Origin of the sequence: Pedobacter cryoconitis, from assembly GCF_014207135.1 — a bacterium.
Classification (GTDB): domain Bacteria; phylum Bacteroidota; class Bacteroidia; order Sphingobacteriales; family Sphingobacteriaceae; genus Pedobacter; species Pedobacter cryoconitis_D.
On the sequence record NZ_JACHCC010000002.1, the window covers coordinates 461,371 to 519,041 of the forward strand.

Here is a 57,671-nt window from a genome sequence, read left to right on the forward strand (position 1 = left end):
AGCAGTATTACGGGATGGGATCCTGTTCAGATCAGTATGCTGATTAACTTGTTCTGGCCTCAGGACATCCATCCTGATCAGAACTACAATACCGTTTCCGGGCTGTTAAGATTACAACAAAGTTTTAACTCGGCTCAAAAACTGGGAACAGATGTTTCCATCATGATGAGTTTTTCGGCACTGGGCCGTCTTGACCTTGATCCGAACGGAGTATTTAATGATCCGAACTGGAGTATTTTTGAAAACCTCTCGAATCAAACAGTCAGCCTTACAGGAAGCCGGTTCGGTGAAAACGAATTTGCAGAAATCAACAGTGAAGCAACGGGCAGACTGCTGACGCAGACGCGTAATGCTCTGTTGCCCTTTGCGCTATGGTTGATCAGTTCGAAGAACCCGGCCATCAGCAAAACTTCGGATCTATATAGCTATCTGCTCATCGATGTCGAGATGAGTAGCTGTGCCCAGACTTCAAAAATTGCCCAGGGTATTGCTTCTGTTCAGCTCTATATGCAAAGGAGCAGGATGATGCTCGAACCAGGGGTTAATATTATTGACATTCCGGTCATATGGTGGGACTGGATGTCCAGCTACAGAATATGGGAAGTGAACCGTAAAATATTTCTTTATCCCGAAAGCTATATAGAGCCGGCATTGAGAAAAAAAGTGACGCCCACCTTTGACCAGTTTGAAGATGATCTATTGCAAAATGATATCAACAAGCATACAGTAAAAGAACCCTATCAGAAGTATTTACAGGAAGTCGACCTTTTGGGCAATCTTGTTTATATCTCCAGTTATAATACCGACCGCCGTGATGCAGAGACCGGAGAAGAAAAGGAAACCCTTTTCCTTTTTGGACGAACCAATACCCAGCCTTACGGATATTATATGCGAAAGCTGGATGACCTGGTAGACTGGGGCCCATGGCTGAACATTGACATTACCATCAATGCATCCAGTATCACCCCTGTATATGCATTCGACCGGATATTTATTTTCTGGAGTGAAAAGAGCATTACACAAAGCAGTACAGTTAAGGGGCAGGATTCCAGTACGCAGACCGTAGAGATTGTAGATATGAAATTCTCCTTTTATGATGGTGACAAATGGGTTCATCCCCAGGTGTTATTCAGCAAGGTGCCAATCAATACTTTCCCTTCTAATTACCAGTCTATTCAGAATCCACAGATTGAATCTCTGTTGAATGATCAGAATTCCTACTGGAATGCCCCATATGTCCTATCCAGCGGAAGAGGAAATATCGGGTCAGGGAGAGTAAACCTCTCTTCCGGTCTGAATCTGGTAGAAGGTACTCATACTCAGTTTTTACGGGAAACAAAAGTTGGGGATGTAATATGGTGTATGGGAGAGAAACGTATTGTCGGAGGTGTTTCCAGCAATGTACTCCTGGTGGTAACTGTTCCATGGTCAAAAACGTCCGGTAGCTGTGAATACAAAATTGTTCCCCGCAACAGTAAAGTAACCATATCACCCTTTATCGGTACGGGAAAAGTAACGGTGACTAAAGACCTGCAAAATGTGACTGGTGTTGGCAGTCTTTTCAAAGACGAATTCACCTATGGTGACAACATCGTAATTGGTAATGAGACCAGGATGGTGATCCTCATCAGCAGCAACACCGAGATGCTGGTCGATGCCCCATGGACTGTCAGCGCGGCAAACTCCAGCTATACGGTCTCCCCAAAAAGGGACAAAGAAGAACAACTGATCGTTATGTTTGGTGCAGATCTTCCAACCGCTTACAAAGGTACAGTGACCAAACCAGACATAGAAGCAAACTCGACTAAAAACCTATTTATAAGTGAAAGGAACGAATTAAATCTCTCTCTTTATAATTCCATGCGGCTGGCACAGCTCATGGAAAGCCTGCCCATTAAAGGTGATGTAACTATGGGGCCGGTGCAGATTGTAGATTCCTATCTTTTGAAAACCGGGACCAATCTGGTACTTGCGGACTATAAATATGCTGCTGCGAGCAATCCACAACCTTACAAAGCAGTACTGGACAGACAGCAGGCAAACCTGATGGTAGTTCCTGATGACAATCCCTTGCAAAATAATTACTGGGGCAATAATGTTGCCGGTACAACCAACAATCCCGGACTGACAGATTCCAGTAATGCAATGCGCCTGCTCTACTATACGGATGAAGAAAAATCCTCGCTTTATAATGTTTGTAATCAACCAGGCTGGTTCCTTTTCGACAATTCTGATGAAGCCTTTCTGATTAAGGTACAGCAGGACAATCTCAATAAATTAACGGATATGGCACTCATACGGCCTTACCCGATCCTTCCTGATATGCTCAACAACAAAGTGATCAGCACACAGGCCTTCACCGTTAACCCTGTTCCTTTTAATCAACTCAAATTCAAATTTACCCGGTTAACCACCACAGTGACCTCCCAGCTTATGCAGAAACTTTTTGCCGGAGGAATCGACAATCTGCTGACCCTGCGGTCTCAGGAGATTCCGGAATTGCCTTTCAGCAGATTTTATCCTGCTCCAGGTAATACAGCTCCGGATTGCGTCATTCCTCCGGAATCTATGGTAATGGATTTTGATGGTGCTTATGGCCCCTATTTCTGGGAAATATTTTTTCATGGTCCTTTTCTGATTGCAGACAGTCTGTGCAGCAATCAGCGCTTTTCGGATGCTAAACAATGGCTGGAGTACATCTTCGACCCTACTGTAAACGAAGATGACAGTGCAGCCCCCGATCCGGAAAAACGCTACTGGCGGTTCCGCCCATTCCGCACTATGGCAAGGGAAAGTCTGCAAAGTATCCTCACCAATCCTTCGCAGATCCGGAAATATAATTATGATCCATTTGACCCGGATGCCATTGCCAAATATCGTCATGTGGCCTATGCCAAGGCTATAGTCATGAAATACATAGACAACATTTTAGAGTGGGGGGATTTTCTGTTCACCCAGGATACTTCAGAAGCGATCGGTCAGGCAACGAACCTTTATACCCTGGCCAGCGACCTGCTTGGAAAACGTCCCGAATCTCTGGGAAAACTTCCTGCACCCGCATCAAAAACATTTAATGATATCAGAAAAACCTATCCTGATGATATTCCTCAGTTCCTGATAGAATTGGAGAATACGCCGGAAGTATATGCCAGTGAATCTAACGCTGTCAGTCTGGCTGGTGTTCCATTCAACAAGATCAACAGCTATTTTTGTGTTCCTGAGAATGCCGATTTTGTAAAGTACTGGGACAAAGTAGAGGACCGGTTATTTAAGATCAGACATTGCCAGAATATCAACGGGGTATACCGCCAGCTTCCTTTATTTGCAGCCCCTATTGATCCGCGCGCATTTATCCGCGCTTACAGTGCAGGATCAGGTGGCTTTAGCCTGGGTTATCCTTTCAGCGCACCAATTCCCTATTTTAAATTTAGCACGCTGATAGAAAAGGCCCGTAACCTGACAGCTCAGGTCGGTAGTCTTGGAAGTGCTTTATTAACTGCACTGGAGAAAAAAGACACTGAAGCGCTCAGCCTGATCAGTCTGCAGCAAGAGAAAACTGTACTACAGCTGACCACAGCGATGAAAGAATTACAGATTAAAGTAGTGGAACAGCAAAATGCAGCACAGCAGCAGAGCTTAAATAATGCATCTTACAGGTATACGCATTACGAAAATCTAATCAAAGAGGGTATTTCAGAACGCGAGCAGGTTAGTATGGACGCTGCGTTGGCAGCGATGCTTCTAAACTCCATTGGCAGCATTACTAAAACTGCTGCTGCTATTGGTTATGCTGTTCCACAGGTAGGCTCTCCTTTTGCCATGACTTATGGAGGTCAGCAAATTGGTAATGCACTCAATGCAGCATCCGGAGCATTCGAAATCGGAGCCATTATCTCCAGTTATGTTTCCCAGCAAGCACTCACTATGGCTGGTTATGATCGCAGGACATCAGAATGGACATTACAAAGGGATACAGCAGGTTATGACAAGGCGCAAATTGAAGCACAGCTGAAAGAAAATGATCTTCAGGAACAAATTGCCCGTCAAGACCTCAAAGTACACCAGCAAAACATCAAAAACAATGAGCAGACAGAACTCTACTACACTCAGAAATTCACCAACAAAGAGCTCTATCAATGGATGGCAACCCGCATCTCCACTGTTTATTTTCAAGCCTACAACCTCGCATACAACATGGCAAAAGCTGCCGAAAGAGCCTACCAGTTTGAAAATGGAACTGACCGCAACTTTATCAACTATGGCTATTGGGACGACCGATACAAGGGACTGGGAGCCGCAGACGGACTTATGCTGGCCATTGACCAAATGGACAGCAGCAGTATCCTGGAACAAGGTTACCGGACTCTTGAAATAGAGAAGACCATTTCTTTACTACAGCTCAACCCTAAATCACTTATTGATCTCAAAACGAAAGGGGTCTGTATTTTCGAGTTCAATGAGAAACTATTTGATTATGATTTTCCAGGTCAGTATACCCGTAAAATCAAAACGATTTCAATCTCTATTCCTGCGGTAGTCGGCCCTTATCAAAACATCCATGCCAGCCTGACTCAGCTGAGTAATCAGCTCATCTTAACTGCTGACAGCAAAGGGCTTGACGCTGTTAACTACCTGTTAGGAGGTGATGTCAATAAAATTCCGGACAGTAGTGTGCTCCGTTCCAACTGGTGGGCAAATCAACAAATCGCGCTTTCCAAAGGGCTGAATGACTCAGGACTTTTCGAGCTTAGCTTCGGAGACCCGCGTTTCCTTCCTTTCGAAGGTACAGGAGCAGTATCAACCTGGAGGTTATCAATGCCATTTGCCAATAACAGAATCAATTTTGAGGCGATTTCAGACGTCGTCATCCAGCTCAGCTATACAGCTATGGACGGCGGAGATAAGTTCAGGGAAGATGTAAAGAAAATGAAAGCATTGAAACCTTATTCTGGTGTCGGGTATTTTAATCTTCATCAGCTATACGCTTCATCCTGGTATCTCTTTATGAACGACCATACTGTTGCCAATCAGCAAAGGATGACTTTCGAGCTATTGAACTTTATTCCGCCAAACGTGCTGAAAGCAAAACTCATTGGTTTTTACTTCAGACTTGATGCAGCACTTCCAGCTGCGGGATCTTATATCTCTTTCAAATTATCTGATACCCTGACCATTCCACTTGTATTAGGTCCCAACAATGACATCAGCTATTATTTAAAGCCAAACGGAAAACAGGAACCTGATATAAGTAAAATTCTGGGGAACAGATCTATCGATTTTAACCTCACCGCTGCTCCTGGGGTACTGAAGGGAAAAGACGGTTTTCTTGATCCTGAAGTGCTTACAAATATAGAAATCATCTTTTACTATGACGCAGAAACCGGAGCCTCCTAAAGCAAATGGAAGAACTGATTACTGTAATCAACAAAAGACAATCAACCTAAATATTAACCTTAAACAAAACAATCATGCCATCACAACAATGTTTAAACAACATCAAGGCAGAACAGCCTCCATTTAACAAGGCCTGTACCGATGCATTATGTCAAAAAATGAACGCCAGCCTGACCGCACATTGTCAAACTGCAGGATTACCCCTGGACACCCCTATCATGAGCTTTGACCCGGCTCTGAACAGCCCATGTTACTGTTGTTGTTCCTGTTATACATTGAATACTCCGATAGAAGCCACCAAGGGTGAATTTATCCTGATTCAGAACATTAATGCAGGTGACAGTATTCTCACTGCGGGAGTTGACCTTAAGTGGACACCTGGCATTGTGAAAGCGAGGTCAGGAGACATTCATAAGTCGATGATCCCCGGACTTTACCTGGTTCGTTATCAAATGACCGGAGAGTCGGAATTAAGAGATTTACTGGTGACAGCAGATCACCTTTTTCTCATGCACAGTACCAGGCAGCTAAAAAAAGTGCAGCACCTGATCCCGGGTAATAAACTCACCGCTGCTGACGGTTCTTATGCCGAAGTTCAATTCGTTGCACATGGAGAATATGATACCGCTATACAGAGTATTAATATGAAAGGTGACTTCAATGGAAAAGACCTCACTGGTCACCTGATTAATGCCAATGGTATTGTTTCTACTGACTATGCTGTACAGGCCTATTATGAGACTCATAACCTGACCGATAGTATCAGATTCAATTTTAGCAATGAAGCCAAAGTATTCGATGTTGGCAGTCCGGAATATTCAGAACAATTTCCCAGTAAGTTGCGGGATGAATTCCTGAGTGACCCTACCCTATGGCCTAAAGGCTTCAGTCCTAAACGTGAGCCATTAATCAATATCCCGGCCAACGCCAAAGGTTTTGTAAATGCAGATCAGGCATTGGACATTTACAACAATGCCACATTTAATGCCTATAGCAACGGGGTTCCAAGAGAATCTATCAACAGACTATTTAAAATGTTTAGTGGATATGACAATAACATCACCTATCTGCTGGACTGGAACAATGAAGAGGTGAATGCGTTTACCTGGACTATGGGCAATCAGAAATATCTGTTACTAACCGGCGGGCTGGCCCGCATACAGGAACTATATGTAAGCGGCTGGGCCTTGATTATTGCTGATATGGTAATGCATTTACAGGTCAACAAATGCGTTGCTGAGGTAGACTACGCCTCTCTGGATGTATTGAGGGCCATTTTACCAAATTCCATGTACGGGGAAACAGCTCCTTCCGGAATCACTCAGATCAAAGACATCCTGTTCAGCAAAATCAGCAAGAAAAATGCAGGTGGAAATCCAGGAGACATATGCGATGATCCGTCTATTGAATGTCGTATTCAATCCTTCTGGAATGGACTGAGTTTCTTCCCGGCGCCAACTTGTGGAACGCCGCCTGATCAGTATTTCTATCTTGTTAAAGGCTATTCCAGCATTGACCTGAAAACCGTGAATGTAGTATTTGATAAGCCAGTAGATCCAGCTTCAGCAACATCATTGGTCAATTACAACATTGAACCGGGAGTAGTGATTAGTGCTGCAGTAGTGAGCGTTAGTGAGCCAGGAACAGTCATACTGACTGTATCAGGTATTGCAGCAGCAAGCAAGTACATTTTATCTGTGACCAATGTAACTTCTGCCGATGGACAGTCTCTTGGTGAGGGGGCCTACGTGATCATTGCCACGCCTTAAATCTAAGGATATGATAAATTATTCTATTGTTTCATTTTAAAAAAACACCATGATAGACATCATCAAGAATCTTGAAAAAGTAGGCCCATGGAACGATATGCGTATTGAACTCGGAACTATGCTTGGTCTTGAAGGCCCGGTAAGTTCGGCCGTACTTGCAAGGGCAAGAGTAGAAGATCGCTTTGCAAGTCACCTCTTCATGAGCAGTTTCGACCATGATCTGCTCCGGCTTTTCCTTAATGACGAAAAGAACAATGCCTATGAACTGTATGAAATACCTGAGAAATTCAGCAACGTCCAGTTAGCTACCAAAGCTAGCAAAGCACTATTAGACTGGGGAAAATCAGGATTTGAGAAAGTAACTAAAGAGAAATATGAGACACGGTTCAGTGCCTGTGAAAAATGCGAATTTTTAAAAGATGCTCCATCCCAATTCGCTTACAAAGTAAAGCTGAAGCGGGAAAGTGACCAAAGGGTATGTGGCGCCTGTGGTTGCGGGGTATCCAGAAAAGCATGGCTCGTTACCGAAACCTGTCCTGTTTCAGATCCCTCTAATCCAGGTTTTAACCTTTGGAACGAACCGTCGAAACAACAGTTATCTACGGCTGGATAATCACATCATGAACATATACCGGGAACACTGATCAGGTTCCCGGTATTGTTTCTTATCAGTTCCACATCTTTATGATAAACAGCTGTTAATATTCAACATACAAGTTTCATCTATAAAACTGGTTCATATTCATCCACATCTTCGGAAATATCAATTTTCGCCTTCTTTATACGCTCCTGAACCAGTGCGTCATATTTCACTCTGATCTCATCTGGCGTACTACCTGGCGTGCTTATTTTATCTCTGATCGCATTCTCTAACGTAGATAAATAGTAGCTTGAATACATTTCCAATGGATAAGTTACCGGTCCATAAATCACCTTTCCATTTTTTACGGCTTCAGTCCTTGCTTTGTTTACACTATCCAGTCCCTTTAGAAAATCATCATATCCGATTTTTTCAATTAACCCCATTTCCCGGGCCATCATTTTTTTGATAGTACGCGCTACAATTGCATCTTTTGCACGCTTCTTTAGAGTATTGACAGGAAGTTCTCCATCATAATCCGTAGTCCAGAACCCGGGACCAAACGTAGCCTTATGTTTAACCTGAAAATCACTGATTACCTTCAGTTTTTCTTTATCCAATTGCTGTTGATATTCAGCAAGGCCAATCGGCTCACCATTGACCTTAAACACTATACCTTTTGATGCCGGCGAACAGGAACCACAAAGGATAGTAAATAAAATAAGGAGGGCATACAACGACTCCCTCCTGCCTTTACAAACCCGTACCATTGTATGCGCCACGGTTAGGGAAAGTTGTAGAAGAAACCTGATTTCCATAATAATCTTTACCCCCATTATCCGGGATTATAGCCCCCGAGTTGAGCGCTGGTGAACCAATGGATAAACGATATCCATTAACGGTATTAATGCCATTCAGACCACTCCCCTGACTCACCAATAAAGGGTCAGTAGTTAACTTATTTGAATCAGCAGGTTCTCCCGAAGGATGATTACCATAAAAGATATTATAATCAAATACCCCAAAAATTCCGGGAATGATATAGTTTCCACTTCCCTGGTTGTAAATGATGTTATTTTTGAAGTAATAAGCCTGGTTTAAATCACCTTTACCTCCTCCGTCATCCCATGAATGATCAATAATATTTGTATTCAGGCCTGATTTAATGTAAACTGTATTGTTATAGATACTGGTTCCGGGAGTGATACCACCTGCAAAAGTGAAAATAGTACGATGATCATTCTGACTGATATTATATCTGATAATGCTGTTTATTGAATTGGAAGCATCCAGAATGAGCATAAAACCTCCGGCATTGTCATGACTGTAATTATACTGCATCACAAAATTATATGAATCAATATCCAGATCAAAGCCCTGTCCATCGCCATTACCATCTAAAGCCTGTGTATTAAAGGCCTCATTAAATTGGGTAATACAATTACGGCCTCGTGTAGGCCAGATAGCAGCTGCTCCGTTAAACTGCCCGTCTTCACGGTAGCGGCCACAGTTATTGGCCACATTATGATCAATCAGTGCACCTTCACATCCAAACACCAGAATACCGTCACTGTCAATATCCTTAACTGAATTATTCAGTATCTGTACATTTGTAGAAGCATTGCCACTGGCCTCCCATACGTTGTCCCATACGACAATTCCCGTACGGCCAGCATCCTCTACAATATTGCCCTCAATTGTGATTTTGTCAAAACGATCTGTTCCTACGGTTCCTGTTGTCACCACAGCAATGCCGCCAAAGGCATGAGGATCAAAACCTGCATATCTGAAACTCCCCGAAACGGCATGAACGTAATTGTTACGGATAGTGATGTTACTTGTAACCCCACCACCTGTATTCTGAATAAAAATGCCCTGGCGGAATACAGTGCCACGAGTTACACTGTAATTTGAAACCTCGAGGTTTTCGATGATCCAGTTCGATTGATTGAACAGATATACCGGAGCGCCTATAGTTCCACTCAGGAAAATCATAGGTTTTGCCCCCGTGCCGTAAGAGCTAATCCTTATCGGGCTTGTGGCACTCCCCGATCCTTTAGGATATAACTGATCATTCCATATACAGCCAGTTTTCAATAAGATACTATTCCCCGGTTTAAAGGTTGTAGCATTTACTTTGGCGACTGTTTTCCATGCCGAAGTTGCTGAAGTACCAGCATTAGTGTCATTGCCGTTATCTGCGTCGACATAATAGGTAGCAGTACTTTCGGCTGCCGGCTTCGTTGTACCTCCTCCTTCCAGCTGTTCAAGCTTACTACAAGAGAAAAATACAAAGACAACAAGGCAATAAAATTTGATGTTCTTTTTCATGAAGACAACATTTAATCGAAGCTAATTTTGTGATAAGCAGTCTCTGTACTAATTGTATCGTTAGACGCCTAAACCAAATTAGCTTTAATTACCTTTATTCTTTCGTTCATCTTGTTCAAGATATCCCGTTAAAACTTATACGTCTTTGATGGACAATGAGCTTCTCAGCAATTAACATTTGAGCTTTACAGAAAATAATAGTCTATCTTGTTTTCAGATATTTGTATTACAAATTCTTTACAGATGGATATTTTAAAACTAAGTACCGACTGGGCAAAAGCCGAGTTATTTTCTGCAAAAATGGTTTGGTTATTCAGCCTTATTGTGCTGCTTTGTGCATTGGGATTTGCTTATTGGGGCAAAACGGCGATGGCAAAAGCATTTGTGATCCCGCTAATTGTTTCCGGGTTATTGCTCATTTCAATAGGAATTGGCTTATATGCAGCGAACAAGCCTCGCATTAGCCAATTTGAAAGGGATTATAAAACAGATGCGTCAGGGTTTGTGAAGCATGAAATCAGTAGAACCACCAAGTCGGAAAACGAATTAAAGCTGGTATTCAAGATATTACCTGCGATAATCATTGTGGCCGCTATTTTTCTGATGCTTTTCCCTTCGCCCTACTGGCGTGCCATTAGTATTACACTCCTATTGTCCGCTGTGTTTTTGATGGCAGTTGATAGCAATACGGCAGCCCGCAATTCATTCTATCGCCAGCAACTTTTAGATAGCAATGCCAAATGAAAACTGTAACACCCCAAACAGACGACTCCTTTGTATATTCCTGTAGTTCCGAGGAACAATGGGGCTATGAGCAATTTATTCCGGAGCATATATTAGCCTATCAGCTATCGGGAGAAACACATATTTTTCATCAGAATGGCACTTTTGTTTTAAAGAAAAACCAAATCCTCCTGGCGCATCGGAACCAGTTTGCCAAAAGCCTGAAAATGCCTGCATCGGATAAAGAATATAAGGCAGTTTCTATTATCTTAAAATCGGAAGACCTGAAAAAATTTGCCACTGCAAATCATATTGCCTGCGACAGACGGTATTCAGGAAAACAAAATATCGTTCTCAAGCCGGAAGCTTTTCTGAAAAGCTATTTTCAATCGTTAATTCCTTATCTGGAACAGCCTCACAGAAGCAGCAACGCTATGGTTTTTTCCAAAATAACGGAAGCGATAGAGTTATTGCTGAATATCCGTCCGGAATTCCAGGATTTTCTTTTTGATTTCGATGAGCCCTATAAGATCAATCTCGAAGAGTTTATGCTGAAGAATTTTCACTACAAAGCGCCCATTGAAAACTTCGCCAAACTAACTGGTAGAAGCCTGGCGGCATTTAAAAGGGATTTTGTGAAATCATTCAATGTTCCACCAGCAAAATGGCTCAAAGAAAAACGTCTCGAAGAAGCGTATTATCTGATCCGTCAAAAAAGCAAAAAACCTTCGGATATCTACCTGGATCTTGGCTTTGAAAATCTATCGCATTTCTATACTTCTTTCAAACAAAAATATGGCATTACACCTGCTGAAAGTTTAATCATCAAAAAATAATAAATCATGAATTACGAACAAAAAATACTGGAAGCGGAAGACCGTCTGGCCATTCGTGAATTAGTGGATAATTACGCCTACTGTGCGGACACCAGAAATGCGCAGGGACAAATGGCGCTATTTACAGATGACACCCGTTTTGAGGTATATTATGACCCAAAATCAGAAACACCGAGTCAGATAATTACCAATAGTAAAGATTTGCTGCCAGTATTTAATAATCTGAATTCTTACCTGTCTACCATGCACTTTAACGGGCAAAACACTGTAAAACTGGATGGCAGTAAAGCGACAGGAATTACCTATTGCATGGCCCATCATTTAACGATAGAAGATGGTAAGCAAAAGCTGATGATCGCTGCTATCCGTTATCATGATATTTTCGTCAAACAGAATGACAAATGGCTTTTTGCAGAACGCAAATTACTGGTAGACTGGATCGAGAACCGATAAGGATAAAAACCTTAATATGAGCCATAGAGAAAGTCATATTTGAGCCGCACAGAAAACATCGTGAAGATATCATTTGGGACATTTGTATAAACAAAAAACATTCAGGATGAAGGCAATTAATAAGATTTATAGCAATGGTGAATTTCTAACACCACACGGTAAAGAAATATTGGATATCATTAGTCCAACCACAAATCAGAAAATCGGAGAAGTTACTTTAGGCGACGAAGTGGATACTCAAAATGCCATTTCTGCTGCAAAGGAAGCTTTTCAGACATTCTCAAAAACTACCAGGGAAGAGCGGATTGGTTACCTGGAAAAATTGCAGTCCGTTATAAACAGGCGTGAAAAAGAGCTGACTGATATAATGGTCGAAGAGTATGGAGGAACATTCCAGTTCTGTGCAATGGTTACTCAAAATATGATTCATGATATCAATGCAATGATTGATACGCTGAAAGACTTTGCGTTTGAACAAGCTGTTGGAAGCTCAAAAGTCTTTTATCAACCGATAGGTGTCGTAGGTATCATTATTCCCTGGAATATGAGTAATGGCTTTATTATCACGAAACTTTCTACGGCCATTGCAGCAGGTTGTACAGCAGTGATAAAGCCGAGTGAAATGAGTGCGCAGCAAACACAGGTTATTGCAGAATGTTTCCACGAAACTGGCTTGCCTAAAGGGGTTGTCAACTTCATAAATGGCCTGGGCGATGTAGTGGGAGCTGAAATGACCCGCAATCCAGACATTTCCAAAATTGCATTCACTGGTTCTACTGCTGTAGGAAAGATGATTGCTAAAGGAGCTGTTGACTCTATGAAAAGAATTACGCTGGAACTGGGTGGAAAATCACCCAATATTATTTTGGATGATGCCAATCTGGAAGTAGCTATTCCAACCGCAATCTTTGCTGCCTATTTAAACAGCGGACAGGCGTGTGCTGCTGCTACCCGTCTGCTTGTTCCTGAAAATAAGCTGGATGAAGTAAATGCAATCGCAAAAGTTGCCATGCAAAACATAAAGGTAGGTAACCCAAAAAATGCAGACACTGTTGTTGGACCGATGGTCAGCAGAAAACAATATGAACGGGTACAGGACTACATCAGAATTGGTCTTGAAGAAGGGGCAACTTTATTGGTCGGCGGTGAAGGCAAACCTGAGGGTCTGGAAGCCGGGAACTTTGTAAGACCAACCATCTTTACCAATGTAAATAATGATATGCGCATTGCCCAGGAAGAGATTTTTGGTCCGGTACTGTCTATTATCCCGTATAAAAATGAAGATGATGCTGTTACAATAGCCAATGATACCCATTATGGATTAGCGGCTTATGTAAGTTCCGGCAGTAAAGAAAGAGCTTATCGGGTGGCAGCCCGGATTGATGCGGGAAGGGTTTGTATTAATGGTATTTCGCATGATTCCAAAGCCCCATTTGGTGGTTTTAAACAATCAGGAATAGGCAGAGAGTATGGTATATTTGGATTAGAAGAATATCTGGAACCTAAAGCTATTTTAGAATCCCTTTAGATTCCGGAGTCCTCTTCCATCCCACTGCCCCTTGAAAACTTGGGTTTTCAGGGGTTTTATTATTTTATCTGTGTTGCCAGCATCTGCCCCCACCAGAAACTACACGTTGACAATATCCCCCGGTTTTATTCTTTGCCCCACATAATGAAGAGGTTGGTTTTGTATTTCCTCCATTCGATCCGGGTACACCAGGACCAGGAGAATAACTGCCATATGCCATTGATCTTTGTCCTGATTTAACATTGTATAATAACTCGAAATTATTATAACCTAATTCTCCGTAAATCACCTCGTTATTCTTTAGAATATAGGCATTAATATTTTGATAAGCACTGCTAGTTGTAATGACGTTAATTTTCAATTCAGCAGCATCAGCCCCGTCAAAAGAATAGCTCCATTTTCCATTATTATTGATTACCTTTTTAGTGTTATTGTTTCTATCCAGGAATTGAATTTCACAAGCATTACAAGTCACTTCATAAGAGTAGATATCAGTTTTCGTTTTAATGATCTGTTCTATTTCCTGACTTTTTTTGCTGCATGCAGAGCAAAAAACGACTAACAGGAAAAATAGCAGAGGGACTAAGCGGCTTGTATTGTTTTTTGTTTTGTAATTTTTCTTCATAAAATGAGGTATTTTAATTGTTCAACGATCAAAAATATACAGGATTGAAATGCTTTTCTTACGGTAAGCCGTAAACCAATACCTAACTATAAATAATAAGTAACCAAGTCATGATAAATTCAATCAGAATCAGCTTAACAGCTTTCGCATTTAGTTTATGTTTCGGTGTTCAGGTCAACGCAGGAATTATAACAAAAAAAGGTATTAAACCAACCATTATAAACTCCGACAGCATACCAGCAATTCTTAATTATACTGTTACTAAGAACATCGTATTGGTACATGGCGCATTTGTAGATGGATCAGGATGGAAACCGGTTTATGATATCTTAACAAAAGCAGGATATAAGGTGACTATTGTACAACAACCTTTAACCTCATTTTCGGGTGATATTGCTGCTGTAAAAAGAGTAATTGACCTTCAGGATGGCCCATGCATTTTAGTAGCCCACAGTTATGGTGGTGCAATTATTACGGAAGCAGGAAATGATTCGAAAGTGCTGGGTTTAGTTTATATTGCTGCTCATGCACCCGACAAAGGTGAAACTGAAGGTGGAAATGGAAAACTATATCCTTCGGCCTATAAATCTCTTCAAAAAGGTGCAGATGGCTTCGACTTTATTGATCCATCTAAGTTCTACCAGGATTTTGCCGCCGATCTTCCTAAAAACATTGCCGATTTCGAAGGTAACGCACAAATGCCAACAGCAGACGCAGTATTTCATGTAATCATAGAGAACCCGGCATGGAAAACAAAACCAAGCTGGTATATGGTAGCGAAAGCAGACCGGATTATTAACCCAGATCTGGAACGCATGTATGCTAAAAGGGCAAAAAGCTATACCGTAGAAATAGCTGGGGCAAGTCACTCTGTTTATCAGTCTCATCCTACGGAGGTTGCCAAACTGATTATAGCAGCAGCCACAAAAACGGCACACAACTAGTCATAATTCTAAATGCCTGGTTGGGATAATATTTACGGAGGTTAAGATAATAAATTATACCATACAGCCCGGTTTACTCATTATTGTGCCTTATTCGAAAGCAAAATGAAAACAACAGCCAAACTGTTTATGATTGCATTATTTGCAATGGTTTTAAAACCGGGTGAAACAAGCGCACAAAAGACCGACAGTACACGCCGACTGTTGGATACCGTCCTGAGCTTTACCAAAAACAATTCACTTTACCGGAATAATGTGAACTGGAAAATGGTAGAAGACAGTGTACGTTTTACTGCTGCCAATGCAGCTGGTATTAAAGATGCCCTGCCGGCCATTCAGCTACTTTACAAATTATTGGGCGACCATCATGGGTTTATTACCTATGGTAAGAAATCATACGCCTGGAGAAGCGTTGATAAACCGCTGGACAAAACAACACATCAGGCTTTAGTAAAAAAAATGCACGACGGCTATAAGCTAACTCCTGAATTGCTGGAAAAAGGTTATGGATACCTTCTTGTACCTGATAATAATCCCACACATCAGGGTGACAACAATAAAATAGCACAGCAGATCATAGATTCTTTAGCATCACTTCATACCAGTAAATTAAAAGGAATTATTATCGATCTGCGCCTTAATCCTGGTGGATCTATGTGGCCAATGATTGGGGGGTTAGCAGCTTTATTTGAACCTGGCAAACTCGGCGCATTCGTTTTCCCGGCATCACAAAAAGCCGAAGAATGGGGAATAAAAGGTGATATAACGCATCGGATTGTCTATGACGGAACTGACACCGTTTATCATATAAAGAGTCAGGACAAAAATCTTTATCAGCTGAAGGTTGTGGTACTAACCGGACCATATACCCGCAGCTCAGGTGAAGCTTTAGCGATATCTTTTAAAGGTCGTAAGAACACCTTCTTTATAGGTGAAAACTCAGGTGGCTACACCACTTCTAATGAATCATTCCAGTTCACCAACGAAATTGGCTTTTTTCTGGCCACATCGGTAGAATCGGACCGTAATGGAGTAGCTTATCCGGATCATGTAAAACCAGACAAAGAAATTATTGGTGGCGATGATTTTGATCATTTAAAAAATGATCAAAAGGTTATTGCTGCATTAAAATGGCTTAAACAGAAATAGAAAATTTAACAAAAACGTGATGTAACCGGCATGACTATTGATAACGAATGACTTAAATTGCAGATAGATATAAATATGATCATCGAATGGCACAGACCAAAGATCTGATAAAAATGTATCTCTCTGAATTTATCGGCACAGCACTTTTATTAGGCATTGGCCTGAGTGTAGTCATTTTCAACTGGGGAGAAGATTCGGTTATGACCAGATTAATACCTTCACTGCCTTTAAGGCGGGCACTAACCGGTTTTCTATTCGGCACCACTGGTTGCCTCGTTACCTTATCTCCGGTAGGAAAAATAAGCGGGGCACATATCAACCCTGCGGTAAGCATCGCCTTCTGGCTCAGGGGCAAAATGAAAACCTATCTGATGGCCGGATACATTGTGAGCCAGATGCTGGGTGCGATCGTAGGTTGTATCCCCTTATTACTCTGGCAAAATCAGGGAAAGAGCATTAATTATGGAAACACCGTACCAGGAAGTGCGGGTATCTGGCCTGCTTTTGTGGGCGAACTCATTACGACAGCATGCCTGGTTATTGTAATATTCATTTTTGTGGGCAGCAAAAAACTGCGCAATTATACGCCTTTCACGATGCCTGTTTTATATGGCATTATGGTTTGGGCCGAGACCGCCTTATCAGGATGCAGTACAAATCCGGCACGTAGCTTCGGGCCCGCAGTCGTTAGCGGTGTATATACCGCTTATTGGTTGTATATAGCAGCGCCTTTAACTGGGGTCTTCCTTATTGTAGGGATATTTAATAGTTTCAGGCTGCATCATTATTATGATATTGAAGCCGCCCGTATCAGTTTTCATGATCATCATTCACCAAACAGTTTAAAAACCATTTAAAAAATCAGAACATGAGTCGTTTCGAAAACAAAGTTGTATTAATAACCGGCAGTGTCCAGGGTATCGGCCTGGCATGCGCCCTTAGGTTAGCCAATGATGGCGCAGATATTATTTTAAATGACCTGCGACATGATGACCGTGCGGATGAAGTTGTTAAGCAGATCACTGCTTTAGGCAGACGCTGTACTTTTATAGCAGCCGATGTCAGTCAGCGACAAAATGTTTATGACCTGCTCACCGAGGCTGTAAAAGTTTATGGGCAGCTGGATATACTGGTTAACAATGCCGGCGTTGAACGCAATCATAATTTCTGGGAAGTAACAGAACAGGAATATGATTTTGTGATGAATACCAATTTTAAAGGTCTGTTCTTTCTGACGCAGGCTTTTGTAGTGTATTGTAAGGAAGCATCCCGCCCGGGTGTGGTTGTTAATATGAGTTCGGTCCATGAGGAAATTGTCTTTCCACATTTTGCCGCCTATTGTGCCAGCAAAGGGGCCTTAAAAATGCTAACCCGGAATTTAGCTACAGAACTTGCACCATTAAATATCCGGATCAATAATGTAGCGCCAGGCGCTGTTGCTACACCAATCAATCATACGCTGATTGACAATCCGGAACTTTTGCAGAATGTATTGAAAAATATTCCCCAGAGAAGATTGGGTAAACCGGAAGATGTTGCAGCAGTGGTCGCCTTCCTGGCTTCTGATGACGCCGGGTATGTAACCGGCTCTACTTATTTTGTGGATGGTGGCCTCACCTATCATTACGAAGAACAGTAAGCAAAATCTGGTCAATCAAAAGCCCGGTTTCTATATAGAAACCGGGCTTTGTCTTTATAGTGATGGCCTGTTTAGGGCTCGGTTATTAAAGGCTGGCCAGGTTTAGGCTTTGAGCAAACTGAGCATCAAGATCTACTTTAGCAAATACTGGTGCAGCAGAAGCAGTTCTTATAGCTGCCTGAAAATTCTTTGTATTCAGTTTTGACGCATCATCTTTTACAGAGGTCAGACGGCCGGTTGATCCGCTTAATTTTAAAGAAGAAGCATCTTCCACCTCAGTGTATACATCCTGAGCAGTTACATTTAAATCTACCTGTGAACCGTCTTTTGAAAAAATCTGAAGATTTGCAAGGGTTAAATTACCCAGAGATTTTACAACTGCTTTGTCAGAAGCATTAATCCTTACCAGGTTTTTTACTGTTAAATAAACGATGGCTGTATTATCTCCTACTGAGCTGATTTCCAGTTTTCCGCCAACTCTTTTTAAGGAAACTTTTGCGTCCGACTCATCTCCAGCTACACGGATATTTTCTTTAGCACCCTGACTTAAGTATACTTTAACATTCCCTGTTACTTTGATCATGTTCAGATCAGACACAGCTCTAAGTGCTGGTAGATTTTTATCGTTTTCTTTTGCGAAGGTTGCAAATGCAGATGAAGTTAAAACGACAGCGGTTAAAGCAGTTGCGAATAATGTTTTGATAGTAGTTTTCATATCTTTATGTTTTTATATTTTTAAATTCTTTTATACATAAGATGCGATCCGGGCAGAAACGTTTCACCGGTTTTCTGCCTATTAGACCAACAGGAGGTTTACCATCGACAAACGGCCGAATATTCACGACCAGCTGTAACGCATTTTTTGTAAAAATCTTCAACACGTCTAAAAACCCTTAACTTTGAAAAAAAATATAGGATGAAGAAACAAATACTAATTGGTTTAATTTCTCTAAGCTATCTGTCCGTAAATGCACAGATTTATACTCCAGGGGGAAATATACAAGGTAACTCCGGGAATAATAATATTGGTATCGGAACAGCAACACCCAATGCATCACTCCATATTAACACGGCAACGGCTAATTTATTAGTTGAAAACTCGGGCATTGAAGGTGCAACGATGACAGTTCATTCGGGAAGGTTTAACAGACCGGCAATGGCAGTTTTTAAACAGGCTGGTACAGAATATTGGAATACAGGTATACTGTATGATGAAAGTGGAAATCAAAAATATTCAATTGGTACCACTCAAAGTCTTGCCTCCTCAAAATTCACTATTCAGCCTAATGGAAATATTGGATTAGGTACGAATTCGCCACTATATAAATTACAACTAGGGGATTTTTCGAACACAGATAACCTGAAAGTTGGCCTGCCAGGTGTTTATAATTTTGAACAGGTTTTATTAGGACAATACGGAAACGGAGCTACAGGATTAGAATTTATCAGTCACAGTAATAATTTAACTTCATATGGTGTTCGTTTATTTTCGAGTGTAGATAGCGGAGTTAGTGGTCTGCTGTTTCAAACAGCTAATCCTTCAGCCTCTTATCCGGGCTTAAATTATATCACAAGAATGGCGGTAAATGTAGATGGAAATGTAGGTATCGGAACGATAACCCCTGCCTATAAACTCGACGTTATTGGTACCATAAGAGCAAGGGAAGTCAAGGTAGATATGAATGGTGCTGATTTTGTTTTTGAAAACGATTACAAACCAATGCCATTAGAAGAGTTAGAGAAATTCATTAAAACTCAAAAACATTTACCTGAGATTGCGCCAGCAAAGGAGATGCAGGAAAAAGGAACCAATCTGAGTGAACTGAATACTAAACTTCTACAAAAAATTGAAGAAATGACCATTTACATCATAGAGCAGAATAAAAGGATTCTGGCTTTGGAGAAAGCGGTTCATCAATAGTCATCCGGCAATTAAATAAAAATCAAAAGCCCGGTAGTCTTCAGGACTACCGGGCTTCATCTATAATGATGGCCTATTCAGAGGCTCTATCTGTTTATAAGGCTGACAAAATTAAGGGTATCAGCAAACTGAGTATCCAGGTCTGCTTTTGTAGTTAATGGTACAGCGGAAGCCGTAGTTGAAGTTGCTGAGAAATTGTTGGTGTTCAGTTTTGAAGCACCGTCTTTAACAGAGGTCAGGCGAGCTGTCGATCCACTTAATTTTAAGGAAGAACCATCTTTAATTACAGTGTATACATCCTGAGCTTTAACATCCATATTCACCTGTGCATCATCCTGTAAAAAAATCTGAAGATTTGTTAAGTTAAAGTCTCCGCTTGATTTAACAATCGCATTATCCGAAGCATCAATTCTGATCAGATCTTTTACTGTCAGGTATACAATCGCTCTGTTTTGTTCTGTAGAACTGATCAGGAGTTTTTTTCCCTCTCTTTTTAAAGAAACCTTTTCTCCCTGCTGATCGGTTATTACTTTGATATCTTCTTTAGCTCCCTGAATCAGATAAACTTTAACATTTCCTTTCACTCTGATCATATTCAAACTGGAGGTTGAAGTAATCAGGCTTAATGGATTTTTTTCATTCTCTTTTGCGAAAGTAGTAAATGCTGATGAGGTTAAAACGACAGCTGTCATTGCAGTTGCGAATACGGTTTTGATAGTAGTGTTCATATCTTTATGTCTTTAGTATTTTTAAATTCTTTGTACATAAGACATAAGCAACAGCTAAACGTTTCACCAGTTTTCAGTGTATTAGACCAACGCAGGGATTACCATCGACCAACGGCCGGATATTCACGACCAGTTCTTGTATATTTTTTTCAGAGTCTTCCGGAATTAACACTTAAAGTAATTAATAAGAGATATTGCGTTGATTTACGCTCTATACTGTGTCCGGTGTTGGAATAGGGTTGGAATAGCGATTGGCTATACCAACCCTATTCCAACACCGGACATCATACGAATACAAACCCTATTGATCATGAGGACAATGAGCTATGATTAACGGGATAAATAAGGTCCGAATGATTTAGTAATTTTAACTTCTCCTTTTATTGTGGTTGCTGCTGGGTAACGCAGTGTACCATGCCTCCATTGGCAAACAGGTTACGGCAATCAATACCTACTACGGTTCTTCCAGGGTATAAACCTTGTATAACAGCATTTGCGACAGCATCGTTAGGATCATTATAATTTGGCACTAAAACCCTGTTATTGGCTACATAATAATTGATGTAGGAGGCTTTCCCCAGATTCTTACCGTAGGTAGTCACCACATCATTTTTTGTAAGTGGAATTTTCACGAGTTTGTAACCTGCCCCCCTCTTTATTGGCAGCATGATATAATGTGTTGATATCGGACTCCGGCACCTGCCAGTAAAGCAAATCTTCATTGTTCATCGTTACAATTGTAGAAGAATTCAGGAACCTTGCAAATCCATCTATATGCATATCTGTAATATCCAGACCAGCTTTACCATCCAGCCAGATAAATTTGGTAATGCCTAAATTTTTTGTAAAAATAGCTTCGGCCTGTGCCTGTGTCATCCCAGGATTCCTGTTTTCATTCAGAACTGAACTTTTGCAGGCCATCAGCACTCCTTTTCCGTCAATCTCAACACTTCCTCCTTCATTAACCATGATCGCATTCAAATCAATTTTTGGAATGTTCTGATCTGCAGCAATCTTTCCAGGAATAGTATTGCAGTTAGTATAAGCTGTTTTTCCTCCCCAGCCGTTAAATCCCCAGTCTTCAATGAACAACTTGCCATTTTGATCTTTTACATAAATAGGCCCGTTGTCTCTTACCCATACATCATCAGTTGGATAGATTCTGAGATCAACATTTGAAAGTGAAACTCCGGCCGAAGTCAGCAAATTGGTTATCCTGTCTTTTTCTGTCTGATCGTAAGCTATAATATGCACTTTCTCATTTTTTACCAGAGCCTGCGTCAACTTGATCCAGGTTGCATCTAAACGATTCCGGTAAGTTACTCCATACTGATAATGATGAGGCCATTGAAGCCAGGTACCTTCATGAGGTGCTGATTCTTCGGGCATGGTATAACTTTTATAGCTACCGGCAGTATCCACCGGAGTTTTATCAGGTCCGGGCATTCGTTCTTTACTACAGGCCGTCAGTAAAACAGGTAAAAAAAATAATAGATTATGCATGATTAATATTTGTTTGTTTCTAATGCGACAAAATTAAAGAGATCCACCGGAGCAATATTGTCCAAAATTGACAACCTTACTTTAGTGGTAATAATATCGCAGTTAGCTGATCCTCATCAGAATTGGTGTGATCTGCATATTTGAGATAACACTCGATCATAGGTGTATGCGCAAACTCAAGATTGGAGTTTAAGATCCAGCCCGAATAGATTTTTTCATAGGTTTCGTCTATAGTTTCATAATTACCTGTATGTAAAAACCTGGCATACCTACCTCCCAGTATCATTTTTGAAGCAAGTTTCTGATTACCGGACTGTACCGAGGAACAGGCATCATAACGACAGCTTATTTTTTCTCTTATCAATGGTTCATCTACGATGATACCGAAATAATCTACTCCGGTAGCCGGGAACTCATTCTCCATAAATTTATCCCATAACACCTCTATGTCTTCATTGACATAATTTGTAAATGTACTTTCATAGTAAACGTGCCTGGCTGGAAGATAGATGATTTCGGGCTTCAATAATATGGTTGAGATAACAGGGGTAACATTAGTATCTGTTAAAAGGGATACCTTACCTGATTTTGCTTCTTTTGGAGAAATACCAAAATGTTGTTTAAAAGCTTTGGAAAAGGAAGCCAGATTTGCAAAACCAACCTGCAATGCGATGGTGGTAAGATTCTCCTTAGTATAGAGGATCTTTTTATAGGCATTCTCTACCCTGCGTTTTTTCTGATATGCTCCTATGGTTTCACCGCAGGTATAGCTGAAGATCCGCTGTATATTTCTATAAGAATAATTCGACACCTCCTCCAGCTCTTTGATAGAAAGTTGCCGGTCGTAATTACTCTCTATATATGTGAGTGTATTATAAATACATTTCAGGTTCACCGCGTCCATCTCTCAGTCTTTTCCTTTTAGATTCTATAAAATTAGCCAAAACAACTTATATCTTATAGTTACTGGCAACATAAGAAAGAATACGACAGCTAAATATTTTATTATAAAACCAGAACGCGAATCATATGTTTATATATAAATTAGAATTTAATCATATGAAAAAGTTAGTTTATTTAATTGCAGTTTCTACAGCTGTTTTTACACTTCAAAGCTGTAATAATAGTACAAAAGACTCCAAAGGTGTCGCTGACAGCTTGAATAAGGTTAAAGACACTACCTCAAATGTGAATGCAACAGGAGGAATAGCGGTGGCACCATCAGATGCCGAGTTCGCCACTAAAGCTGCTTCTGGTGGATTAGCTGAAGTTGAGCTGGCAAGACTCGCGCTCACAAAAACTACCAATGCTAAGCTTTTAGAATTCGCAAATATGATGATCAGTGATCATGGCAAAGCTAACGAAGAACTGGCCGCAATTGCGAAGAAGAAAAACATTACACTTCCCGCAGCACTGGATAAGGAACATGAGCAAAAAAAGGATGAGCTGAGTAAAAAGTCAGGGAAAGACTTTGAGAAAGCTTATACTGAAGCTATGGTCGATGGCCACAAAAAAGTACTTAAGCTGATGCAGGATGAATCAAAAGATGGAAAAGACACGGATCTTAAAGCTTTTGCCTTAAAAACTGCCCCCATTGTACAGACACATCTGGATGCGATCAATAAGATCCATGACAGTCTGAAATAATTATAGAACAGATAAAGGCTGTATCCGTGGTAATATAGCCTTTATTCTTTTATAAAGCTGTCTTATATTTTATTTTTTGTTTTAAAACAGCGGCGATAGATTTTTTAGCCGCAGCACTCATGGTGTGCCCCTCTTTAGCAAAAGATTGCAGATAGGTTGTATTGATATATCGCTGGTTTCCGGTCTCTTTAACTTTATTGACTACATTGATGGAATTATCGCCGCTCAATGTGCTGTCATCCTCGCCATAAAACAAGTATAATTCTTGCAAATCACTATTGGTAATCAATGCCGGAATCTGACGTACAGGAGAATAAGCTAAATAATTAAAATCAGGGACTTTTACACTTAATGCCTGTATAGCCAGTTTATTCACAAAAGTTGTTTTACTGTCTGTCGCCGGCAACATCTGCGCGAAGCCACTCAAACTTACAATCGCTTTATACCGCTCCTGGTTTCCCAGTTTGGCATCACGTCTCATTCCTTCAAAAAATGCAAGATATGCACCCGCACTCTCTCCGACCAGAACAATTTCGGTGGTAGAGATATTCAAAGAATCGCCCAAACCAATAATATAATGCATCGCATTTTGTACGTCTTCAATAGGTTTATCGAGTAACATGGTTAGTCCAACTCTGTAATTGATTGTTGCAATGGCACAATCTGGAAATTCTGTTTTAATCGCATTGATCGCATCCATACCTTCTCCACCGGTTTTGTCACCCCCGGTAAAACTTCCGCCATGAATAAATACGAAAAGCTTTGTTGTATTTTTATTTCTGTTGGCGGGTAACCAGATATCGAAATTCTGAGGATCGCCGGAAGGGGAAGGATAACTCAGGTTTTTATTCCAGCCATCTGTGTATAGCGAAGTTGCTGTAATTGTTTCGGTTTTAACAGCCTGTTGCCCGGATGGAACTCTTTGCGCATTGAGATCAGTCAGTTCTGATTTTTTACAGGCAAAAAGAAAGGATACCAGGAGTAAAAGAAAAATACTTTTGTTAATCATAGGTTTGGAATTTTATGTGCCTTTTATAATAGCATATGCTAAAATAAAACACAAATGCAAACTCATGATTAATTAATTGTTGTTATTATATAAACACAGATTTTTCTAACACTACAGTAAAACTTAACAATCTCACTATCAATCAGAACTGTTTTCAGCAAAGAATAACCTGATACTTTATCTGGTAGTATTGATTTAAACAACGTTTTATGATGAACTGGTAAAAAATCAACTGGATTACTTAAAGCACCAGTCTGCTTTTGTCTTTAATCAGCCTTGCAACTTCCTGATAATCTTTATGAATAAAGAAATGACCTCCTTCAAAAATTTTATAACCGAAATGTGATTTTGTAAAGTTTTTCCAATTGGTAATGTGCTCCACCTTTGTTTCCTGATCACCCATCATCGCATATATCGGGCTGCTGATCAAAGTATCTACCTCGGCCTTGTTTCTTTCTGAAATTTCAAAATCAGCTCTCAGTACCGGCAGAAAAAAATCCAGCATATCTTCGTATTCAAATACTTCATCTGGTATACCGCCCAATTTTTTCAGTTCAACAATGAAATCTTCACGCCCCAACAGGTACCTGGTAGTTTTGTTTTCAAGCCCCGGACCGGCATTGCCACTCACAAATATATAACTGGGTGCCTTATTGGCTTTTTCAAGGAGGCTGGCAACTTTCAGCGCCAGATAGGCACCCATACTATGTCCGTAAATAATAAATTTTGATGAATTCAGTTTTCCAATAACCTGTTTATAAATATCCAGCGCAGCCAGGTCAAAATCCTTAAGCAATTCTTCTCCTATCCTTCTGCCTCTTCCAGGCAGCTCAAGTGGTATAATCTCAAAGTCCTGTAAATAAGGAAGCATAAAATTAAAGGAGTGGGAATTTCCCCCTGCAAAATGCAGCAAAATCAATTGATGTTTTTTCATTGAATGAATAATAGAATGTATTCTAAAATTATAATTATTATCCGATAACTATATCAGGTTTTAACAAAAATAGATGATGAAATTTTAATTAATTATCTCAGCTGTTGGTTATATCATATTAATAATTAATTTAGCTAAATAATAGGGACCATAATTTATAACCTGGTCACTCCCAGCCTGAAATCCACCCATTGATTTATTTAAAAGAACTGATACAAAGCTAAAAACATGAAATACAACGGGAACGTTCCCGTAATTTAACAGCAAATCCAGAAATATGCTGTTAACGCCTGATAAACCAAATAAAAACCAAATAGTATGAACAAAAAACAATCTTACCTATTCGTAAGGAATGTCCTCTTTATGGGGCTTTTCCTGACATTTTCGGCCTGCAAAAAAACCGCAGTTACGCCCCTCTCCCCTGATTCGGCCAACAAAACTGTTCTTGATGCGGCTACAGGCACTGGTGGTGACGTCATGATGCAGGCATTTTACTGGGATGTTCCTCAGGGTTCATGGTGGAATGTAATCAATAGCAAAATACCATCCTGGAAAGCTGCCGGAGTTGGCGCAATATGGCTCCCTCCTGCCACTAAAGCCCAGGCTGGAGTAACAAGCATGGGTTATGATCCTTATGACTATTTTGATTTTGGCACCTATAATCAAATGGGTACAACCACTACTCACTTTGGTGATTCCACCAGTTTAAGCAAGTTAATAGCCACAGCCCACAGCAATAATATTCAGGTATATGCAGATATGGTACTGAATCACTGCAGCGGCGGAACTTTAGAGGCCAATCCTTATACAAATACGAATACCTATACCAAATTCACTCCGCTTTCAGGTAAATTTAACCGCAGTTACAGTGATTTTCATCCGAATGATATAGAAGCCAGCGATGAAGGTGCATTTGCAGGTTTCCCCGATCTTTGTCATAAAAAGGCCAATGTATCGAACTGGATCTACAATGCTTCTTACAGCATGTCAAAATTCTATAAAAACAATATGCATTTTGATGGATTTCGTTTTGATTATGTCAAAGGATATGGTGCCTGGGTGGTTAAAAACTTCGTCAACAGTGTAGGCGGCCCTGCATCCGTTTTTGCAGTTGGTGAACAATGGGATGGAAATGCCTCGAATCTGCAGAGTTGGGTAGACGCCACTGAACAAACATCGTCAGCCTTTGATTTCGCTTGTTTTTATGCGATGCATGCTGCTTTTGATGGCAATGACCTGACTCATCTGAATGATGATATGTTGTTAAAGAGAAATGCTTCAAAGGCCGTTACTTTTGTAACAAACCACGACACGGATATTACCTATAATAAATACTCTTCTTATGCTTACATCATGACGCATGAAGGATATCCATGTCTGTTTTATAAAGATTATGAGAATCTACTGGATAAAAACAGGATCAATAACCTGATCTGGATTCATAAAAATCTGGCCGGGGGCACAACTACAAACCTATATTCCGCCAGCGATCAGTATATTGACAAAAGGAGCGGATACGGAACTAATCCTGGTTTAATTGTTTATTTCAATGGTTCTGATAACTGGCAGCAACAATGGGTAACTTCTAGCTGGGCTAATAAACAAATTAAAGAATATACTGGTATATCTAACTGGATACAGACAGTTGCTGCTGACGGACGCGTACTGATACAAGCCCCTCCGCATGCTTACTCTATCTGGTCAGTGACTGGTTTATAAATAAAAAATACAAATGCCGGAGAGGTAGCCTGGTGTTGCCTCTCCGGCTTCTTGATTACCCATTTTATCAAATCCATATGAGATTACCCGTTTTATTATCTTTATTGACTATACTTTTTGCCTGTGGCAATCATCCTGAAATAAAAAAAACTAAAGGTGATCTGAATTATATATCAACCGGTTTAAAATCGGAACAACTGGATACCAGGCTAAACCTGACAGCGGATATCAAAAAAAACGAATTACAGGCTGAGTTAGACCTGACCAATCTGAACAGCGGGCCCATCACTATTACCGGGATTGAAATAGCTACACCAGAGGGTTTACGTTCTTTACCAATCAAAGGAAATATTGATCCTGTTGTGTTGGAAACAGGAAAAAGCAGATTAATTACCTTAAAATTCCAACCGCTCAATGATCTCAAAACCAATCAGCTCACAGGCAAAAACGGATACTATAAACCGGGTTACCAGATACTGATTACTTTTAATACAGACAAAAATCCTGCACCAATATTAATGAGTTTAAAGGCTGATTTACCTGCTGACCAATACAAAAGTTATCTGGAAAAAGAGAAAGTCCCTGCGTTCAGCTATTCGTTTAAAACTACTTCTGATTTCAGTCAGCAACAAAGCGCTTATCTGGCTTCATTAAAACAATTCAAACAAGCACCTTTTGTATTTGTAAGTGATCAGGAGATCGCCGCAGCAGGTGTAAATCTCAGATTAAGAAGTTACTGCGCGAAGGATACTTTAAGTGCAGATATTTTCATCGTAAATCATTCTGAATTTGCTGTCCATTTTAATCAGGATAACCTGGATTTCATTTCTGCCGGTGAACCTTCAGCAGCTCAGCCAAAAATAATAACCATAGAAAAGATATCGGGACCGCAGCAAAGCAATGACAGAATTGAGAAAGGTGAACGTCTATTGATTCATTTGAAAAAATACTTTAAAGACCCTGGTGAGCAGGCAGTATTATCTTTTCATCAGGCCTTTGAGATAGGTCATCAGATACCATTGTATAAACGTGATATTGAACTTGTAAAGGTTATTTTACCCTGATCTTTTCTGGAAAGGATCAGAGTAAAATATTGATATGGTTATCTTTCAGCTTATTCGTATTTCAGCGCATCCACTGCATTTGCTTTGGCGACCTTAAAACTTTGCAGGCTTACCGTAAAAATTGCAATCCCTAATGAGATCATTCCGGCCAGTATAAAAGGCCCGGTATCTATTGAAATTTTATAGTCATAACTTTTCAGCCATTGGCTGGCCAGTATAAAAGCGACAGGAAAAGCAATTATGTTCGCTAATAATACAAGTTTAATGAAATCTTTATTTAACAGAATCAATATACTTTTCAGGTCTGCACCTAATACTTTTCTGATACTGATTTCCTTTTTACGCTGTTCAGCCATATATAATGCCAGTCCAAGTAATCCAAGGCAAGATATGAAGATGGCAAAACCACCAAAGAAATTTGACAATACACTTAAAAGTTTCTCAGTTTTTAACTGTTCGGTCAGGTTTTCATTGATGAAAGTAAGCTGTAAAGGGTATGCCGGGTTCAACTGCTGACTTAAGCGCTTTATTGTACCAATAGCTTCACTTAAATTCTGATTGGGAGTCAACCTGATGAGTAATACACGACTATCTTTTATATTGTAATAAAAGAAAGTAGGTTCTGTTTTAGCTCCCATACGTTCATTTGAATAATCTTTAATAACGCCTACAATCTTATAGCGTTCATTATCTCCCCAGCGTATGGTTGTTCCTACAGGGGACTTAAGTCCCATTTTTTTGGCTAAAGCCTGATTAATTAATAGAGAGCTATTGGTATCAGCAGCAAATTTTGGAGATAAATCCCTGCCTTCGACAATCTCAGCTCCTATAGTCTGACTAAAACTATAGCCAATGCTTCTGTAATTAAGTATCGACCGGTCGTTGGCAGACTTACCAGGCCAGTTCAGATCCCCAGTAATCGATCCTTCCCTTGTAAAGGATTGTGCAAATTCTGAAGATGAAAGCACTGCTCCTGTTTTGACAAGTTCATTTTTAAAAAGTGCCAATTTCTTCGGATTTCTCCATTCACCTTCCAGTTCCATCTGTACTAGATTATCTTTTGAAAAACCCAGTGGTTTATCTCTCATAAACTTCATCTGCGCATAAATAATAAGGGCGCAGATAATCATGCAAATGGAAAGACTGAATTGTAAGACCACTAAAACCCTCCGGATAGACAATGATGATTTTCCAGCCGCAGCAGGGCCTTTTAAGACCTTTACAGGGATAAATGAAGACAGGTAAAATGCAGGATAACTTCCGGCTAAAAAGCCAGTGAGCAGTACCATCGTAATCAGGGTAACCCAAAGTGAATATGAGTTATAACTGATACGCATGGCTATATCCAGCAGATTATTGAAATAAGGCAGACTCAGTTCCAGTAACCCAAAAGCAATAATCATAGCAATCAGCGAAAACAGCATAGATTCAATGATAAATTGTCCCATCAGGGTTTGCCGTGTAGATCCAAGCGCTTTACGGACTCCAACTTCTCTTCCTCTTTTCTCCGACCTGGCAGTGGAGAGATTCATATAGTTGATGCTTGCGATAAGTAATACACAAAATGCAAGGAAAGCAAACAACCTTACCTGATCTATTCTTCCGCCTACGGGTTTACCATTCACAAAATCATTATAGAGATGAAACTTGCTGTATGGAAACAAAAAGGCCTCAAGCTGTGAATCTTTATCCTGTGCCCTGATTATTTTTCTCACAGCTGCATCAGTTGCAGCAAACTGAGATTTGTCTTTTAGTTTAAACAATGTAGCACAACTAATATTCCCCCAGCTTTTGTCTCTCTCACCAGGATGCTCTTGCTCAAAAAATGCCCAGCTTAATAAAGCATCATACTGCATACTCTGATTTTTAGGCAGGTCAGCAATTACGGCTGTAACCTTCAGAATTTTTCTGTTATCATATTTTATGCTTTGACCCATCGGGTCTTGATCTCCAAATAATTTCTTAGCCACCGATTCAGTCAAAAGGACTGAATTAGGAGAGCTCAGGGCAGATAAAGCACTCCCATGAATAAATTTATAATCGAATATTTGCAGAAAAGACGGATCTACACTTCGGGTATTCAGTTTATAACTCTGCTGGGCAAAACTAAATAATTTGTTATCATCTCCGCCTAAACTCATACGGGCAAAGCTTTCTATGGCTGGTAAAGACTGTGCTGCCGTGCCTCCAAGCCTGTTTGGATTGGCAAAAGTAGTAGCCAGCTTTCCGTTAATATCAATATTTACCCTGGAAACATAAATCCGGTCAAGATCTTTAAATTGTTTATCATACCCCCACTCATAATTGACATACAATAATAAAAGCAAACAACAAGCCATACCGATAGCCAGACCACCGATATTAATCAGTGAAAACCCGATGTTTTTTTTCAAATTCCTGAAAGCGATTTTTAGATTGAGTAATAACATATAATTGAATTTGCCCGGAGAAGTCTAATAACATGCCAGTTCTGAAATAGCTCATAAACACGCTTAAAATACGAATAAAGCATTTTTTACGACTCAGAACGTTCATTACCGTACATGCTGTGTCCGACAACGGACAACGATTATTATCCCTGGATCAGGCTTTTGATTCCGGTAATCGCAATTTGTAAACCCACACAAAAAATAAGGAATGCAGAGATCCGGTTAAAAATTGTTTCGGCATTGGAACTCAGATAACGGATAATGTTTTTTGTATTCAGATAAAAGATATAAACCAGCATACACATGAAAATAATAGATAACAATATAGCACCGGTATTCATGAAATAATGTACTCTGTCTGTTGACGCACTATGTGCACTAAGTGTAAACAATACAGAAATAGTACCTGCACCTGTGGTTACAGGAAAAGTAATCGGATAAAACAATTTATCTTCTATCTGGCTATATCCTGATGATTTACTCACACCATCCGTTTCTGTAACCGTGACCGCTGTTTGCTTTTTATCTGAAGAAAGGTTCTCCCAGCCCATTTTGCAAATCATAATACCTCCTGCCAGCTGCACCACCGGAATAGAAATACCAAACAGTTCCAGTATCCATTGTCCGGCAAACAGAGAGACCGTACAAATGGAGAAAGCATATAGAGTAATCTTTCCCACAGCTGTTCTTTTTTCTGCGGAGCTCAGATTGGAAAAATATGGGCTGATGATAAATGCTGAACCAATTGGATTTACCACCGGGAATAAGGCGATAATACCTATAAAAAGCAAATGAAAAAAGGAGTGGTATTGAGTAAATAGATTAGGCATATAAATTAATTAGCAATAGATCTTCTTTATTTAACTGTAATATGCGCATTTTTTTAACTGTTGTCAATTCTTCTTTGGATAGTTAGTTTATCGGCCTGTGTTCTTGCTTTTGCATAAGCCTTCTTAAAGTTCGCAATCGCCTTTTGATTATCAATACCGGTATATAACTCGCCAAGAAGCATAAAATAAAAATGATTGTCTTTCAGGTTTAGTTTTTCTGCGGCTGCAATGGCTTCCTCCTTACCATTTGCTTTAGCAAGCGCATAAGTCCTGTTCAATGCTGCAATGGGTGAATACTCAATTTGAAGCAAATGATTATAATATTGTAATATGTTTTCCCATTTTTCGCTCGTATCTGCTTTTTGAGTATTCCAGTAAGCTATGCCAGCCTCGAGATGATACCTGGAAAGTTGATCACCAGTAGCCGCGCGGTCTAGAAAGTACCCTCCCTTACTAATCAGTTCGGCGTTCCATCTGTTTACATCCTGTTCATCATATAAGATAATATCACCGTTTTTGTCTTGTCTTGCCTCGAATCTGGATGCATGAAAACACATCAGGGAAAGCAAGGCATTTACTTGTGGCTTATTAGTATATCTATTCTCTACCAACATGGTGCATAAACGCATCGCTTCCAGACATAGTTCTTTTCTTAGTGTCTGATGCTGGCTAACGGAATAATATCCCTCGTTAAACAATAAATAAATGGTAGTCAGTACAGTTGCCAAACGTCCTTCCAGTTCTGTTTCACCGGGAAATTCGATTTTTGTCTTTCTCTCCCGCAGTTTTTCCTTAGCCCTGAATAATCGTTTATTGATTGTTTCTTTACTGGTCAGAAAGGCATCTGCAATCTCCTGAATACCGAATCCACAAAGAATCCGGAGAGAAAGCCCGATCTGTGCTTCAGATGGGATTGCGTCATCGCAAACTGCAAACATCATCTGTAGCTGGCTATCATTAATATTTTGTGGGGACAGGTCAATTTCAGTACTGTTTGATGAGTTATTTTGGATTTCCGGCGCAATTTTATTTGCAAAAAGAAAGTCCCGCTGTAAATGGTTTCTGGCTTTGTTCTTTGCTACATAATAAAGCCATGCAACCGGATTTGACGGAAGCCCTTTTTGCGCCCAGTCCTGAGATGCTGTGAGGAAGGTATCACTGGCAATATCTTCGGCAACTTCGATCTGGTCAAAACCAAAATGTTTGCAAAGGACTGAAACCAGTTTTCTATATTCCGTCCTAAATAAATCTGGTATTAATCCGCTCTCTTTCATAGATAAAATGCCCCCATATATACAGGGGGCTATTTAATTAACTAATCTTTTGCATGTGTCCCGGTAATTTTTCGTACCTCCACGCTATTCCCTTCTCCGTTCAGCATCGGACAGTTCTTTGCCAGGTTTACTGCTTCATCAAAATCCTTAGCCTTGATCGTAATGAAACCAGCTATGGTTTCTTTAATTTCTGCATAGGGCCCGTCTGTAATGACATTACCCGGTTTCAGGACACGACCTTCGGTTGATAAACCAGTACCACCATTAAATTTATTCTGAGCCGCAATACCTCCTACCCAGTCATGATACTGTTTCATGTAAATCTTTAATTGTTCTGGCGAAGGGGATCCCATTGTCTGATCGAAATGGAATAATAAGATGAACTCGTCCATTTTTCGTTGATTTTAATTGTAAATAAATATATGAATTAGAGCCTGTTTAAATTTAGATGCTATAAATAATTTGAGCAGATGAATTTTAAACAGACTCTTACAACCATATCAAATGAACTTGCCCGAATTGGACATTTGCCGGAATATTAATTTAACCAAAAAAGGGATTAGTATGACTAACCCCTTTTTTGATTAAATTAATTCAGAACGGTTGTTGTATTTCCTCCTCTTCCGGTAGCGTTGAATGCTCTGAATTTGAGCAGGCCTTTCTGATTAAAAGGCTGTGTATATAATTTATCCTTAACTGAAGGTTCTTTTCCATCGGTCGTATAATAAATATTAAATCCTGGAAATTCTGTATTGCAGGAAACCTTGTGATCAGTTACTTTAACCCCTACAGGCGGAACACGGTACCTGGCGCCGATCTTATCCAGTTTTGGAAATTCAATTTCACCTATACGTGTGTAAAAATCAGCAAAGCTATCTTCATAAAGAGCTGCAGCTTTGATTTTATCCTTTTCTACAGCCCAGGCCGGATCCTGTGCCCATGCGCGTTCGGCAAGACCTAATAAACGGGGTAGTAACATGTATTCCAGCCGCTCTGGGGTGATGACTTTCTCAGTCCATAAAGCTCCTTTTATCCCTAAAATATTGGATTTACCAAAATCAGTCAGGCGATCTTTGCCAATAAACACATCCTGGGTAACAGGCTCCCCTTTACTATCTTCGGTAGAATTTTTATAATAATTATAGGGAATAAAAGAAAACAGTTTTTCTGTCGGCACATATCCTGCCCAGCTATGTCCTGGCTCAGCCAGTGACCGATCGTAAGCCATGTCCAGGTAAAAGTTACTGGAACAGGTTAAAACCACTTTGTACCCCATATTGGCTAATCTGTAAGGAAGATCTTCCATCCCACGGCCAACAATATTATTCCATACGTCCAATTGGAAAGCATCGTTTACAAATAACGGATTAGGCACCATCTTATGTTCTCCATCGAGTGAGGTTTCACGCATTCCCATTTCCTCCCATCCCGACAGTACAATTCCTTTAGGTTTTAGCATCTGCTGCAGTTTACCAATATAATAGCTCCATAAATCAGCTGTAGACTTCATCTTCTCCTGTTTCATCAGCGCAAGACACAGAGGTGATTTCTCCCAGACTCCCTGCGGAACCTCGTCCCCTCCAAAATGAATGGTCTTTAAAGGTATACCAGCACTCTGGTACATGGCCTGCAAACTATTAGTGATGGTCTCCAGGAAACGATAAACAGAAGGTTGGGCCACACAAATGACATTATCGTTCCAGTATTGCGCAGAACGATAAACAGAGCTGTCCTTTAAATCATTAAGCAGGTATTCTTCTGCTTCAGCTTTCATCCCTTTAGCCATATAATTGCGATATCTTGCTTCCATGGCTTTTATTGCAGCCCGGGCATGACCTGGTGTTTCAATCTCAGGAACAATCTCAATATGTCTTTGTCTGGCGTATTTTAAAATTTCCATAAAATCGGCAGTTGTATAAAAGCCCCTGTTCAATACTTCACTGGTATCAGGTCCGGAATTATACATGGGTGGAAGAGACTTCTCTGTAGTAAGCGTATGCCCTCTTTTCGCACCGACCTCAGTAAGTTCAGGCAGACCCGGGATCGCCAGTCTCCATCCTTCATCATCAGTTAAGTGAAAATGGAATACATTCAGTTTATACAGCGCCATCAGATCAAGTATCCGGAAAACCTCTTTTTTAGAATGAAAATTACGGGCCACATCCACCATCAGGCTTCTGTATTTAAAACGGGAGCCATCTTTGACAGACACACAAGGTATCAAAGCATTCTTTTCCTGCTTACCAGTAAGTAATAAAGATTTCAATGATTGCAATGCGTAAAATGCGCCCTGGGCACTCCCCGCAGAAATGATAACCGATTGTGGAGAAACCTCCAGCTGATAATCGTCATCTTTAAGATCTGTTTTAACTAACTGTATACCTTTGCCTTTTAGAACACCTGAGGAAATCGTTGTTTTAACTTTAAAAAGGTCTTGCAGCTCTGCCGCAAAATAATCAGCTTCATTTTTAAATGCCGGATCGGTAGCAATTAATGAAGTTTGGTTTAAGGCGAAATTTCCAGGATGTTCTTCATAAAATACAGGCGTAGGAAGAATCTTTATCAGGGTATTCTTTTGATAAGAGGCAAATTTATTATTGCGGTTATAATAATCTAAAGGGGAAACAACGTCTTTAAATGACTCATGTGGCGGTTTGACATCGTAATGGTTAATCTTAATTCCCTGGTTAGGCTGATTATCCCAAACCAGATATAAACCGCCTGGTGCATCTGTAAAATTTTTGACAACGCTTTTAGTGACCAGGTCAAAAACAACAGAGTCACCCTTATTCAATCCTTTAAAGTCCTTACCGGGCCTTAATCTGAAGAGGTCACCATTGATCTGCTCAATGGTTGCGTTACCTGCAGCCGGGAGATCTAATTCTTCAATAGAGTTGAAATAAAGACTCCAGTTACCTGCCGGAAGCCGCTTTGACGAACGGTTAACAAGGGTAAAAGATGAAAGCGAGTTTTTCTGTCCACCGTAGTGATTGTCCTTTAATGTCCATTTGATATGGAGATCCTGAACCGGGTAAGGGGAACTTTCCTGCTGCGCAAAAGTAGCGCAAGGAAAGAAGAGCGCAATTAATAAACATTTTTTAAAATTCATATAGGTTTAATTTGGGGAATAATGTGCACCTAAACAGGTCCAGCACCCATTGGCCTTTTGAAATTAAACCATAGGAAGTGCTGTATCCTTGTTTTCCTAAGGTATAAAAAAATTAATAATTAATTTAATTCCGGAGATTAGAAAATTATCCTGTTATGCATAACAAAGCAACTCCTTGATAAAGTATTACAGATAATTTTATAAATTGCACTACTATAATTATAAGTATAAAATGAAGAGATATATTTTAACACTGCTGATGGTTTCGGGTATTATTTTTTATGCCAGTGCGCAAAAAACACCACCTACAGCTTCTGAAATGACAGCTAAGAGTGTAGAAGCCCTTGAAAAAAAGATCAAATTAAACCCAACTCAGAAAAGTATAATTTATAACTATACACTCGATATGTGTAAAGAGCAGGTTGCATTGTCAAAAAAGCAACAAACCGGCATGTTCAATGAAGATGATGTGGCTAAATTTTACAGAATGCAGAATGAAACCACCAAGAATATAAGGAATATTTTAAAAGGTGAACAACAGACTCAGTATGATCAGTTTTTAGAAGAGCAGTTACGCGGTGGAGATAAGAAAAAGAAAAAAGGGAAACACTCAAAAGATGAAGAGGAAGAAGTTGTAACTGGTATCTCGGGACTGAAATTACCTCCGCCAACTCAATAAAACTTATTGAATCAAGGTCTGCAAAAAGACATTCTTTAATAAAAAAAGCTATCTGTTAATAACAGATAGCTTTTTTTATCTCCATAAATCAATACCCTATGGGTTTTGTTGACCTTTATATTTTCTCAACTCAGTTTGAAGTTCCGAAACCTGCCGTTTCAATTGCCTGTTTTCCAGATAAAAGTAAATTGCAAAACCCAGGAATATTTTACTGAGTATAAAAACAGCAATGAATAACCATCTCCAGATCTTATGTACCCGCATATGGCTTGATGATGCATCAACTTCAATAAACTGATCGCCCCTTTTATTTCTATTCCTGCTTTCAGGAGGTGGTCCTATGGATAGGTTCTGAAAATCAGAAGTTTTAGCAAGTTCATTAAGCTGAGTTTCAATTTTTGTCCATGTACCCGGAGGCGGAGTAATAGCCATGTGTTCGGCTATACATTCCATATCTATTTCCAGATTGCGCAGGGCTTCCTGTATTTGTGGATGTTTATCCTTTAACTCCAATAATTTACTGGTTTCCGCTTCAGAGGCTGAGCCTAACACATAAGCTTCCAGTATTCCGCTTTCTATGTATTCATTAATTTTCACAGCTTCTCCTCATTATAGCGAAAGCCTCTTTTAAAGTCTTTCGGATTGAATCCTCAGGTTTATTTAACTCTTTTGAAATTACTTCAATCGATTTTCCATGATAATAAACATCATGAAATACAAGGTGTTGTTCAGCTGTAAAATGCTCAGTATATTTATTGTCTAATCCGTTTGCGATTCCTGTCCCCTCCACAAATACCTCAGTATGGGTCAACTGACTTAATTTACGCTGGGCAAACCTTTGCAACTGGCACCAGTTATTAGTGCCGTCCCAGTTTAGTTCATTTAAATGTTGTGATATTTCACAGAATATTTTCACGAGGTACTCCTCGGCAAGTTTTCGGTCCTTTACAATTTCAAAGATGTACCCTAACAACATACCAGCGTGTCTGTCATACAGACTGCGTACAGTTGCCTGGTTATTTTCGATCAATGCCCGTGGTTCAGTTCTTAGCATAATTAGTATCTTCAGCTCAGCCGTATCTGGCTATACACTCCTAAAGCCTTGTTTTTATAAATCTAATTTATGTAAAAAAAAACTGAATTAGAGAAATAAATATCTTTAAAATAAAACTTTATTGATATCACAACCCAAAAATTGGCTTAACACGCATTTAAAACGATTGAGTACATGTTTTAAAGTTTTAAATAGCAAATTTATTTCCTTGAAAACTAAATGCAGTAAGAAATTTCTTTCTGTAGCCTATCCCGCAATTCAGCTGAGAATAAAGAAATGATAACCAGGCAACCCTTTCATTTCAGATAACACTATAAATAGGACAACCCGGTTAATGAACATCTAAATTAAAAAAACGACGTTAAGACATGAAATTATAGCTTACAGGAATACATATATTCCCTCAGGGAGTACAAATAGAAGCAGTATGATCGTGATAAGCCGATAATCATAATAAATAATCGTTAATCAGTTGCATCCTTTTAACTTTAAATGCTTTTAGCAAAAAAGAAACTCATTTAACTTTACAAAAATTTGAACAATTAAAGTCCAAGTATTTACCTTTGTATCACGCAGATACAACTAAAAACTTGAAAGATTAATGTTAGTAAAACTAAGCACCTATAACTCCTGGAGTGACACACAATTATTGTCATCCCTGACAGACGGAGATAAAGCAGCTTTCGATGAAATTTACGAGAGGTATTGGAAAAAGCTATACAATGAGTGTTTTAAACGTCTAAAAAATATAGAACAGGTCGAGGAACTTGTTCAGACCGTTTTTATTGATCTCTGGGAAAAAAGAGAGACGAAGAAAATTGCAAACATATTTGCCTATCTGGTAACCGCTGTGCGTTATCAGGTTTATATGTTATATAAAAAAGGGAAGACACTCCCTCACTTCGAAGAGCCCCTGGAGCATATGGCTCAATCTTATACTGGTGCAGATACTTTATTCAATGAAAAGGAAATAAGAAATTACATTGCTGTCTGGCTGGCACTGCAACCAGAAAAACGCGGTGAAATATTCAAATCCAGATTTATAGATGAGTACACAACTAAGGAGATCAGTGAACGGATGGGGATCAGTCAGAAAACCGTACAGAATCAAATCCTTACCTCCAATGCCAGTTTAAAGAAGTTTTTAGAGAAGATACTGATCATGATGACGCTGATGTAAGCTATACCGCTATTCGGGTTCAACTTTTCAGAAATACGGATAAAATAACTTACTTTCGGTTCTCAATGCTCAAAAGAACGAATTTTCAGCCATTATGGTCCGCGATTTTTTAAAGACATTTAACACCTTAACAGCTACAGAGATTGACCATTTCGAACAGCTTCTCACTATCAGGCACCTTCAGAAAGGAGATTTTTTCATCAGTGAAGGAAAGTACTGTAAAGAGGTTGCCTTCGTCAAAAGTGGTATACTCAGATCATTTTTCACCCCCGAATCGGGAGAGGAAATTACTTATTGCATTATTTTCCCCAATTCTCTGATCACCGCATATTCTTCTTTCATTACAGCTCAGCCAACACAGGAAAATATCCAGGCAGTGGCCTTCTGCGAGTTACTGGTCATACAAAAGAGTGATATTGATCATTTAAGCCAGTCCAGCCCAAACTGGATTAAATTTTCCAAAATGATTGCGGAACAGCAATATATCGAACTTGAAAAGCGCCTATTTCTTTTTCAGAAGGAAAAAGCAAAAAAGAGATATCTTGATCTGATAGAAAACCAACCTGCTTACATCCAGCAAATTCCATTACAATACCTGGCCTCCTACCTGGGTGTCACACCAAGACATCTGAGTCGTTTAAGAAAAGAAATTGTTTTCTAGACAAATGTCCTGCCCGCAGCCTGATTAGCCAGATACCTTTGTCCTAACAATAAATAAAGGACAAAATGAAGAATAACATTCTGATCATCAATGGTCATCCCAACAAAGAAAGTTTCAATTTCGCTTTAGTGAATGCCTATAAAGAAGGGGCCATAAAATCGGGCACTGCGGTTGATGTCATTACCATTGCCGAACTAAACTTTAACCCCAATCTGCAATACGCCTATACCAGGCGAATGGAATTAGAGCCTGATCTGTTAACCAGTCTTGAAAAAATAAAAAAAGCTGATCACCTGGTTTGGATACATCCGGTTTGGTGGGGTGGCCTGCCAGCCATGATGAAGGGATTTATTGACCGCTTATTTTTACCCGGAATAACTTTTAAATACCGGGAAAACTCTGTCTGGTGGGATAAATTACTGGCAGGAAAGACAGGTCATATTATTACTACCCTGGATCAGCCTGGCTGGTATTACCGGCTTTTCTATGGTAATCCGAGTGTCAATCAGTTAAAAAAAAGTACGCTTGAATATTGCGGGGTCAAACCTGTAGCCATTACCTATATTGGCATCATCAAAACCTCCGGAGTCAGACAAAGAGAGCAATGGATAAATAAGATTTATCAGCTGGGTCAGAAAAATAAATGACCACTCCTATTTTTACTTATGCCAGGAATAAAAGTTTAGTGTAAAACAAATTGCAGGTTTCATTTGATTTTTATAAATTAGATAATGAAATCAACAGAGAGTGTAGAAGACTTTTACGACCGTGTCCCAAAAGCAAATCCGTTAGGTCTGAAAATAGATAATGCAGGAGCCGGTCATTTCAATATATTTTCCAGAGAGAACTGCTCCCCGCGGACTCCCTACAGCAGACGGGATTTTTACAAGGTTTCGCTTATTATTGGCACCGGTAAACTGCATTATGCAGATAAATGGATCCAGATAGACCGCCCCGCACTTCTTTTCTCCAATCCTATTGTTCCCTATTCCTGGGAAGCGGAATCAGACTTACAGCAAGGCTGGTTCTGTCTTTTTACCGAAGCCTTTATTCAGACGGGTGAAAGACAGGAATCTTTGCAGGATTCTCCTTTATTCCGTATTGGCAGCAACCCTGTCTTCTTTATTGATGAATTCCAGCAGAGAGAAGTATCAGCTATCTTTCTTAAAATGATGAAAGAGATAAGCTCTGATTACACACACAAATACAGCATGTTAAGAAACTACCTGTATCTGATTATTCATGAGTCCATGAAAATGAGCCCGGCAGAAAACTTCGAGAAACACACCAATGCTTCATCCCGTATTGCAACTTTATTTTTGGAACTTCTGGAAAGACAATTTCCGGTTGATACACCACACATGTCTTTAAAACTAAAGACGGCGGCTGATTTTGCAAGAAGTCTTTCCATACATGTGAATCATCTCAATCGTTCCGTAAAAGAGTTCTCTGGTAAAACAACGACCGAACATATAGCGTCAAGAATCACCAGAGAGGCTAAAGCACTGCTACAGCATACAGACTGGAATATTTCGGAAATTGCTTATGGTCTTGGATTTGAATACCCGGCTTACTTTACCAATTTTTTCAAAAAAAATACAGGGATCTCACCGATAGAGGTTAGACATGCAGCCGTTTGATTATTATAACCATCTGTTTGAATAGTATAACTGCATCCCTTTTCTGCCAATTAACTTTGTTTCATCAAATCTTAAAAACATGAAATATAGAAATCTGGGAACAACTGAAGAAAAACTGTCTGCCATTGGGCTTGGCTGTATGGGAATGAGTTTTGCTTATGGCCCTGTTGATGATACTGAAAGTATAGCTACACTCCATAAGGCATTAGACCTGGGAATTAATTTCTGGGATACAGCTGACATGTATGCTAATGGCTTAAACGAAGAACTGATTTCACAGGTACTTGTACCAAACAGAAATAAAGTATTCATTGCTACTAAATTCGGTTTCCGCTTTAAAGATGGTATTGCCGGACCAAGTAATGCAAGCGGGACTTATTTTGACGGTTCACCACAATGGATAAAAATTGCTGTCGAACAAAGCCTCAAACGATTAAAAATAGATACTATAGATTTATATTATGCACATCGTGTAGATCCTAATGTTCCAATAGAAGAAACTGTTGGTGCAATGGCAGAGTTGGTCAAAGAAGGAAAAGTACGCTACCTGGGCTTAAGCGAAGCATCCCCTGCTTCTATCAGAAAGGCAAATGCTGTCCATCCTATAGCTGCCCTGCAAAGTGAATATTCTTTATTGACGCGGGACGTAGAAGGCGAAATATTAGCTACTGTAAGAGAATTGGGTATTTCACTGGTTCCCTATTCACCACTTGCCAGAGGTCTTGTCACCAATACACTGGATGTAAACACTTTATCAGACAATGATTTCCGTAAATCCTTACCGCGTTATCAGGAGGCTAATCTGGATAACAACAACAAACTGATCAACGGATTTGCAGCAATAGCAAAAGATAAGAGCTGTACACCAGCTCAACTGGCTCTGGCCTGGGTACTGGCTCAGGGTGAAGATATTATTCCTATTCCGGGAACGAAAAAACGAAAATATCTTGAAGAAAATGCTGGCGCTGCCGATTTAAGCTTGTCAGTAGCTGATCTGAAAGTTATTGATGAATTGATTATTCGTTTTCCTGTTAGTGGAGATCGCTATAACGAAGGTGCGATGAAACTGGTAAACCACTAAATTTATAACAGAACCGTTTTCACAAAGGCAGACCTGATGGTCTGCCTTTGTGTTTTATAACCAGTTTAATACCGATCAGCAAGAATCGGGTTTTTATGGGCTTTGAGAAGATTTAATTTTACTGAATAAATCATTCACCATGCATAAATTCAGCGAACCAGAGATCCTGTACTTTGGAACACCAGTTGTTCTGATCAGTTCCATCAATGAAGATTACACTTATAATCTCGCGCCCATCTCCTCCGTCTTCTGGCTTGGCTGGCGTTGTGTTATTGGAATAGCGGCAGGTGCACAAACTGCCAGAAATTTAATCCGTACCAAAGAATGCGTACTCAATTTACCCTCGGTCAATGAAGTAAATGCCGTAAACCGGCTTGCTTTGACTACTGGTGCCTATCCAGTGCCTGAAGGAAAAATACAAAAAGGATATCGCTTTGAGCGGGATAAATTTGCTACCGCAGGTATGACCGCCATAAAATCCGAAATAGTTCTTCCACCTAGAGTCAAAGAATGTCCGGTTCAACTTGAAGCCAAAGTAGAAGCGATACATAGTCTGGCAGAATCAGATCCTCATCAAAAAGGCCGGATCCTGACTATAGAACTAAGTATTCAGCGTGTTTATGTGGAGGAATCAATTTTATTGGATAATAAACCCAACCGTATTGATCCTGATAAATGGCGGCCACTAATTATGAGCTTTCAGCATTTCTATGGCTTAGGGCAGAAAATAGGACAATCCAATCTGGCCAAAATTCCGGAGTTTATGTATCATAGTTCTGATCTTGATCAGGTAAGAATGATGAATAAGCAATAATTTATATAATTTCGCAGGCTTTAGCTGAATGGCCATGAAATCTGTACTGACTATATTTTTACTGAGTATTACGATGTCTCTGTTTGCACAGCACTATCCCGACAGGCCTTCAACCCATGGGATGATGCTAATGGGTAATGAAACAATTTATGCTTCTCATTTACCTATGTTTCATAGTCCACACGACTATCAGATCATTTTAATTCTGGAATTAACGAAAGATGACCAGGTTATTTATCAGCAAGACAGAAAAAATCATCCCGGTGAACTGGTCTACACCATAGAACCAGAAACCTTTGTCCTCCCTGAAATGATTAATTATACCCGGATTTTCAAAGCCAGTATCTACCGTGGCCATTTTGAAAGAGGCGGTTCTTCATTTCTTAAAAACATCACAGTCAAAATCAAAAAAGTTATCTATTATAAACAATTTGATAAAAATGCTACAAAACCGGACAACCTTCATTATCTGCTTTTCGGCAATGCAAAAGAACAGTTCCTGGTTCATCAGATCAGCAGCAGACCTGACTTTGATGAGAATTTAATTGTGCAGTTAAAGGATAAAAAAGACCTGAAGCTACTTACAGCCCACCCCTATATTACTGTCAGTTTCCATGAAAAGGACAGCGAAAAACCGTTTTCATGGAGAACTCACAGTGGAAACAGTAAGGAAACTATCCGGCCTATTGTTTTTTCCAGTCATCAAACCCTTTATCTTGAGTTTGATGACCTGAAATAACTAGCTTTTCATTAGTCTGTCACTGTTTTTCATCAGATATAACATCGACTCTTTAACAACTTGCACCGGACTTTTGGGATTAAACCCCAGTTCGTTCCTTGCCTTTGAAATATCGAAATTCTGTTGAAGGCCCGAAAACATAGCAATATCCTTTACACTTAAAAGCGGTGCTTTACCACTTAGCTTGCCTCCAAGTTCCATCAGCCATGCTGCAAAATATAAAACTGGTTTAGGCACAGCAACCGGAAGTTTAATTTTAAGCTCCGGAAAAAGTTCCTGGGCAATCTGAGTCGTTTGTTTAATAGAGGTACATTTCTCATTAGCCAGGATATAACGTTCCCCACTCCTGCCTTTGGTAGCAGCCAGATAACAGCCTTCTGCGACATCTTTTACATCCACCCAGTTTAAGGTAATTTTCGTCTCCACTGGGATTTCCTTATTTAATACCAGTTTGATGATATTATATGATACACTTAAACTTCCGTAAGCTTCACTTCCGATCATCGCCGAAGGCAGGACAGCCACTAATTCAATGTTATGTTTCCTGGCTAATTCAAAGGCTAAAGTTTCTCCGTCATTTTTAGAATTATAGTACATATCCCTGCGGTCAGGATTTTGTCCATTGCTTTCTTTAGCAGGAAGTTTACTGTAATCCAGTGCAGCAATAGAACTTACATAAACAATCTTCTTCACCCCAGCTTCGGCCGCTGCTTCGATCAGGTTCCTGGTACCCTGAAGATTAACGTCATATATCTCTTTTACCGGGTCTTTTGCCCATAATTTGAAAGCAGCCCCCACTGCATAAACGACTTCCACATCCTGCATAGCGAGGATTAAAGAGCGTTTATCAGTAATATCTGCTTTTACCATTTCAGCATGTAAATCTGAAAAAGATGCTCTGTTTTCAAGGTCACGGACTGATCCTCTGACAGGAATCCCCTTACTAATCAGTAACCGCATTAAATTATTACCTAAATGTCCGTTTGCACCTGTAACCAATGCTAAATTTTGATGTATCATCTTTGTATGCTTTTAATTATACATACAAATCTCCATAAAGATTAACCGCAGCCACTTGACATTTGTTAGCTAATTATTTTTTTACGGATACGGCTCAGACTTTCTGGTTTCATCCCCAGAAAAGAGGCAATATATTGTAAAGGAACATGGTGGATTACCGAAGGATAATTATCAATAAGTTTAATATAACGTTGCTCGGCAGTTAGACTGGCCAGCTCTTTTGCCCGGTTTTCATTATAAGCAAGGGCCGCATGGAACACCAGGATACTATAATCTTTAAAAGCACTGCTTTGTTTACAAATAGTATCCAGATCAGCTTTATTAATCCTCAGTAACTCACAGGGAGTAATACATTCCACATTTTCAGAAGACCTGGTTTCATTGATAAAATGGCTGTAAGCAGTGATAAACCCCGGGGGACAATTCAGATGTGTAGTCACTTCGTCCCCATCCTCATTGTAATGAAATAACCTTATGAAACCCGAAACAACGTAATACAGATATTTTGGGACCCGCCCTTCTTCTTCAATGATACTGTTTTTAGGGAACAACACCGGCTCAAAATATTTCTCACACAGCTCCACATCTGCTTGATTAAGCTCAATCCGGGTAGATATATTATTTATTAAATGCTGATACATATTTAGTAAAGAGCCATTTTGATCTCAGCCCAGGTAAAGGTCGGAATTAATAATTAGGGATTTCATTTTATACTAATTAGTTTTTCTATTAAATTAGCACGATTGCAAACGCTCTTCCACAAGAATCAAGAATTGTGGCGATATAAATACAGCATGATGAAAGGACCAGATAAAGACGAAAAATACCCGATAAACCACTACCAAAGACTCTGTTTCCTAAAAAACATCATCACAAGCCCCAATATTATTGTAGGCGATTACACCTATTATGATGATTTCAAAGATGTCTATAATTTCGAAAGAAATGTAAAATATCATTTCGATTTCATCGGGGACAAGCTGATTATTGGCAAATTCTGCATGATTGCATCAGGAGTAACCTTCATCATGAACGGAGCAAACCATAAAATGGATGGTATAACTGCTTACCCTTTCAATATCTTTGGTAACGGCTGGGAAAAGGTAACCCCAAAAATGGAAGAATTACCTTTTAAGGGGGATACCATTGTAGGAAATGATGTCTGGATCGGATCAAATGCGACTATAATGCCTGGAGTTCATATCGGGGATGGCGCGATCATAGCTACCAATACCACTGTCACCCGGGATGTTGCCCCTTATAGCGTAGTTGGCGGCAATCCTGGTAAAGAAATCAGAAAACGTTTCTCTGCCGAAAAGATTGAAGAATTACTGGAGCTCAAATGGTGGGACTGGAAAATAGAAAGGATTACTGAAAATCTCCATGAACTCACCGGCAGCAAATCGCGTTTTTTATAATTAATCTGCAGTCACCAGCTCTACTGGTGCTTTACAAACTGATGGCGCCTCAGGACTGATCGTTTTTTCAACTGGTTTACGGTATTTAACCAGGTTAATTAATAGCACACTTAAAAGTATTACTGCCAGGCCTGCTACCTGTAATAAGGTAATATGCTCATTGGCGAATAGCACCCCTAATAAAACGGCAACTACAGGATTGACATAAGCATGCGTACTCACCTGTGTTACAGGTCTTACTCTGATCAGCCATACATAAGCACTGAAGGCAATGATAGAACCGAAAAAGATAAGATACAGCACTGCTGCCCAGGATTGCATTGAAACCGTGTAGAAACTAAAACTTTTATACTCTCCATGTATAAAACCTGCAGGGATAAAAGCTAACCCGGCAATAATCATCTGCCACGCAGTTCCCATTCTGGCCGGTGAATTACTTACCTGGCGTTTAGAAAACAAAGAGCCTGTCGACCAGCAGACCGGAGCAAGCAAAAGTAATCCCATAGCATAAAGCATAGCAGAACCATGTCCGTCTCCCATTGCTTTAACAGCCTGCTCACCAAATAACAGAACTACTCCTGCAAATCCGACAAGTAATCCGGTAATAGTTGATCTGTTCTTAAAATTCACCTTCCAGTTGGGTTTGTCCAGTAAGACCATCCAGATTGGGCCTACCGATACCAGAATGGCAACCATTGCACTTGGCAAAGTCTGCTCTACCCAGATCACAATTCCCGTAGCTCCAAAAAGCAGAAACAGCCCACTAATCCCAGCATTGATAATATCTTTCTTAATCCAGATATTGTCACCTTTATAAGCGCACCAGCTCAGGAGTAAAAGACCTGCGATCGTAAAACGGAATGCCCCTAATATCATTGGAGGAAATCCCTTCATAGCCATTTGTATAAAAAAATAAGTGGAGCCCCATACTATATAAACAATAGCGAAGGCAACAATAACCAATAGTGCGGATAATTTCGGAGGCGTATTTTGTATCATGAGCTGATCTTGATAAATATTTTTTTCTTATCAAAAATAACATATAATTGGGCTACCTTAGTAGTCCAGAAACAACAAGACAAATAGTCCAGATGATATTTCCAGGAATCCACTTAAATATTGATAAAACACTTCAGATACCCGTGTATCTCCAAATTGCCAATGGAATCATCGCCCATATCAGACAGGGCACTTTAAAATCGGGTACCGCCTTGCCCAGCAGCCGTTCTCTTGCTTTGAACCTGAATGTACACCGTAAAACTATCATTGCAGCTTACGAAGAGTTATATGCACAAAGCTGGGTTGATACTTTACCAAGAAAAGGAATATTTATAGCTAAGAATCTACCCGATGTCACCCCCCGGCCGATCATTACAGATTCAAAAACCAGTCATTATCCTGAAAAAACTTTTTTTGAAGTTGATGACAACAAAATTCCATTTACCGAGGTATATATTGAGCCTCCAAAAGGAAACCTGATTATCAATGACGGGCTTCCTGACACACGCCTGGCTCCTATTGATTTACTGGTCAGAGAATACCGTCGTTTTGCCAATTACCGTTTTGCGCCCAGGTATTTAACTTATGGCCCGGAACAGGGATCAGAGAACCTCAGGGTAGAACTTTCTCATTTTCTTGCCGAAACGAGAGGATTGAATATCAGCCCCGAACACATCCTGATTACCAAAGGTGCACAGATGGCTATTCACCTTACCACCCAGATACTCATTTCCAATGGTGATACTGTGATCGTGGGTGATCCTGGATTTCCGGGAGCAAATGAAGTTTTCAGACATGGTGGGGCTAACATAGAACTGGTACCCCTTGACGAATGCGGGATGGATATGGATGCTGTAGAGGCCATCTGCAAAAGGAAAAAGGTAAAAATGCTCTATGTGATTCCGCATCACCACAGACCGACAACGGTCACACTGAGTTCTGAGCGTCGGATGTGTTTACTGGAACTGGCCATGAAATATCGCTTTGCGATTATTGAAGATGATTACGATTATGACTTCCATTATAGCAGCAGCCCTATTTTACCACTAGCCAGTCTGGATTATTATGGCAGCGTGATTTATATTGGTTCATTCAGTAAAACCATAGCTCCAGGCATCCGGATCGGCTTTATGATCTGCCCGCAAAACCTCATTATACAGGCCACGCGTTTGCGCAGACTCATTGACCGGCAGGGAGAATTACTGCTGGAAGAAGCTTTAGCCAACTTATTAAAGAATGGCGATATCAGCCGGCATCTTAAAAAAGCAAATAAGACCTATCATGAAAGACGTGATGTCTTTTGCCGGTTATTGGCAGAGCAGCTGGGAGACCTGGTAGAGTATAAAATTCCAGATGGCGGCCTGGCTGTCTGGATAAAATATAAAAATGGCATTTATGCAGAAGAAGTGGCCAGAAAAGCATCTGCAATGGGGCTGTCTTTAAGTAACGGCCAGGGATATTTTGATGCTGCAAGCAAGGAATTAAATCATATCCGCTTAGGTTTTGCTTCAATGACCCCTAAAGAAATGGAGGAAGCGATAGGTATTCTGGCAAAAGTGTTAAAAAAGCTAAATTCTTCCCTGCTGCATGACCAGTCTGACCAGCCTTCTGTCAATCCCTGATTGCAATTGGTCAAATTGTTTCGTCTCACTTTCCATTATTCCTCTTTTTTGTGGAAAATATATAAATATGAAATCACAATTTAAAAGATGGAATCTGTTCCTGATTCCTTTTGCAGCGCTTGCTTTAGTCACTACTACTGCCAGATCACAAAACTCACTTCCTTTCCATATAGGAGTAAAAGGAGGTGCCAATTTTACTAATTTATCATTGAACTACGCCGATCTGACTAATAAATATGCCGGAGGTTACTCAGCAGGAGCTTTCACAAGATTCGATATCTCAAGAGCCTATATTCAAGGAGAGCTTTTGTACTCGCACAAATCATCTAAAACAACATCTGCTACCCTGGGTTCACAAAACACCTCCTGGAATAGTATTGATGTTCCGGTGGTTATAGGATACAAAGTAATTAAATCAGACCTCCTTAACCTGCGTGTATTTGGCGGCGGCGTTTACTCCTATACGTTGAACGATAAAGCAAAGATATTAAAGGAGGTCAAGGAATCGTTCAAACAATTCGACAAATCCAACATTGGTTACCAGGCAGGTGTAGGTGTTGACTTTGGCAGATTAACCTTCGATCTGAGTGCTCAGGGAGGACTGACCAAAATGAGTAAAGACTTTAAATCCCGTCCAATGACATATCAGGCAACGATTGGTCTCATGATCTTCTAAAAATTCTTTCTACTTTTAAAAAATTTAACGAAGCGGACAAGAGCTTGGTCTATCTGGCAGATGGGTTAAGCTCTTGTCCGCTTCATGAGCAAAACATCAGCTCATCAAAACATTACGTTCTAATGAAGACAATCATTTTCAATAAAAACCGGATTATCACAGTAGTATTCTGGGCAATTCTGGCTATCGCATTCTGGTCTCAGATGGCCCACGACTTCCCTATTTTACCTGCTGCTTATGTCACCATAATTTTATTCTCAGGCGCCATAGCCTCAGCTCACATCCTGAGTAATCATCTGTTACCAAAGGCAATAGCATCCGGAAACATGAAGATTTTCGTCGTTCAGTGCGTTGTCATTACATTGGTTCTGAATATTATCCTAGCCGGCTCTTCGGTAAGTATTTACTGGCTACTTATCCATGGAACTCTCGGTGACAGTGCAACCATAAGTATTCATTATAGTAACTTCTGGCCTACCTTTGTCTCTGCTATCCCCTCTGCTGTTTTAATCAACTCAACTGCCTGCGGTCTCAGGTTTTATCAGGAACATGAGAAAATTGAGAAAAATCATGCCCTTTTGAAACAAGAACACCTGGTAGCCCAACTGAGGATACTCCAGGATCAAATCAATCCGCATTTAATGTTTAATGTATTAAACCATATTCACATTTTAATGCAGAAAAACGTCGAACTGGCCTCCGTTTTACTGGTTAAATTCTCAGATATCCTGAGATATCAGCTGTACGAATGCAATCAGGAATCTGTACTGCTCGAACGCGAAGTACAATATCTGAAAGATCTGGTCGCAGTAGAAAGAATAAGATGGGGCGATGAACTCAAAGTAGACTGTATCTGGAATATCAAAGACGGGAAGAGATACATTCTCCCCCTTTTACTTGTACCCTTTGTTGAAAATGCTTTTAAACATGTATCCCGTCTGCCCTATGAAAAAGGATATGTAACTTTAATCTTAAAACAACAGGATGATGAACTGATCTTTACTATCGAAAATTCAAACTCTGTACAGCAGCCCAGAAAAAACAACAGCCATGGGCTCGGTTTAGACAATGTTAAGAAAAGACTTGAACTGCTGTATCCAAACCAGCACCAGCTGAACATAGAAAAAACAACTCATTTATTTAGCGTAGCACTTACGATCCAATTACACCAAACGAAATAAAACATGGCACTCGTCCCTCCTAACAACACCAATGAAGCCCCACTACAATGCCTGGTTATTGATGACGAACCCCTGGCCAGAACCGCTATCAGTGATTTTTGCAGTAAACTGGATTTTTTAACCGTAGCCGGTACCTGCGCTACGGCAATGGAAGCATCAACTTATATACAACAGGGAAATATAGACTTACTGTTTCTCGATATTAATATGCCCTATCTTTCGGGTCTGGAATTCCTTGAGTCACTGGAGCACCCTCCATTGACAATTTTAACAACCGCTTACTCAGAACATGCCTTGGAAGGCTACCGGTTGCAAATTGTGGATTATCTGTTAAAACCTATCACATTCAAACGCTTTTACCAGGCTGCCTTAAAAGCAAGACAACTTCATTTAATGAGTCAGACAGCCAGACATCCGCAGCCTGTGGATACTTTCTTGTATATACGTCAGGGAGATAGCTTTCAAAAGATATCCTGGGTTGATATCTTATTTATTGAAGGGATGCAGAATTATGCTAAACTTCATTTTAAAGACCGTGAACTGATTATTCATCAAACGATGATATCCCTGGAAGAGACCTTACCGAAGGATAATTTTTTCAGGATACATAAATCTTACCTGATCAATATTTCTCATATTGATTCAGTTTCAGGAGGCCGGATATTTATTAACGGCAACGAATTACCAATCTCGAGGAACCGCCGGGAAGAACTCCTGAAAGAGGTTGTTTATACCAAATTGCTTAGTAGATAAGCAATTTGGTATAAACCCAACCCCACTATTTCTTTTTGCTCAGGTCCCACTTGATTGCAACGGCTCCGTAAGCTGTGGACACAAATCTCGGATCTGCCATATCCTTTGTTTTAAAGAAATCCTTAAGTCTTCTGCTGGTGGTCGAAAAAGACCTGGTCAACGTAGAACCGGCGGTCAATTGTAGAGTAACAGATTTCCCCAGTTTAAACTCTGGTCTCAGACCCGCTACGATTTGCTGATATCCCAGTAACACAGATTTATTATCTATATTCCTTTCAGCAGTCATTCCACTCAGTTCTACAACAGCTTTAAGCTGAATAGCAGGATTCATCGTTACACCAAACTCTATACCTTCAGGAAAATTGATATGCAACTGATAACGTCCCTGTGTCACCCAGTTAAAATAAATACCAGGTAAAATCATAGGTACACCAAAGGTATTGGATAAAACAGGGCCAAATCCCAGGGCCAGACGTGGATTGAAATTCTTAATAAATAAAACCCCTCCCTGAGCCAGGATATCATCAGAAGTGATTTTTTCCATATCTGTATAAACCCCTACAGAAGCCATAGCCATGATAGACCATGTTTTACTGATAGGACGCAGATGAATCAGTCCTACCTGCGCATTCAGCATTTCTGAAGGGAATAGTTTTTCAGGATAATTACGATTAGTTATCGATGCGTATGATCCTTCTACGGCTACTGCCCACATTTTTGGTCTTCCGGCCGAATCTATTTTAAAAGACAAAGGAATGTTAAATCCTAACTGTACCCTTTTAAAGTTACTCGATGATCCAGTTCTGACACTGTCGACCGGTCTTATATAATTCGAAAAGGGAACATAGTCCACTTTAAGTTTACCGGAGACTCCGGTTTGCGCGTTGGTTTTAAAATTTAAGCCCAATCCAACGATAATCAGGCAGTAGTGCAAAGTTTTCATAATTCTTTTTTAGCTGTGATGTGTAAATCTTCACGAAGAACGGATGATGAAAACTCGGGGGAGAAACTAATTGACGACCTGCTTTATAGTTTTGACAAAAGGTAGGTTACAGCGCAGGAAATTTTTCCTGGTCAGGATTATTTTCTAAAGATTAAGAATCAGTTTAAAATTCTAACTATTTTGCAATCTATCGAAACATAATATGACTGAGAACGTAAAAATATTAAAAACGGAAATCCTTTCTGATAACTGGTATACACTTAAAAAGATTACCTACGAACACCTGCTGAAAGACGGCAGTACCCAGGTCCTGAGCAGAGAGGCTTACGATCGTGGAAACGGCGCGGCCATCTTACTTTACAACAAAGAACAGCAAACCGTAATCCTGACCAGACAATTCAGATTACCCACTTTTGTGAATGGCAATAGTACTGGAATGTTGATTGAAGCCTGTGCAGGTCTGCTGGACCAGGATAATGCAGAAGATTGCATCAAAAGAGAAACAGAAGAAGAAACAGGTTATAAAGTGACCGAAGTACGTAAAATATTCGAAGCTTATATGTCACCGGGCTCAGTCACAGAAATTCTTTATTTCTTCATTGCGGCTTATTCAAAAGACATGAAAGTACATGAAGGGGGCGGGCTGGATCATGAGCACGAAAATATAGAAGTTTTAGAAGTCTCCATAGACAGTGCCCTTGATATGATAGAAAATGGAGAAATTAAAGACGGAAAAACAATTATGCTGCTCCAGTATATCAGATTACATCAGATTTTATAATTCAGACCTGGATTAACAATGCATTACAGAGTTCTCACGGACATCTTGACACAAGTTCAGGCCAGAACACATATTTATAATAATAAATCCTCAGAGGGCTTAAAAAGCCTTCTGATTTAAAAGACAGAAACACTGATCAGAGTGGCCTGATTGCAGTAATAATAGTTATTTCCCGCTCCACCCTCATTCCTGCCGCATTACTTCTGACGGTCTCCTGATGGATATCTACCCGCCTGATTTCAAAACCACCCTTGCGCGACAGGCTCTCAGCCTCTGCCAGGCTGTACAATTGAAAATCATATTTTGTAAAAGGAAGTGTTTTCATGAAATCACGCACAGCAAAGGTCAGTGTAAATGTACCACCCGGCCTGAGTACCCTTAGAATTTCCCGGGTATAAGCAAGAGGGTCTTTCCAGAAATATAATGTATTCACCGTAAATACCCTGCTAAAGAAATCATCAGCAAAGTTTAGTTTTTCTCCGTCAGACAGCGAAAAATCTGCTCTTCCGGCTGACACAGCTATTTGATTTAATTTATTGGCCTCACTAATCATCAATGGCGAGATATCAACACCATAATACAGCAAATGTTTATTCGTAGCTAAGAGATCTCCGACGTGGGCGCCGTTTCCAGGACCTATTTCCAGTACTACATCATTTGAACCGGCATTCATTGCCGAGATGCTAAGTGAAATCATATGGCCATTATTAACTGCCATGTTATTGGCAGTCTTTATTCCTTTTTCGCCATTCGGACAGCCCAGCTGACCGGCTAATTCTTTCAAATCCGATTCATTCAGTTTTTCAGGCATCTTCAGGGGTTATTACTTCTTTTTGTACCTGTATTACCCGCACTCTTTTGTGCGGGTAACCAGGATTTAATAAAATAAGTACTGAACAGTATATTGATCCTTGTCTAAACCATTATGTCATTATAACCAGACAGGAATATTGCTGCTTTGGTTCAACAAAGATACATTATTTAGAATCATTCTACACTAATAGATCCCTTGTTACAATTTCATGACAAAACGGCTTACAACAAGAAATAAGACCTATGCTTTCAGAAGCGCAATAACCTGCTTCAGATATTGTTCATCAATATGATCAAATTGCGAAAGTTCAGCGCTATCCACATCAAGCACCCCTACCACAACTTCATTTTTAAATACAGGCAATACAATTTCCGACCTGGAAGCAGAACTACAGGCAATATGGCCGGGAAACAGCTCTACATCATCTACAATGATCGTTCTGGCTTCCTCCCAGGATTTACCACAGACACCTTTTCCCATCCTGATTCTGGTACAGGCAACAGGCCCCTGAAACGGCCCCAGAACAAGCTCATCGCCTTTCACCAGATAGAACCCTACCCATAACCATCCGAATTGTTCTTTTAAGGCAGCTGTTATGTTTGCCAGGTTAGCTATCAGGTCATCCTCTCCACTTAACAATGCCTCTATCTGAGGGATCAACGACTGATATTGTTCTTCTTTACTTTCAGTTTGTATAATTACTAAATCCTCTGCCATCCTTTAATTTCATTTTTGATGGTTTAAAATTAAGCAATCACACAGATAACGTGTGTAAGGAATTGGTAATATTCTTAGATTTGAAAATTTAAAGCCATTAATTTAATTCACCATATGAGAGTAATTGCAGAACTACCACATCCGGAATGTAAGATCACCTTGTTCAATATGAACCAGAAATACATTGTAAAATTTGAACAGGGAACCTTAGAACAGAGCTATAAATTATCCGAACTAGATTTGACCGGAGGTGGTGCAAATGAGATTTTTCAGCTCCTTGATGAGATATTTATTGCAACTGTAGTGGAACGCTTTAAGACCATGCGTTCAGATTTTTCAGCAGCTTACAAAAGACAAGAGTATTAGTTAACAACAACACATTAAAACACTGCAATACAGCAACATAAAGCCAAATACAGAATATAATTCTGTAAAAATAGCACAACCAGCATTACATTTGAGGCTTAAAAAGAAGTTATACTACACATAAAACAATATAACAAAAAGAAAAATAGACAGTTACAAATCACAACAATATTATATTTTGCTATCTAAAACCACAAAATATAATATTGTTTCAAAGAAAATGTTCGCTTTTAAAGGGATTAACAAGATACGAAAAAGCACGGATAATTTTAATTATTTTCTTAATCCACAGCAGCTATATCAGTACTTTTGAATTTAGGCAGACTGAAACGAAAGACCACACAGCCCTCCTCTTTGAGCACTTTAAGCTTTCCATTATTCCTTTCGACAAAGTCTTTGCATAACCGCAATCCAAGTCCGACGCCACGTTCATTCGACGTTCCATAAGAAGGCTTGTGGCCCACATTATTGACCAGCTGATCGATATTCAAAACACCCGCGACAGGATTGCTGACATCCACATAAATTTCAACCCCTCTTCCCCATACTTTCAGATGGATAAACTGATTCAGAGGCGTAAATTTAATTGCATTATCAAGCAGATTCCGTACAACCAGATTGATTTGATTTAAATCAGCAAATACATCTGAATCCTCAGTCAGCGTTAGTTCAGCAACAATATTCTTCTTCAAAATCAATGGCCGGTAAACCATCATCAGTTCCTCCACTAAATTGTACACATTAAATCTGGAGGGTACTGTACTGATCCCTTCCAGCTGACTTTGCGCCCAATAAAGCAAATTATTCAGGGTATTATGAATATGATCAAAGCTCTTTCTGCTATCATTGAGCAACATCTTGACTTCTTCCAATGAAAGCAGATCTAAATCATTCAGCGAATACAGACTAAGCAAACTATTAAACGGACTTCTCAGATCATGTGCTATTATTGAAAAAAGCCTGCTTTTATCCGCATTCGCTTCCTCCAGCGATTTAACCGTTTTCAGCAGCACCTTTGTTCTTGTATGCACTATTTCTTCCAAACGCTCATTCTGCGTTTTTATCAGATAAAGATTCTCTTCCTGAATCCTCAATTTATCAGACTGTATAACCAGTCTTCCCTCATTTAAATCTTTCAATCTGTCTCCTAATGCCAGAGAGAGCAAAAGAAGCTCAAAAACAAAACCAAGAAGTGATATTTTTAAATACAACTCACTGTAAATAATAAAATTAGACAAACTTAAACCAAGTAATACTGTAGATAAACAAGTGATTGCCCAGGCAACAATATAGTATAATGCTGGCTTATATCCCCTCCAATAAAGCACAACACCTAATAACCAGACCACAAGAGTTGTAGCACTCGATAACACCTGAGCGAGCATCGATCCATATGACTTATAACCAAACAGACAGATCAAAATAACCACGCCCCAACTAACTATAAGCAACCGGACAATCCATTTTGACCGGGGAAGCAGCACTGACAGATTCAGGAAACTGCTGGAGAACGCAATTCCCGCCAGACTGCCGAGCCCCAAAAACAGATGAGGATAAGTATTAATGAAAATCCTGAACTCGTCGTCCAGACAATAAGCATAACCCCTGAAATAGCATACGATGTAAATAAACAGGAAAAGGATATAGACGCTATAATAAAGATAAGTCATATCCTTTGAACGGATAAACACAAAAATATTAGAAAAAAACAGCGCAATCAGAATACCAATGTAAACTGACTCAAAACGCTCAGCCGAACCCGAGCCCTCTACCAAACGATCAGGCAAGGCTATTTTCAAAGGAACCAAAAGAATATTATTAGTTTTCAACCTAAAATAAACTACCTGTATTTCAGAATCATACTTACATTCAGGTAAAGAAAAAATATAATTATTTGTTTGAATATTTCCGCGATCACCAGGAGCTATACTACCAGTATGAAACCTGGAAAATCCACCCAGACTGTCAGGAGTATAATAATCAATACTTTCAATGCTCGATACATCCAGAACCAGATAAGCTTTCTCTTTGACCTTATTTACAAAAGAAACTTTTATCCAATAAGCCGCCGAAGAGTTCCCGAAATTAAGTATATCAGCTACTGACTTCAAAAAGCCGGGCTTTTTCCCTGCTTCTGCGACCTGATCTATAGTCAGCCGCCCATCTGCATCCTTTAAGTAACTTACCGACCTCCCAAGACCGGCATAAGCCAAATTCCTGTCAATAGTAATTACCTGACCCCAACAAGAAGCCGAAATGAATAGAAAAAGCAAGAAAAAGAGTGAGGAGCGCATTAATAATTGTATGCGGCAAATGTAAGACAAATACATTTGAATCAGAACAGAACTTCGATCCTATTAAAGAAATAATTTGACTTATTCAACAACACTTTAAA

54 protein-coding genes (1 of these 54 running past the window's edge) are annotated in these 57,671 nt (G+C 39.8%); 30 read left to right on the forward strand and 24 right to left on the reverse strand.

The features are described 5' to 3' along the window. From HDF25_RS04920 to HDF25_RS04930, 3 genes are all read left to right on the forward strand, one after another. Window positions 1-5,394, forward strand: the 3' portion of a protein-coding gene (locus HDF25_RS04920) for a neuraminidase-like domain-containing protein (RefSeq protein ID WP_184623348.1). The gene continues 3,930 nt to the left of window position 1, outside the view; the window shows 5,394 of its 9,324 coding nt (coding positions 3,931-9,324); the start codon falls outside the window, past its left edge; its stop codon occupies window positions 5,392-5,394. 74 nt (window positions 5,395-5,468) lie between these two features. Next, window positions 5,469-7,163, forward strand: a complete 1,695-nt coding sequence (locus HDF25_RS04925; protein ID WP_184623350.1) for a hypothetical protein — start codon at window positions 5,469-5,471, stop codon at window positions 7,161-7,163. Between the two features lie 49 nt (window positions 7,164-7,212). Next, the gene (locus HDF25_RS04930; RefSeq protein WP_184623352.1) at window positions 7,213-7,776 is read left to right on the forward strand and encodes a hypothetical protein; all 564 of its coding nucleotides are present in this window, start codon (window positions 7,213-7,215) and stop codon (window positions 7,774-7,776) included. A gap of 110 nt (window positions 7,777-7,886) precedes the next feature. Here HDF25_RS04930 and HDF25_RS04935 read toward each other — a convergent pair whose 3' ends face one another. Continuing rightward, window positions 7,887-8,513, reverse strand: a complete 627-nt coding sequence (locus tag HDF25_RS04935) for a hypothetical protein (RefSeq protein ID WP_184623354.1) — start codon at window positions 8,511-8,513, stop codon at window positions 7,887-7,889. Further along, window positions 8,497-10,074, reverse strand: coding sequence for a right-handed parallel beta-helix repeat-containing protein (locus HDF25_RS04940; protein ID WP_184623356.1), 1,578 nt, complete (start codon window positions 10,072-10,074; stop codon window positions 8,497-8,499). Before HDF25_RS04940 ends, HDF25_RS04935 begins: the two co-directional genes overlap by 17 nt. A 243-nt stretch (window positions 10,075-10,317) precedes the next feature. Between HDF25_RS04940 and HDF25_RS04945 the strand changes: the two genes are divergently transcribed. The 4 genes from HDF25_RS04945 (at window position 10,318) to HDF25_RS04960 (ending at window position 13,614) form a co-directional block, all read left to right on the forward strand. After that, window positions 10,318-10,818, forward strand: coding sequence for a hypothetical protein (locus HDF25_RS04945; protein WP_184623358.1), 501 nt, complete (start codon window positions 10,318-10,320; stop codon window positions 10,816-10,818). Continuing rightward, a complete protein-coding gene (locus tag HDF25_RS04950; RefSeq protein WP_184623360.1) occupies window positions 10,815-11,633 on the forward strand; it encodes a helix-turn-helix domain-containing protein in 819 nt (272 codons plus the stop codon). Before HDF25_RS04945 ends, HDF25_RS04950 begins: the two co-directional genes overlap by 4 nt. 6 nt (window positions 11,634-11,639) lie before the next feature. Continuing rightward, complete coding sequence (locus HDF25_RS04955) at window positions 11,640-12,086, forward strand: nuclear transport factor 2 family protein (protein WP_184623362.1); 447 nt, start codon at window positions 11,640-11,642, stop codon at window positions 12,084-12,086. Window positions 12,087-12,192: 106 nt separating this feature from the next. Continuing rightward, on the forward strand, window positions 12,193-13,614 hold the full coding sequence (locus HDF25_RS04960; protein ID WP_184623365.1) for an aldehyde dehydrogenase family protein: 1,422 nt from the start codon (window positions 12,193-12,195) through the stop codon (window positions 13,612-13,614). A gap of 64 nt (window positions 13,615-13,678) precedes the next feature. Here the strand turns inward: HDF25_RS04960 and HDF25_RS04965 are convergent, their stop codons facing one another. Then, window positions 13,679-14,239: a hypothetical protein gene (locus HDF25_RS04965; protein ID WP_184623367.1), complete on the reverse strand. Its 561-nt coding sequence runs from the start codon at window positions 14,237-14,239 to the stop codon at window positions 13,679-13,681. Window positions 14,240-14,349: 110 nt separating this feature from the next. Between HDF25_RS04965 and HDF25_RS04970 the strand changes: the two genes are divergently transcribed. From HDF25_RS04970 to HDF25_RS04985, 4 genes are all read left to right on the forward strand, one after another. After that, window positions 14,350-15,183, forward strand: a complete 834-nt coding sequence (locus tag HDF25_RS04970; protein ID WP_184623369.1) for an alpha/beta hydrolase — start codon at window positions 14,350-14,352, stop codon at window positions 15,181-15,183. A 105-nt stretch (window positions 15,184-15,288) separates the two neighbouring features. Then, window positions 15,289-16,332, forward strand: coding sequence for a S41 family peptidase (locus HDF25_RS04975; protein ID WP_184623370.1), 1,044 nt, complete (start codon window positions 15,289-15,291; stop codon window positions 16,330-16,332). A gap of 86 nt (window positions 16,333-16,418) precedes the next feature. Continuing rightward, entirely contained in the window at window positions 16,419-17,189 is a 771-nt protein-coding gene (locus HDF25_RS04980) for an MIP/aquaporin family protein (RefSeq protein WP_184623372.1), read from the forward strand. Window positions 17,190-17,200: 11 nt separating this feature from the next. Continuing rightward, entirely contained in the window at window positions 17,201-17,971 is a 771-nt protein-coding gene (locus HDF25_RS04985) for an SDR family NAD(P)-dependent oxidoreductase (protein ID WP_184623375.1), read from the forward strand. Window positions 17,972-18,056: 85 nt separating this feature from the next. Here HDF25_RS04985 and HDF25_RS04990 read toward each other — a convergent pair whose 3' ends face one another. After that, window positions 18,057-18,686 (reverse strand): GIN domain-containing protein, encoded by a 630-nt coding sequence (locus HDF25_RS04990; RefSeq protein WP_184623377.1) that lies wholly within the window; start codon window positions 18,684-18,686, stop codon window positions 18,057-18,059. Window positions 18,687-18,887: 201 nt separating this feature from the next. Between HDF25_RS04990 and HDF25_RS04995 the strand changes: the two genes are divergently transcribed. Beyond that, window positions 18,888-19,892, forward strand: a complete 1,005-nt coding sequence (locus HDF25_RS04995) for a hypothetical protein (protein WP_184623379.1) — start codon at window positions 18,888-18,890, stop codon at window positions 19,890-19,892. 86 nt (window positions 19,893-19,978) lie between these two features. Here the strand turns inward: HDF25_RS04995 and HDF25_RS05000 are convergent, their stop codons facing one another. From HDF25_RS05000 to HDF25_RS05010, 4 genes are all read right to left on the reverse strand, one after another. After that, entirely contained in the window at window positions 19,979-20,620 is a 642-nt protein-coding gene (locus HDF25_RS05000) for a GIN domain-containing protein (RefSeq protein WP_184623381.1), read from the reverse strand. 380 nt (window positions 20,621-21,000) lie between these two features. Next, entirely contained in the window at window positions 21,001-21,252 is a 252-nt protein-coding gene (locus tag HDF25_RS25810; RefSeq protein ID WP_317618183.1) for an agmatine deiminase family protein, read from the reverse strand. Continuing rightward, the gene (locus tag HDF25_RS05005; RefSeq protein WP_260409321.1) at window positions 21,227-22,123 is read right to left on the reverse strand and encodes an agmatine/peptidylarginine deiminase; all 897 of its coding nucleotides are present in this window, start codon (window positions 22,121-22,123) and stop codon (window positions 21,227-21,229) included. The genes HDF25_RS25810 and HDF25_RS05005 overlap by 26 nt, the downstream gene beginning before the upstream one ends. A 76-nt stretch (window positions 22,124-22,199) precedes the next feature. Further along, window positions 22,200-23,027 carry a GyrI-like domain-containing protein gene (locus HDF25_RS05010; RefSeq protein WP_184623383.1) on the reverse strand — a complete coding sequence of 276 codons (828 nt, stop codon included), beginning with the start codon at window positions 23,025-23,027 and terminating at the stop codon, window positions 22,200-22,202. A 155-nt stretch (window positions 23,028-23,182) separates the two neighbouring features. Between HDF25_RS05010 and HDF25_RS05015 the strand changes: the two genes are divergently transcribed. Beyond that, window positions 23,183-23,770 (forward strand): DUF4142 domain-containing protein, encoded by a 588-nt coding sequence (locus HDF25_RS05015; protein ID WP_184623384.1) that lies wholly within the window; start codon window positions 23,183-23,185, stop codon window positions 23,768-23,770. Between the two features lie 49 nt (window positions 23,771-23,819). Here HDF25_RS05015 and HDF25_RS05020 read toward each other — a convergent pair whose 3' ends face one another. Then, window positions 23,820-24,779 carry an alpha/beta hydrolase gene (locus tag HDF25_RS05020; RefSeq protein WP_184623385.1) on the reverse strand — a complete coding sequence of 320 codons (960 nt, stop codon included), beginning with the start codon at window positions 24,777-24,779 and terminating at the stop codon, window positions 23,820-23,822. A 241-nt stretch (window positions 24,780-25,020) separates the two neighbouring features. Further along, entirely contained in the window at window positions 25,021-25,713 is a 693-nt protein-coding gene (locus HDF25_RS05025) for a thioesterase II family protein (protein ID WP_184623386.1), read from the reverse strand. 318 nt (window positions 25,714-26,031) lie between these two features. Between HDF25_RS05025 and HDF25_RS05030 the strand changes: the two genes are divergently transcribed. Then, a complete protein-coding gene (locus tag HDF25_RS05030; RefSeq protein ID WP_184623387.1) occupies window positions 26,032-27,432 on the forward strand; it encodes an alpha-amylase in 1,401 nt (466 codons plus the stop codon). 77 nt (window positions 27,433-27,509) lie between these two features. Then, window positions 27,510-28,496, forward strand: a complete 987-nt coding sequence (locus HDF25_RS05035) for a hypothetical protein (RefSeq protein WP_184623388.1) — start codon at window positions 27,510-27,512, stop codon at window positions 28,494-28,496. Window positions 28,497-28,546: 50 nt separating this feature from the next. Here the strand turns inward: HDF25_RS05035 and HDF25_RS05040 are convergent, their stop codons facing one another. The 5 genes from HDF25_RS05040 to HDF25_RS05060 all read right to left on the reverse strand — a co-directional run bounded on the left by HDF25_RS05040 (window position 28,547) and on the right by HDF25_RS05060 (window position 36,138). Continuing rightward, window positions 28,547-30,889: an ABC transporter permease gene (locus HDF25_RS05040; RefSeq protein ID WP_221450855.1), complete on the reverse strand. Its 2,343-nt coding sequence runs from the start codon at window positions 30,887-30,889 to the stop codon at window positions 28,547-28,549. Window positions 30,890-31,068: 179 nt separating this feature from the next. Continuing rightward, window positions 31,069-31,755 (reverse strand): MarC family protein, encoded by a 687-nt coding sequence (locus tag HDF25_RS05045; RefSeq protein ID WP_184623392.1) that lies wholly within the window; start codon window positions 31,753-31,755, stop codon window positions 31,069-31,071. A 53-nt stretch (window positions 31,756-31,808) separates the two neighbouring features. Continuing rightward, window positions 31,809-33,029 carry an RNA polymerase sigma factor gene (locus HDF25_RS05050; RefSeq protein ID WP_184623394.1) on the reverse strand — a complete coding sequence of 407 codons (1,221 nt, stop codon included), beginning with the start codon at window positions 33,027-33,029 and terminating at the stop codon, window positions 31,809-31,811. Window positions 33,030-33,070: 41 nt separating this feature from the next. After that, on the reverse strand, window positions 33,071-33,421 hold the full coding sequence (locus tag HDF25_RS05055; RefSeq protein ID WP_184623396.1) for a YciI family protein: 351 nt from the start codon (window positions 33,419-33,421) through the stop codon (window positions 33,071-33,073). Window positions 33,422-33,618: 197 nt separating this feature from the next. Next, window positions 33,619-36,138, reverse strand: coding sequence for a family 20 glycosylhydrolase (locus HDF25_RS05060; RefSeq protein WP_184623398.1), 2,520 nt, complete (start codon window positions 36,136-36,138; stop codon window positions 33,619-33,621). Between the two features lie 232 nt (window positions 36,139-36,370). On the opposite strand from HDF25_RS05060, the gene HDF25_RS05065 reads away from it, so the two are divergent. Continuing rightward, on the forward strand, window positions 36,371-36,817 hold the full coding sequence (locus tag HDF25_RS05065) for a hypothetical protein (RefSeq protein WP_184623400.1): 447 nt from the start codon (window positions 36,371-36,373) through the stop codon (window positions 36,815-36,817). 96 nt (window positions 36,818-36,913) lie between these two features. Here the strand turns inward: HDF25_RS05065 and HDF25_RS05070 are convergent, their stop codons facing one another. Further along, complete coding sequence (locus tag HDF25_RS05070) at window positions 36,914-37,414, reverse strand: hypothetical protein (RefSeq protein WP_184623402.1); 501 nt, start codon at window positions 37,412-37,414, stop codon at window positions 36,914-36,916. Continuing rightward, window positions 37,404-37,871: an RNA polymerase sigma factor gene (locus HDF25_RS05075; RefSeq protein WP_184623404.1), complete on the reverse strand. Its 468-nt coding sequence runs from the start codon at window positions 37,869-37,871 to the stop codon at window positions 37,404-37,406. Before HDF25_RS05075 ends, HDF25_RS05070 begins: the two co-directional genes overlap by 11 nt. 601 nt (window positions 37,872-38,472) lie before the next feature. Here HDF25_RS05075 and HDF25_RS05080 point away from each other — a divergent pair. The 7 genes from HDF25_RS05080 (at window position 38,473) to HDF25_RS05110 (ending at window position 43,986) form a co-directional block, all read left to right on the forward strand. Further along, entirely contained in the window at window positions 38,473-39,051 is a 579-nt protein-coding gene (locus tag HDF25_RS05080; protein ID WP_184623406.1) for an RNA polymerase sigma factor, read from the forward strand. Between the two features lie 94 nt (window positions 39,052-39,145). Continuing rightward, window positions 39,146-39,712 carry a Crp/Fnr family transcriptional regulator gene (locus tag HDF25_RS05085; RefSeq protein ID WP_184623408.1) on the forward strand — a complete coding sequence of 189 codons (567 nt, stop codon included), beginning with the start codon at window positions 39,146-39,148 and terminating at the stop codon, window positions 39,710-39,712. A 65-nt stretch (window positions 39,713-39,777) separates the two neighbouring features. Further along, window positions 39,778-40,359, forward strand: a complete 582-nt coding sequence (locus HDF25_RS05090) for an NAD(P)H-dependent oxidoreductase (RefSeq protein ID WP_184623410.1) — start codon at window positions 39,778-39,780, stop codon at window positions 40,357-40,359. 84 nt (window positions 40,360-40,443) lie between these two features. Beyond that, the gene (locus tag HDF25_RS05095) at window positions 40,444-41,352 is read left to right on the forward strand and encodes a helix-turn-helix domain-containing protein (protein ID WP_184623412.1); all 909 of its coding nucleotides are present in this window, start codon (window positions 40,444-40,446) and stop codon (window positions 41,350-41,352) included. A 79-nt stretch (window positions 41,353-41,431) separates the two neighbouring features. Further along, window positions 41,432-42,433: an aldo/keto reductase gene (locus HDF25_RS05100; protein WP_184623414.1), complete on the forward strand. Its 1,002-nt coding sequence runs from the start codon at window positions 41,432-41,434 to the stop codon at window positions 42,431-42,433. A 139-nt stretch (window positions 42,434-42,572) separates the two neighbouring features. Further along, window positions 42,573-43,247: a flavin reductase family protein gene (locus HDF25_RS05105; protein WP_184623416.1), complete on the forward strand. Its 675-nt coding sequence runs from the start codon at window positions 42,573-42,575 to the stop codon at window positions 43,245-43,247. Between the two features lie 34 nt (window positions 43,248-43,281). Continuing rightward, window positions 43,282-43,986: a hypothetical protein gene (locus HDF25_RS05110; protein ID WP_184623418.1), complete on the forward strand. Its 705-nt coding sequence runs from the start codon at window positions 43,282-43,284 to the stop codon at window positions 43,984-43,986. Here the strand turns inward: HDF25_RS05110 and HDF25_RS05115 are convergent, their stop codons facing one another. Together HDF25_RS05115 and HDF25_RS05120 are read right to left on the reverse strand one after the other, a co-directional pair. After that, window positions 43,987-45,006, reverse strand: a complete 1,020-nt coding sequence (locus tag HDF25_RS05115) for an NAD-dependent epimerase/dehydratase family protein (protein WP_184623420.1) — start codon at window positions 45,004-45,006, stop codon at window positions 43,987-43,989. A 65-nt stretch (window positions 45,007-45,071) separates the two neighbouring features. After that, window positions 45,072-45,647, reverse strand: a complete 576-nt coding sequence (locus HDF25_RS05120) for a Crp/Fnr family transcriptional regulator (protein WP_184623422.1) — start codon at window positions 45,645-45,647, stop codon at window positions 45,072-45,074. Between the two features lie 153 nt (window positions 45,648-45,800). Between HDF25_RS05120 and HDF25_RS05125 the strand changes: the two genes are divergently transcribed. Next, window positions 45,801-46,424 carry a Vat family streptogramin A O-acetyltransferase gene (locus HDF25_RS05125; protein WP_260409322.1) on the forward strand — a complete coding sequence of 208 codons (624 nt, stop codon included), beginning with the start codon at window positions 45,801-45,803 and terminating at the stop codon, window positions 46,422-46,424. Here HDF25_RS05125 and HDF25_RS05130 read toward each other — a convergent pair whose 3' ends face one another. Beyond that, on the reverse strand, window positions 46,425-47,423 hold the full coding sequence (locus tag HDF25_RS05130; protein WP_184623424.1) for an EamA family transporter: 999 nt from the start codon (window positions 47,421-47,423) through the stop codon (window positions 46,425-46,427). A 92-nt stretch (window positions 47,424-47,515) separates the two neighbouring features. Here HDF25_RS05130 and HDF25_RS05135 point away from each other — a divergent pair, with 92 nt between their 5' ends. From HDF25_RS05135 to HDF25_RS05150, 4 genes are all read left to right on the forward strand, one after another. After that, window positions 47,516-49,045, forward strand: coding sequence for a PLP-dependent aminotransferase family protein (locus tag HDF25_RS05135; protein ID WP_184623426.1), 1,530 nt, complete (start codon window positions 47,516-47,518; stop codon window positions 49,043-49,045). A gap of 67 nt (window positions 49,046-49,112) precedes the next feature. After that, complete coding sequence (locus HDF25_RS05140) at window positions 49,113-49,721, forward strand: porin family protein (RefSeq protein WP_184623428.1); 609 nt, start codon at window positions 49,113-49,115, stop codon at window positions 49,719-49,721. Between the two features lie 122 nt (window positions 49,722-49,843). Further along, window positions 49,844-50,902: a sensor histidine kinase gene (locus tag HDF25_RS05145; protein ID WP_184623430.1), complete on the forward strand. Its 1,059-nt coding sequence runs from the start codon at window positions 49,844-49,846 to the stop codon at window positions 50,900-50,902. A gap of 3 nt (window positions 50,903-50,905) precedes the next feature. Then, on the forward strand, window positions 50,906-51,655 hold the full coding sequence (locus HDF25_RS05150) for a LytR/AlgR family response regulator transcription factor (RefSeq protein WP_184623432.1): 750 nt from the start codon (window positions 50,906-50,908) through the stop codon (window positions 51,653-51,655). A 25-nt stretch (window positions 51,656-51,680) separates the two neighbouring features. Here HDF25_RS05150 and HDF25_RS05155 read toward each other — a convergent pair whose 3' ends face one another. Then, the gene (locus tag HDF25_RS05155) at window positions 51,681-52,598 is read right to left on the reverse strand and encodes a DUF6268 family outer membrane beta-barrel protein (protein ID WP_184623434.1); all 918 of its coding nucleotides are present in this window, start codon (window positions 52,596-52,598) and stop codon (window positions 51,681-51,683) included. A 202-nt stretch (window positions 52,599-52,800) separates the two neighbouring features. Between HDF25_RS05155 and nudK the strand changes: the two genes are divergently transcribed. Continuing rightward, window positions 52,801-53,379 (forward strand): GDP-mannose pyrophosphatase NudK, encoded by a 579-nt coding sequence (nudK, locus tag HDF25_RS05160; protein WP_184623436.1) that lies wholly within the window; start codon window positions 52,801-52,803, stop codon window positions 53,377-53,379. 136 nt (window positions 53,380-53,515) lie between these two features. Here the strand turns inward: nudK and HDF25_RS05165 are convergent, their stop codons facing one another. Next, entirely contained in the window at window positions 53,516-54,190 is a 675-nt protein-coding gene (locus HDF25_RS05165; protein ID WP_184623438.1) for a class I SAM-dependent methyltransferase, read from the reverse strand. A gap of 243 nt (window positions 54,191-54,433) precedes the next feature. Then, entirely contained in the window at window positions 54,434-54,910 is a 477-nt protein-coding gene (locus HDF25_RS05170) for a GAF domain-containing protein (protein WP_184623440.1), read from the reverse strand. A gap of 114 nt (window positions 54,911-55,024) precedes the next feature. Here HDF25_RS05170 and HDF25_RS05175 point away from each other — a divergent pair, with 114 nt between their 5' ends. Further along, entirely contained in the window at window positions 55,025-55,276 is a 252-nt protein-coding gene (locus HDF25_RS05175; protein WP_184623442.1) for a hypothetical protein, read from the forward strand. A gap of 281 nt (window positions 55,277-55,557) precedes the next feature. Here HDF25_RS05175 and HDF25_RS05180 read toward each other — a convergent pair whose 3' ends face one another. Beyond that, entirely contained in the window at window positions 55,558-57,570 is a 2,013-nt protein-coding gene (locus HDF25_RS05180; protein ID WP_184623444.1) for a sensor histidine kinase, read from the reverse strand. Window positions 57,571-57,671 lie beyond the last annotated feature (101 nt).

Coding starts and splice junctions, on each gene's coding strand:
- HDF25_RS04925 (WP_184623350.1), top strand. CDS start 5,469: ATGCCATCACAACAATGTTTAAACAACATCAAGGCAGAACAGCCTCCA.
- HDF25_RS04930 (WP_184623352.1), top strand. CDS start 7,213: ATGATAGACATCATCAAGAATCTTGAAAAAGTAGGCCCATGGAACGAT.
- HDF25_RS04935 (WP_184623354.1), bottom strand. CDS start 8,513: ATGGTACGGGTTTGTAAAGGCAGGAGGGAGTCGTTGTATGCCCTCCTT.
- HDF25_RS04940 (WP_184623356.1), bottom strand. CDS start 10,074: ATGAAAAAGAACATCAAATTTTATTGCCTTGTTGTCTTTGTATTTTTC.
- HDF25_RS04945 (WP_184623358.1), top strand. CDS start 10,318: ATGGATATTTTAAAACTAAGTACCGACTGGGCAAAAGCCGAGTTATTT.
- HDF25_RS04950 (WP_184623360.1), top strand. CDS start 10,815: ATGAAAACTGTAACACCCCAAACAGACGACTCCTTTGTATATTCCTGT.
- HDF25_RS04955 (WP_184623362.1), top strand. CDS start 11,640: ATGAATTACGAACAAAAAATACTGGAAGCGGAAGACCGTCTGGCCATT.
- HDF25_RS04960 (WP_184623365.1), top strand. CDS start 12,193: ATGAAGGCAATTAATAAGATTTATAGCAATGGTGAATTTCTAACACCA.
- HDF25_RS04965 (WP_184623367.1), bottom strand. CDS start 14,239: ATGAAGAAAAATTACAAAACAAAAAACAATACAAGCCGCTTAGTCCCT.
- HDF25_RS04970 (WP_184623369.1), top strand. CDS start 14,350: ATGATAAATTCAATCAGAATCAGCTTAACAGCTTTCGCATTTAGTTTA.
- HDF25_RS04975 (WP_184623370.1), top strand. CDS start 15,289: ATGAAAACAACAGCCAAACTGTTTATGATTGCATTATTTGCAATGGTT.
- HDF25_RS04980 (WP_184623372.1), top strand. CDS start 16,419: ATGGCACAGACCAAAGATCTGATAAAAATGTATCTCTCTGAATTTATC.
- HDF25_RS04985 (WP_184623375.1), top strand. CDS start 17,201: ATGAGTCGTTTCGAAAACAAAGTTGTATTAATAACCGGCAGTGTCCAG.
- HDF25_RS04990 (WP_184623377.1), bottom strand. CDS start 18,686: ATGAAAACTACTATCAAAACATTATTCGCAACTGCTTTAACCGCTGTC.
- HDF25_RS04995 (WP_184623379.1), top strand. CDS start 18,888: ATGAAGAAACAAATACTAATTGGTTTAATTTCTCTAAGCTATCTGTCC.
- HDF25_RS05000 (WP_184623381.1), bottom strand. CDS start 20,620: ATGAACACTACTATCAAAACCGTATTCGCAACTGCAATGACAGCTGTC.
- HDF25_RS05005 (WP_260409321.1), bottom strand. CDS start 22,123: ATGCATAATCTATTATTTTTTTTACCTGTTTTACTGACGGCCTGTAGT.
- HDF25_RS05010 (WP_184623383.1), bottom strand. CDS start 23,027: ATGGACGCGGTGAACCTGAAATGTATTTATAATACACTCACATATATA.
- HDF25_RS05015 (WP_184623384.1), top strand. CDS start 23,183: ATGAAAAAGTTAGTTTATTTAATTGCAGTTTCTACAGCTGTTTTTACA.
- HDF25_RS05020 (WP_184623385.1), bottom strand. CDS start 24,779: ATGATTAACAAAAGTATTTTTCTTTTACTCCTGGTATCCTTTCTTTTT.
- HDF25_RS05025 (WP_184623386.1), bottom strand. CDS start 25,713: ATGAAAAAACATCAATTGATTTTGCTGCATTTTGCAGGGGGAAATTCC.
- HDF25_RS05030 (WP_184623387.1), top strand. CDS start 26,032: ATGAACAAAAAACAATCTTACCTATTCGTAAGGAATGTCCTCTTTATG.
- HDF25_RS05035 (WP_184623388.1), top strand. CDS start 27,510: ATGAGATTACCCGTTTTATTATCTTTATTGACTATACTTTTTGCCTGT.
- HDF25_RS05045 (WP_184623392.1), bottom strand. CDS start 31,755: ATGCCTAATCTATTTACTCAATACCACTCCTTTTTTCATTTGCTTTTT.
- HDF25_RS05050 (WP_184623394.1), bottom strand. CDS start 33,029: ATGAAAGAGAGCGGATTAATACCAGATTTATTTAGGACGGAATATAGA.
- HDF25_RS05055 (WP_184623396.1), bottom strand. CDS start 33,421: ATGGACGAGTTCATCTTATTATTCCATTTCGATCAGACAATGGGATCC.
- HDF25_RS05060 (WP_184623398.1), bottom strand. CDS start 36,138: ATGAATTTTAAAAAATGTTTATTAATTGCGCTCTTCTTTCCTTGCGCT.
- HDF25_RS05065 (WP_184623400.1), top strand. CDS start 36,371: ATGAAGAGATATATTTTAACACTGCTGATGGTTTCGGGTATTATTTTT.
- HDF25_RS05075 (WP_184623404.1), bottom strand. CDS start 37,871: ATGCTAAGAACTGAACCACGGGCATTGATCGAAAATAACCAGGCAACT.
- HDF25_RS05080 (WP_184623406.1), top strand. CDS start 38,473: ATGTTAGTAAAACTAAGCACCTATAACTCCTGGAGTGACACACAATTA.
- HDF25_RS05085 (WP_184623408.1), top strand. CDS start 39,146: ATGGTCCGCGATTTTTTAAAGACATTTAACACCTTAACAGCTACAGAG.
- HDF25_RS05090 (WP_184623410.1), top strand. CDS start 39,778: ATGAAGAATAACATTCTGATCATCAATGGTCATCCCAACAAAGAAAGT.
- HDF25_RS05095 (WP_184623412.1), top strand. CDS start 40,444: ATGAAATCAACAGAGAGTGTAGAAGACTTTTACGACCGTGTCCCAAAA.
- HDF25_RS05100 (WP_184623414.1), top strand. CDS start 41,432: ATGAAATATAGAAATCTGGGAACAACTGAAGAAAAACTGTCTGCCATT.
- HDF25_RS05105 (WP_184623416.1), top strand. CDS start 42,573: ATGCATAAATTCAGCGAACCAGAGATCCTGTACTTTGGAACACCAGTT.
- HDF25_RS05110 (WP_184623418.1), top strand. CDS start 43,282: ATGAAATCTGTACTGACTATATTTTTACTGAGTATTACGATGTCTCTG.
- HDF25_RS05115 (WP_184623420.1), bottom strand. CDS start 45,006: ATGATACATCAAAATTTAGCATTGGTTACAGGTGCAAACGGACATTTA.
- HDF25_RS05120 (WP_184623422.1), bottom strand. CDS start 45,647: ATGTATCAGCATTTAATAAATAATATATCTACCCGGATTGAGCTTAAT.
- HDF25_RS05125 (WP_260409322.1), top strand. CDS start 45,801: ATGATGAAAGGACCAGATAAAGACGAAAAATACCCGATAAACCACTAC.
- HDF25_RS05130 (WP_184623424.1), bottom strand. CDS start 47,423: ATGATACAAAATACGCCTCCGAAATTATCCGCACTATTGGTTATTGTT.
- HDF25_RS05135 (WP_184623426.1), top strand. CDS start 47,516: ATGATATTTCCAGGAATCCACTTAAATATTGATAAAACACTTCAGATA.
- HDF25_RS05140 (WP_184623428.1), top strand. CDS start 49,113: ATGAAATCACAATTTAAAAGATGGAATCTGTTCCTGATTCCTTTTGCA.
- HDF25_RS05145 (WP_184623430.1), top strand. CDS start 49,844: ATGAAGACAATCATTTTCAATAAAAACCGGATTATCACAGTAGTATTC.
- HDF25_RS05150 (WP_184623432.1), top strand. CDS start 50,906: ATGGCACTCGTCCCTCCTAACAACACCAATGAAGCCCCACTACAATGC.
- HDF25_RS05155 (WP_184623434.1), bottom strand. CDS start 52,598: ATGAAAACTTTGCACTACTGCCTGATTATCGTTGGATTGGGCTTAAAT.
- nudK (WP_184623436.1), top strand. CDS start 52,801: ATGACTGAGAACGTAAAAATATTAAAAACGGAAATCCTTTCTGATAAC.
- HDF25_RS05165 (WP_184623438.1), bottom strand. CDS start 54,190: ATGCCTGAAAAACTGAATGAATCGGATTTGAAAGAATTAGCCGGTCAG.
- HDF25_RS05170 (WP_184623440.1), bottom strand. CDS start 54,910: ATGGCAGAGGATTTAGTAATTATACAAACTGAAAGTAAAGAAGAACAA.
- HDF25_RS05175 (WP_184623442.1), top strand. CDS start 55,025: ATGAGAGTAATTGCAGAACTACCACATCCGGAATGTAAGATCACCTTG.
- HDF25_RS05180 (WP_184623444.1), bottom strand. CDS start 57,570: ATGCGCTCCTCACTCTTTTTCTTGCTTTTTCTATTCATTTCGGCTTCT.